General features: G+C 67.9%; 56 protein-coding genes and 3 pseudogenes (2 of these 59 cut by a window edge). 51 read left to right on the plus strand and 8 right to left on the minus strand.

The annotated features are described in order from the left end of the window. Positions 1–1,212: the 5' portion of an SDR family oxidoreductase gene (locus IB223_RS15300; protein WP_192202627.1), read on the minus strand. 777 nt of this gene lie to the left of the window's left edge; only the first 1,212 of its 1,989 coding nucleotides appear in the window; it begins with the start codon at positions 1,210–1,212; the stop codon falls past the left edge of the window. A gap of 152 nt (positions 1,213–1,364) precedes the next feature. Here IB223_RS15300 and IB223_RS15305 point away from each other — a divergent pair, with 152 nt between their 5' ends. Together IB223_RS15305 and IB223_RS15310 are read left to right on the plus strand one after the other, a co-directional pair. Then, entirely contained in the window at positions 1,365–1,622 is a 258-nt protein-coding gene (locus IB223_RS15305; protein ID WP_192202628.1) for an acyl-CoA-binding protein, read from the plus strand. A gap of 8 nt (positions 1,623–1,630) precedes the next feature. Beyond that, positions 1,631–2,257: a TetR/AcrR family transcriptional regulator gene (locus IB223_RS15310; protein WP_192202629.1), complete on the plus strand. Its 627-nt coding sequence runs from the start codon at positions 1,631–1,633 to the stop codon at positions 2,255–2,257. Between the two features lie 115 nt (positions 2,258–2,372). On the opposite strand, the gene IB223_RS15315 is transcribed toward IB223_RS15310, so the two are convergent. Further along, positions 2,373–3,326 carry a YafY family protein gene (locus IB223_RS15315; RefSeq protein WP_192202630.1) on the minus strand — a complete coding sequence of 318 codons (954 nt, stop codon included), beginning with the start codon at positions 3,324–3,326 and terminating at the stop codon, positions 2,373–2,375. Positions 3,327–3,412: 86 nt separating this feature from the next. Here IB223_RS15315 and IB223_RS15320 point away from each other — a divergent pair, with 86 nt between their 5' ends. Next, positions 3,413–3,820, plus strand: a complete 408-nt coding sequence (locus IB223_RS15320; protein ID WP_192202631.1) for a GFA family protein — start codon at positions 3,413–3,415, stop codon at positions 3,818–3,820. 65 nt (positions 3,821–3,885) lie between these two features. Here IB223_RS15320 and IB223_RS15325 read toward each other — a convergent pair whose 3' ends face one another. Beyond that, positions 3,886–4,296 (minus strand): hypothetical protein, encoded by a 411-nt coding sequence (locus IB223_RS15325; RefSeq protein ID WP_192202632.1) that lies wholly within the window; start codon positions 4,294–4,296, stop codon positions 3,886–3,888. 165 nt (positions 4,297–4,461) lie between these two features. Between IB223_RS15325 and IB223_RS15330 the strand changes: the two genes are divergently transcribed. The 29 genes and pseudogenes from IB223_RS15330 (at position 4,462) to IB223_RS15470 (ending at position 29,993) form a co-directional block, all read left to right on the plus strand. Continuing rightward, positions 4,462–5,316, plus strand: coding sequence for a hypothetical protein (locus tag IB223_RS15330; protein ID WP_192202633.1), 855 nt, complete (start codon positions 4,462–4,464; stop codon positions 5,314–5,316). Next, a complete protein-coding gene (locus tag IB223_RS15335; protein ID WP_192202634.1) occupies positions 5,300–5,872 on the plus strand; it encodes a hypothetical protein in 573 nt (190 codons plus the stop codon). Before IB223_RS15330 ends, IB223_RS15335 begins: the two co-directional genes overlap by 17 nt. Before the next feature lie 289 nt (positions 5,873–6,161). Continuing rightward, the gene (locus tag IB223_RS15340; protein ID WP_142124886.1) at positions 6,162–7,358 is read left to right on the plus strand and encodes a flagellin; all 1,197 of its coding nucleotides are present in this window, start codon (positions 6,162–6,164) and stop codon (positions 7,356–7,358) included. 79 nt (positions 7,359–7,437) lie between these two features. Next, positions 7,438–8,583 (plus strand): flagellin, encoded by a 1,146-nt coding sequence (locus tag IB223_RS15345; protein WP_192202635.1) that lies wholly within the window; start codon positions 7,438–7,440, stop codon positions 8,581–8,583. Positions 8,584–8,673: 90 nt separating this feature from the next. Beyond that, positions 8,674–9,879: a flagellin gene (locus IB223_RS15350; protein ID WP_192202636.1), complete on the plus strand. Its 1,206-nt coding sequence runs from the start codon at positions 8,674–8,676 to the stop codon at positions 9,877–9,879. 394 nt (positions 9,880–10,273) lie between these two features. Then, on the plus strand, positions 10,274–11,638 hold the full coding sequence (fliD, locus tag IB223_RS15355) for a flagellar filament capping protein FliD (RefSeq protein WP_192202637.1): 1,365 nt from the start codon (positions 10,274–10,276) through the stop codon (positions 11,636–11,638). Positions 11,639–11,692: 54 nt separating this feature from the next. After that, positions 11,693–12,109 carry a flagellar export chaperone FliS gene (gene fliS, locus IB223_RS15360; protein WP_142124890.1) on the plus strand — a complete coding sequence of 139 codons (417 nt, stop codon included), beginning with the start codon at positions 11,693–11,695 and terminating at the stop codon, positions 12,107–12,109. After that, entirely contained in the window at positions 12,106–12,411 is a 306-nt protein-coding gene (locus IB223_RS15365; RefSeq protein WP_142124891.1) for a hypothetical protein, read from the plus strand. Before fliS ends, IB223_RS15365 begins: the two co-directional genes overlap by 4 nt. Positions 12,412–12,414: 3 nt before the next feature. Then, positions 12,415–13,005, plus strand: a complete 591-nt coding sequence (locus IB223_RS15370) for a PilZ domain-containing protein (RefSeq protein ID WP_192202638.1) — start codon at positions 12,415–12,417, stop codon at positions 13,003–13,005. Positions 13,006–13,220: 215 nt separating this feature from the next. Beyond that, complete coding sequence (locus IB223_RS15375) at positions 13,221–13,853, plus strand: response regulator transcription factor (protein WP_142124893.1); 633 nt, start codon at positions 13,221–13,223, stop codon at positions 13,851–13,853. Between the two features lie 238 nt (positions 13,854–14,091). Further along, on the plus strand, positions 14,092–15,516 hold the full coding sequence (gene rpoN, locus IB223_RS15380) for an RNA polymerase factor sigma-54 (protein WP_192202639.1): 1,425 nt from the start codon (positions 14,092–14,094) through the stop codon (positions 15,514–15,516). An 18-nt stretch (positions 15,517–15,534) separates the two neighbouring features. Further along, positions 15,535–15,915, plus strand: a complete 381-nt coding sequence (locus IB223_RS15385) for a response regulator transcription factor (protein WP_142124895.1) — start codon at positions 15,535–15,537, stop codon at positions 15,913–15,915. After that, complete coding sequence (locus IB223_RS15390) at positions 15,908–17,368, plus strand: sigma-54 dependent transcriptional regulator (protein WP_192202640.1); 1,461 nt, start codon at positions 15,908–15,910, stop codon at positions 17,366–17,368. The genes IB223_RS15385 and IB223_RS15390 overlap by 8 nt, the downstream gene beginning before the upstream one ends. Positions 17,369–17,445: 77 nt before the next feature. Beyond that, positions 17,446–17,805: a flagellar hook-basal body complex protein FliE gene (gene fliE, locus IB223_RS15395; RefSeq protein WP_142124897.1), complete on the plus strand. Its 360-nt coding sequence runs from the start codon at positions 17,446–17,448 to the stop codon at positions 17,803–17,805. Between the two features lie 102 nt (positions 17,806–17,907). Continuing rightward, positions 17,908–19,581: a flagellar basal-body MS-ring/collar protein FliF gene (fliF, locus tag IB223_RS15400; protein WP_192202641.1), complete on the plus strand. Its 1,674-nt coding sequence runs from the start codon at positions 17,908–17,910 to the stop codon at positions 19,579–19,581. Continuing rightward, a complete protein-coding gene (fliG, locus tag IB223_RS15405) occupies positions 19,574–20,584 on the plus strand; it encodes a flagellar motor switch protein FliG (protein WP_192202642.1) in 1,011 nt (336 codons plus the stop codon). Before fliF ends, fliG begins: the two co-directional genes overlap by 8 nt. 89 nt (positions 20,585–20,673) lie before the next feature. Then, positions 20,674–21,198 (plus strand): annotated as a pseudogene (locus IB223_RS15410) (FliH/SctL family protein); the annotation flags it as partial. Next, a complete protein-coding gene (gene fliI, locus IB223_RS15415) occupies positions 21,195–22,592 on the plus strand; it encodes a flagellar protein export ATPase FliI (RefSeq protein WP_192202644.1) in 1,398 nt (465 codons plus the stop codon). The pseudogene IB223_RS15410 and the gene fliI, both read left to right, overlap by 4 nt. 18 nt (positions 22,593–22,610) lie before the next feature. Beyond that, positions 22,611–23,063 (plus strand): flagellar export protein FliJ, encoded by a 453-nt coding sequence (gene fliJ, locus IB223_RS15420; RefSeq protein WP_192202645.1) that lies wholly within the window; start codon positions 22,611–22,613, stop codon positions 23,061–23,063. Further along, positions 23,063–24,322 (plus strand): flagellar hook-length control protein FliK, encoded by a 1,260-nt coding sequence (locus tag IB223_RS15425; protein ID WP_192202646.1) that lies wholly within the window; start codon positions 23,063–23,065, stop codon positions 24,320–24,322. Before fliJ ends, IB223_RS15425 begins: the two co-directional genes overlap by 1 nt. 205 nt (positions 24,323–24,527) lie before the next feature. Continuing rightward, a complete protein-coding gene (locus tag IB223_RS15430) occupies positions 24,528–25,085 on the plus strand; it encodes a flagellar basal body-associated FliL family protein (RefSeq protein ID WP_192202792.1) in 558 nt (185 codons plus the stop codon). A 15-nt stretch (positions 25,086–25,100) separates the two neighbouring features. Continuing rightward, complete coding sequence (gene fliM / locus IB223_RS15435) at positions 25,101–26,144, plus strand: flagellar motor switch protein FliM (RefSeq protein WP_192202647.1); 1,044 nt, start codon at positions 25,101–25,103, stop codon at positions 26,142–26,144. Next, positions 26,141–26,485: a flagellar motor switch protein FliN gene (gene fliN / locus IB223_RS15440; RefSeq protein WP_192202648.1), complete on the plus strand. Its 345-nt coding sequence runs from the start codon at positions 26,141–26,143 to the stop codon at positions 26,483–26,485. Before fliM ends, fliN begins: the two co-directional genes overlap by 4 nt. 10 nt (positions 26,486–26,495) lie before the next feature. After that, positions 26,496–26,888, plus strand: a complete 393-nt coding sequence (gene fliO / locus IB223_RS15445) for a flagellar biosynthetic protein FliO (protein ID WP_192202649.1) — start codon at positions 26,496–26,498, stop codon at positions 26,886–26,888. Position 26,889: 1 nt separating this feature from the next. After that, positions 26,890–27,708 (plus strand): flagellar type III secretion system pore protein FliP, encoded by an 819-nt coding sequence (gene fliP, locus IB223_RS15450; RefSeq protein WP_192202650.1) that lies wholly within the window; start codon positions 26,890–26,892, stop codon positions 27,706–27,708. Between the two features lie 10 nt (positions 27,709–27,718). Further along, a complete protein-coding gene (locus tag IB223_RS15455; protein WP_192202651.1) occupies positions 27,719–27,988 on the plus strand; it encodes a flagellar biosynthetic protein FliQ in 270 nt (89 codons plus the stop codon). An 18-nt stretch (positions 27,989–28,006) separates the two neighbouring features. Further along, positions 28,007–28,798, plus strand: coding sequence for a flagellar biosynthetic protein FliR (gene fliR / locus IB223_RS15460; protein WP_192202652.1), 792 nt, complete (start codon positions 28,007–28,009; stop codon positions 28,796–28,798). A gap of 212 nt (positions 28,799–29,010) precedes the next feature. After that, positions 29,011–29,601 (plus strand): TetR/AcrR family transcriptional regulator, encoded by a 591-nt coding sequence (locus IB223_RS15465; protein ID WP_192202653.1) that lies wholly within the window; start codon positions 29,011–29,013, stop codon positions 29,599–29,601. Positions 29,602–29,720: 119 nt separating this feature from the next. Next, positions 29,721–29,993 (plus strand): hypothetical protein, encoded by a 273-nt coding sequence (locus IB223_RS15470; protein ID WP_192202654.1) that lies wholly within the window; start codon positions 29,721–29,723, stop codon positions 29,991–29,993. Positions 29,994–30,075: 82 nt separating this feature from the next. On the opposite strand, the gene IB223_RS15475 is transcribed toward IB223_RS15470, so the two are convergent. Further along, the gene (locus tag IB223_RS15475; protein WP_192202655.1) at positions 30,076–30,705 is read right to left on the minus strand and encodes a hypothetical protein; all 630 of its coding nucleotides are present in this window, start codon (positions 30,703–30,705) and stop codon (positions 30,076–30,078) included. A gap of 269 nt (positions 30,706–30,974) precedes the next feature. On the opposite strand from IB223_RS15475, the gene IB223_RS15480 reads away from it, so the two are divergent. Continuing rightward, positions 30,975–31,958, plus strand: coding sequence for a GGDEF domain-containing protein (locus IB223_RS15480; RefSeq protein WP_192202656.1), 984 nt, complete (start codon positions 30,975–30,977; stop codon positions 31,956–31,958). A gap of 191 nt (positions 31,959–32,149) precedes the next feature. On the opposite strand, the gene IB223_RS15485 is transcribed toward IB223_RS15480, so the two are convergent. From IB223_RS15485 to IB223_RS15500, 4 genes are all read right to left on the minus strand, one after another. After that, the gene (locus IB223_RS15485; RefSeq protein WP_192202793.1) at positions 32,150–35,305 is read right to left on the minus strand and encodes a CusA/CzcA family heavy metal efflux RND transporter; all 3,156 of its coding nucleotides are present in this window, start codon (positions 35,303–35,305) and stop codon (positions 32,150–32,152) included. A gap of 25 nt (positions 35,306–35,330) precedes the next feature. Then, positions 35,331–36,593, minus strand: coding sequence for an efflux RND transporter periplasmic adaptor subunit (locus IB223_RS15490; RefSeq protein ID WP_192202657.1), 1,263 nt, complete (start codon positions 36,591–36,593; stop codon positions 35,331–35,333). Continuing rightward, on the minus strand, positions 36,590–37,873 hold the full coding sequence (locus IB223_RS15495) for a TolC family protein (protein WP_192202658.1): 1,284 nt from the start codon (positions 37,871–37,873) through the stop codon (positions 36,590–36,592). The genes IB223_RS15490 and IB223_RS15495 overlap by 4 nt, the downstream gene beginning before the upstream one ends. Positions 37,874–37,935: 62 nt before the next feature. Then, positions 37,936–38,328, minus strand: a complete 393-nt coding sequence (locus tag IB223_RS15500) for a hypothetical protein (RefSeq protein WP_192202659.1) — start codon at positions 38,326–38,328, stop codon at positions 37,936–37,938. Between the two features lie 111 nt (positions 38,329–38,439). Here IB223_RS15500 and flhB point away from each other — a divergent pair, with 111 nt between their 5' ends. From flhB to IB223_RS15590, 18 genes and pseudogenes are all read left to right on the plus strand, one after another. Continuing rightward, positions 38,440–39,570 carry a flagellar biosynthesis protein FlhB gene (flhB, locus tag IB223_RS15505; protein ID WP_192202660.1) on the plus strand — a complete coding sequence of 377 codons (1,131 nt, stop codon included), beginning with the start codon at positions 38,440–38,442 and terminating at the stop codon, positions 39,568–39,570. Beyond that, a complete protein-coding gene (gene flhA / locus IB223_RS15510; protein ID WP_192202661.1) occupies positions 39,567–41,648 on the plus strand; it encodes a flagellar biosynthesis protein FlhA in 2,082 nt (693 codons plus the stop codon). Before flhB ends, flhA begins: the two co-directional genes overlap by 4 nt. A 48-nt stretch (positions 41,649–41,696) precedes the next feature. Beyond that, complete coding sequence (gene flhF, locus IB223_RS15515; protein ID WP_192202662.1) at positions 41,697–43,394, plus strand: flagellar biosynthesis protein FlhF; 1,698 nt, start codon at positions 41,697–41,699, stop codon at positions 43,392–43,394. Positions 43,395–43,449: 55 nt separating this feature from the next. After that, positions 43,450–44,262 (plus strand): annotated as a pseudogene (locus IB223_RS15520) (MinD/ParA family protein); the annotation flags it as partial. Continuing rightward, positions 44,259–45,011 carry an RNA polymerase sigma factor FliA gene (locus IB223_RS15525; RefSeq protein ID WP_192202664.1) on the plus strand — a complete coding sequence of 251 codons (753 nt, stop codon included), beginning with the start codon at positions 44,259–44,261 and terminating at the stop codon, positions 45,009–45,011. The pseudogene IB223_RS15520 and the gene IB223_RS15525, both read left to right, overlap by 4 nt. A 117-nt stretch (positions 45,012–45,128) precedes the next feature. Beyond that, positions 45,129–45,509, plus strand: a complete 381-nt coding sequence (locus tag IB223_RS15530; protein ID WP_192202794.1) for a chemotaxis response regulator CheY — start codon at positions 45,129–45,131, stop codon at positions 45,507–45,509. Then, entirely contained in the window at positions 45,509–46,120 is a 612-nt protein-coding gene (locus IB223_RS15535; protein ID WP_142124922.1) for a protein phosphatase CheZ, read from the plus strand. Before IB223_RS15530 ends, IB223_RS15535 begins: the two co-directional genes overlap by 1 nt. Positions 46,121–46,156: 36 nt before the next feature. Continuing rightward, positions 46,157–46,300, plus strand: a complete 144-nt coding sequence (locus tag IB223_RS15540; protein ID WP_192202665.1) for a hypothetical protein — start codon at positions 46,157–46,159, stop codon at positions 46,298–46,300. Between the two features lie 27 nt (positions 46,301–46,327). Next, positions 46,328–48,076: a chemotaxis protein CheA gene (locus tag IB223_RS15545; protein WP_192202666.1), complete on the plus strand. Its 1,749-nt coding sequence runs from the start codon at positions 46,328–46,330 to the stop codon at positions 48,074–48,076. A 245-nt stretch (positions 48,077–48,321) separates the two neighbouring features. Next, entirely contained in the window at positions 48,322–49,062 is a 741-nt protein-coding gene (locus IB223_RS15550; protein ID WP_192202667.1) for a flagellar motor protein, read from the plus strand. A gap of 19 nt (positions 49,063–49,081) precedes the next feature. Next, a pseudogene (gene motD, locus IB223_RS15555) lies at positions 49,082–49,930 on the plus strand (flagellar motor protein MotD); the annotation flags it as partial. Between the two features lie 113 nt (positions 49,931–50,043). Next, the gene (locus IB223_RS15560; protein ID WP_142124926.1) at positions 50,044–50,826 is read left to right on the plus strand and encodes a ParA family protein; all 783 of its coding nucleotides are present in this window, start codon (positions 50,044–50,046) and stop codon (positions 50,824–50,826) included. Continuing rightward, complete coding sequence (locus IB223_RS15565; RefSeq protein ID WP_192202669.1) at positions 50,823–51,836, plus strand: chemotaxis protein CheW; 1,014 nt, start codon at positions 50,823–50,825, stop codon at positions 51,834–51,836. The genes IB223_RS15560 and IB223_RS15565 overlap by 4 nt, the downstream gene beginning before the upstream one ends. Positions 51,837–51,940: 104 nt before the next feature. Further along, a complete protein-coding gene (locus IB223_RS15570) occupies positions 51,941–52,255 on the plus strand; it encodes an STAS domain-containing protein (RefSeq protein ID WP_192202670.1) in 315 nt (104 codons plus the stop codon). Then, positions 52,252–52,617 (plus strand): response regulator, encoded by a 366-nt coding sequence (locus IB223_RS15575; RefSeq protein WP_192202671.1) that lies wholly within the window; start codon positions 52,252–52,254, stop codon positions 52,615–52,617. Before IB223_RS15570 ends, IB223_RS15575 begins: the two co-directional genes overlap by 4 nt. Before the next feature lie 49 nt (positions 52,618–52,666). Continuing rightward, positions 52,667–54,658 carry a chemotaxis protein CheA gene (locus IB223_RS15580; protein WP_192202672.1) on the plus strand — a complete coding sequence of 664 codons (1,992 nt, stop codon included), beginning with the start codon at positions 52,667–52,669 and terminating at the stop codon, positions 54,656–54,658. Between the two features lie 98 nt (positions 54,659–54,756). Continuing rightward, positions 54,757–55,947: a porin gene (locus IB223_RS15585; protein WP_192202673.1), complete on the plus strand. Its 1,191-nt coding sequence runs from the start codon at positions 54,757–54,759 to the stop codon at positions 55,945–55,947. Between the two features lie 254 nt (positions 55,948–56,201). Next, on the plus strand, positions 56,202–56,487 hold the 5' end (the start) of the coding sequence (locus IB223_RS15590) for a methyl-accepting chemotaxis protein (protein WP_192202674.1). The gene runs 1,949 nt beyond the window's last position; the window shows 286 of its 2,235 coding nt (coding positions 1–286); the start codon lies at positions 56,202–56,204; its stop codon lies beyond the right edge, outside the window.

The following is a 56,487-nucleotide window of genomic DNA, read 5'->3' on the forward strand; positions in this document are numbered from 1 at the left end:
CGTGGTGGCACCGGCTTCTGCCACGCGTTGCGCCGTCGACAAGCCGATGCCGGACGAGCCGCCGGTGATCACCACCACCTTGTTGCGCACCTTGCCCTTCAGCGAGCGGTCGATGAACAGGTCCGGATCGAGGTGGCGCTCCCAGTAATCCCACAGGCGCCAGGCGTAGTCGTCCAGGCGCGGCACGGCGATGCCGCTACCCTTCAGCGCCCGCTCGGTCTCGCGGCTGTCGAAGCGCGTCGGATAGGTGATGAACTTCAACACTTCCTTCGGGATCTTGAAGTCGCGCAGCAGCATGCCGATGAAACGGCGTACCGGCGGCAGGTTGCCGACCGCCGCGCGGATCCCGCTGGGGACGAAGGCGAACATGCGCGCATCCAGGCGCATCGTCATTTCCGGCGCATGGCCGGCGCGGGCGAAGGTGTTCAGCACCTCACCCACGCGCATCGGTTCCGGATCGGTCAGATGGAACGTGTGTCCGTCCAGCTTCGGCTTGTGCGCGATGTGGTCCATCGCATCGGCCACGAAATCCACCGGCACGATATTGATGCGCCCACCCTCGATGCCGAGCACCGGCATCCACGGTGGCAGCAGTTCGCGTAGTTTCTTGATCAGGGTGAAGAAGTAGTACGGGCCGTCGATCTTGTCGATCTCGCCGGTCTTCGAATGGCCCACCACCATGCCCGGACGGTAGATGCGCCATTTGATGCGCTTCTCGTTGCGCACCAGCCCCTCGGATTCGTGCTTGGTGCGCAGGTAGGGATCATCCAGTCCTTCGGCTTCCTCGAACATGTCCTCGCGGAAGATGCCCGGATACAGCCCGGCCGCCGCGATGGAACTGGTGTGGTGGAAGCACCCGGCCTTCAGTGCGGCGGCCAGATCGAGCGCATGCTGGGTGCCGTCGATGTTGGCGGCCTGTTGCGCTTCGCGGGTCGCGGTCAGGTCATAGATGGCCGCCAGATGGAAGAAGTGCTTCACCTTGCCGGTCAGTGCACGCAGCTGGGCAGGCGTCAGGCCGCACTTTGGCTTGGTCATGTCGCCGTGCACCACGGACACGCGCTTCATGTCCCAGCCGGCCTTCTTCGCGATGGCGTCGAACTTCTTCTGCGAGTCCTTGCGGACCAGCACGTGGACCGTCCCGCTGCGCTTGAGGAGATTGCCGACCAGGTAACGGCCAATGAATCCTGTGGCGCCCGTGACGAAATAGCTCATGACGACCCCTATCCTCAAGTTGTATGGGCGAGCCCCTCCGACTGCCCTGCGGCCTAACTTGCCAGAGCCGCCCAGATTCGACAATCCCGTCACGCATTGACCGCTTCCACCACCCGTGGTGTGATGGCCTGGATCACTGGGAGGGATCATCCATGGCAGACCTCAAGAGCGCGTTCGACCAGGCATCCAAGGACATCCAGACGCTGTCCGAGCGCCCGGACAACGACACGTTGCTGCGGCTTTACGGCCTTTACAAACAAGGCGCAGAAGGTGATGTGAAGGGTGACAAGCCGGGTTTCTTCGACTTCGTCGGTACCGCCAAGTACGAAGCCTGGGCCAAGCTCAAGGGCACGGCGCAGGAAGACGCACAGAAGAAGTACGTGGACCTGGTGAAGAAGCTGCTGGCCTGAAGCCCGACGTGGCGCGCGATACCCGCCAGCGCATCCTCGACGCCGCCCTCGCGATGTTCAACACGCAGGGCGAGCCGCATGTCACCACCAACCACATCGCCGACGAGCTGGAGATCAGCCCGGGCAACCTGTACTACCACTTCCGCAACAAGGACGACATCATCGAGCAGCTCTTCGCGCGGTACGAAGAGCGGATGGATGCTGCGCTGACGCCCCCCACCGACCGGCTGCCGGGGCTGGAGGACATCTGGCTGCAGTTGCACCTGGTGTTCGAGTGCATCTGGGACTACCGCTTCCTGTATCGGGACCTGGTGGAAATCCTGAGCCGCAACCGGCGGCTGCGCATGCGCTTCGCCCGCATCCTCAAGCGCGCCGATGACAGCGCGCATGCGGTGATGCGCGGCATGGGCCAAGCCGGCGTGATGCGGGCGTCGGCCGCAGAATTGGCCGCCACCGCCACCAACGTGCTGGTCATCTCCACTTTCTGGCTGAACTACGCGTCGACGCGTGGCGAGAAGGACGAACAGGCCGCCATCCGCCAAGGCATCGTGCAGGTGATGATGCTGGTGGCACCGTTCCTGCGCGACGCGGAACGCGTGCACCTGAACACGCTGACGCAGGCCTATACCAACTAGCGTGCTTGCCCGTGGGAGGGGCTTCAGCTCCGACGCTGTGCAGTCAGATCAACGAGGATCATGGGAAAGGCATCGGGGCTGAGCCCCTCCAACATTACTTCGGCGAAGCCGGGAATCAGGCCGCCGCCAGCGCATCGCCCAGCCGCGCCGACGCCGCACGCAGTTCCGGCAGCAGGCCACGATCATCCAGCATCTCGAACTCCGGCCCCACCAGGGCCAGCAGCGCGAGCAGCGCCTCGACGGATTCGGCGCCCAGCTCCAGCACGCAGTGGTGTGCATCGCCGGCTTCCAGGATCCCGCACCAGGTGGGCACCCGTGTCGCCTGCTCTTCCACCGACCCCGGCAGCCGCAGCCTCACCTGGAAGCGGGTGAACGGCTGGGTGATCGATTTCGCGACGTAGTCCGCCACGTCGCCGGGAAAGTCGCGCGGCGGGAACTGGGTGCCGGTATCGTGCAGCGCCTGCACACGGTCCACGCGGAACGTCCGCCAGTCCTCGCGTTTCAGGTCCCAAGCCACCAGGTACCAGCGGCTGCCGGTATGCACCAGACGCAGCGGTTCGATCAGCCGCTCGCTGGCTCGCTGCGTGCGGTCGCGGTACTGCATGCGCAGGCGGAAGCCGTCGCGGCAGGCACCGGCGATGCGCAGCAGCGCGTCCACATCGGACGTGGGCGCACCGCCGGCGAGCGACAGCGTGACCGAATACAGGGCACTGGCGCGCTTGCGCAACCGCGCCGGCAACCACTGGTCCAGCTTGGACAGCAGCCGCAGCGCGGTGTCCTCCATCCGGCCCACGCTGGCCGCCGCCGTGCGCAGTGCCACCGCCACGGCCACGGCCTCGTCATCCTCCAGCAGCACCGGCGGCATGGTCGCGCCGGAGCCCAGCCGGTAGCCGCCGCCCAGGCCTGGCGACGCATCAATGGGATACCCGAGCTCGCGCAGGCGCTCCACGTCGCGGCGCAGCGTGCGGCGGTCGATTTCCAGCCGCTGGCTCAGTTCCGCGCCCGTCCAGTGACGGCGCGACTGGAGCAGCGACAGCAGGCGGAGCAGGCGGTTGGATGTGCTGAGCATGGGCGCAGTATGCCGCCCATTGAGGACTGATTCTGTCCTCGATGTCCGCCACACTGGAAGCTCGTCTCCCGCCGGAAGGAAACCCCATGACCGTGCAGACCTATCAGGGCAGCTGCCATTGCGGCGCCGTGCGTTACGAAGTCGACCTCGACCTGGCCGCCGGCAGTGGCCGTTGCAACTGTTCGATCTGTACCAAGACGCGCTACTGGGGCACGGTGGTCCGGCCGGACGCTTTCCGCCTGCGGCAGGGCGAAGAGGCGCTGACCCGCTACCCCTTCGGCAGCGGCGCGGCCGAGCACCTGTTCTGCCGGCACTGCGGCGTGAAGTCGTTCGGCCGGGGCGAGCTGGAAGTCCTCGGCGGCCGCTACTACTCGGTGAACCTGGCCTGCCTGGACGACATGGAGCCGGCCGCGCTGGCGCAGGTCCCGATCCGCTACGCCAACGGCCGCGACAACGACTGGTTCTCCGAACCCGCCGTCACCGCGCACCTCTGATCGGGAACGCATGACAGAACGCCCCGGGAACCGGGGCGTTCGGGACGCGTTGCTTCCGTGGGCCGTCAGGCCCGGTTGCGGCGCGCCGGCCGTTTGGCCACCGGCTTGCGGACGGGGGTGGCGCGGGCGCGCTTGGCGACCGGCTTCTTGCGGGCGCGGGGCGCGGCCTTCCGGGCGGGCTGCTTCAGGCCCAGTTTGGTCAGCACTGGTTCCAGGCGGGTTTCCACCTCGGCACTGAACCGGCCCACGCGGGCCTCGCCCTGTTCACGGACTTCGGCCAGGCGGTCAAGTACGTCGCGCTGCGCCTGGCCGGCGAAGCTCCCGGCCTGTTCGCGCGCCGCCTGCAACCGGCCAGCGGCATCGGTCGCGGCCGCGACGGCTTCACGGCGCGCGACGGCGATCAGGCCCAGTCCGGCAAGCCAGACGTGGCGCAGGGTGGGTTCGGGGGTCTTGCGGGTGGTCTTCCTGGCGGCCATGGGGGCAGTCCACATGCCGACCACGATGGCCGGCTTCCATGACGCGATGCTGTCCTGCCGGCGTCGAGCAATCACACTATTGGCCGCTCGCGCGACGGAATGCGTAGGGGTTGCCTGACGACCGCGTTCGCGGCGATGCTCCCCGCATCCTGGGAGGGACGACCAATGGCAGGAAAGTCTTCGAAGTGGGCTGCGTTTCCGCATGACGCCAAGGGCTACGCCTATACGGGCGATGCATTGAAGAAGGCGTGGCCGGCGCTGCATGCCGGCGACCAGGAGCCCTACCCCGACGAAAAGCGCGCCAAGGCGTTGATCGCTGCCGCAGGCAAGGCAGCCAAAGGCATCGAACCCGCCGACCTCGCGCAGCGCCTGCAGGATGCGTGGCGCGCGTTCCACCGCGGCGACTTCCAGGCCGCGTATGAGGCCGGTGAAGTCCTGGGCCCGCTGGGCGCTTCGGTCGCGGTCAAGGCGCTGGGCATCCATGCCACCTATCTGGTGGAAGACGAATCCGAGCAGCTCAAGCGCTTCGAACAGGCCGCGAAACTGGCCGAAGCCGCCATCAAGGCACTGCCCGAGGAAGCCAACAGTCATTACCGGCACGCCTTCGCGCTCGGCCGCTACAGCCAGGGCCTGAGCATCGCCAAGGCGCTCAAGCAGGGCATCGCGGGCAAGGTCCGCACCGCACTGGACGCCACGCTGAAACTGGATCCCAAGCATGCCGAAGCGCATACCGCGCTGGCGCTATACCACGCCGAGATCATCGACAAGATCGGCGCGATGATCGGCGGCCTGACCTACGGCGCCAAGGCGAGTGAAGCCGAGTCGCATATCAGGACCGCGCTCAAGCTGACACCGGACTCGCCCATCGCGCACGTGGAATACGCGAACGTGTTGCTGCTGCTTCACGGCGACAAGAAGGAAGACGCGGCGGCGGCATCCTTCGAGAAAGCCGGCAAGCTCAAGCCGCGCGACGCCATGGAAGCGCTGGATGCTGCCCACGCGAATGCGCAGATCGAGTAAGACGGTTTCCTTCGTGCTGGCCGCGCTGTGGCTGGCTGGCGTACCTGTCGTGTCGGCACAGTCGGTTACCGACGTGCCACCCGCGCCCGCGCCCGTTGCGGCCGGCGCACCGTCCGATACCTTGCTCGATGCCCTCACCTGCCGCACGGCCAACGGCGATCTCGCCACCCTGTTGCAACGGCTCCGCCGCGAGCGTCCGACGGAATTCACCCAGACCGAGCGTCAGTTCAGCGCGCCGATGATGGATCTTTACCGCCTGGCCGAACCCGTGCAGGCGTGGGGGCATCACAGTGATGCCGTCGTCATCACCGACAACCGCGTCCTGCTGCTGGTGGATGACTCCATCGAGCAGGCGGCGGTGCAGCTGGAACGCGCGCTGGAAGACAGCCGCGATGCCCCCCTGTCCGGCGCCCTCGATGATTTCCATGCCCTGGTGATCTATCCCGGCGAACACCCTGGCCTCAGGCAACGCACATTGATCGGCTGCGAATACCGCATGCCCGGCGTGTTGCTGCTGGCCGATCCCGCTGACGCGTGGCGCACGCCGCAGCCCTGAGGCCGGCGCCTCCACACCGCGCAGCGGCGTACCCCGATCACACCGCCCCCTGCCGTGCCGCCGCTTAGCGGCATCGCGCACCCGTTCTTTAGGCCACTTCGCGCACCCCGGAAACCGCCGGTTTTCCCGCGCGATTACGTGGCCTAACACATTTTTTCGCACCTGCCCTAAAGGTTTTTTCGGCAGCGCCGTTATTCATTTCGCAACACGAAGACGACTAGCCACCACAAAACAAACCGGCAGCGTCTTTTCCCTTCAACGCCGTGAATCCAAATAAGAGGAGACGAACATGGCACAGGTAATCAACACGAACACGATGTCGCTCAACGCTCAGCGCAACCTGAGCACCAGCGGCGCTTCATTGGCCACCACCATCCAGCGCCTGTCGTCGGGCCTGCGCATCAACAGTGCGAAGGACGACGCCGCCGGTCTGGCCATCTCCGAACGCTTCAGCACCCAGATCCGCGGCCTCGACGTCGCCGTGCGCAATGCCAACGACGGCATCTCGCTGGCCCAGGTCGCCGAGGGTTCGCTGACCGAAATCGGCAACAACCTGCAGCGCATCCGCGAACTGGCCGTGCAGTCGGCCAACGCCAGCAACTCCAGCTCTGACCGCGCGGCGCTGAATGCCGAAGTCAAGCAGCTGACCTCCGAAATCGACCGCGTCGCCAAGCAGGCCGACTTCAACGGCACCAAGCTGCTGGACGGCTCGTTCACCAGCCAGCTGTTCCAGGTCGGCGCCAATGCCGGCCAGGCGATCGCCATCGACAAGGTGGTCGACGCCCGCGCCCTGACCCTGGGCGGCTCGCAGTTCGACAGCGGCACGCTGGCCATCACGGCTGCGGCTTCCGCCACGGCGGACATCACCATCACCGGTCTGACCCTCACCGACAGCGCCGGCAATGCCGTCGCCTTCGATGACCTGACCGTCAAGAGCGCCGGTTCGGTCGCGGCCACCAACGAAGCCGCCGCCAAGGCGCTGGCCGCCCATATCAACGGCAAGCTCGGCGAAACCGGCATCTACGCCAACGTCGATGCCGCCGGCACCGGCCTGGAGCTGACCTCGGTCAAGACCAGCGTGGACGCCAACGGCGACTTCGCGGCCTTCGGCGTCGCCATCACAGGCGGCACGTACACCGCGACGGCCGTCGCCACCAGCGAAGTGCCGAAGTTCGTGTCCGACCTGGACATCTCGGATTTCGCCGGCGCCCAGCAGGCCCTGGAAATCGTCGACAAGGCGCTGACGGCCGTGAACGGCTCGCGCGCCGACCTCGGCGCGATCCAGAACCGCTTCACCTCGGTGGTCGCCAACCTGCAGACCAGCTCGGAAAACCTGGCCGCTTCGCGCAGCCGCATCCGCGACACCGACTTCGCCAAGGAAACCGCCGAACTGACCCGTACCCAGATCCTGCAGCAGGCCGGTACGGCCATGCTGGCCCAGGCCAACCAGGTGCCGCAGAACGTAATGAGCTTGTTGCAACGCTGAACCAGGTATCCCCGGCGGCACGGCGGGGATCGTTGGAAAACTTTTCCCCCGTGCAGAAAACGCCTAAGGAGTAGAACTCATGGCACAGGTCATCAACACCAACACCATCTCGCTGAACGCGCAGCGCAATCTGAGCAGCAGCGGGGCTTCACTGGCCACCACCATCCAGCGTCTTTCGTCCGGCCTGCGCATCAACAGCGCCAAGGACGACGCCGCCGGTCTGGCCATCTCCGAACGCTTCAGCACCCAGATCCGTGGCCTGGACGTTGCCGTGCGCAACGCCAACGACGGCATCTCGCTGGCCCAGGTCGCCGAAGGTTCGCTGACCGAAATCGGCAACAACCTGCAGCGCATCCGTGAGCTGTCGGTGCAGTCGGCCAACGCGACCAACTCTTCGTCCGACCGCGCCGCGCTGAATGCCGAAGTCAAGCAGCTGACCTCCGAAATCGACCGCGTTGCCAAGCAGGCCGATTTCAACGGCACCAAGCTGCTGGACGGTTCGTTCACCAGCCAGCTGTTCCAGGTCGGTGCCAATGCGTCGCAGGCCATCGCCATCGACAAGGTCGTCGATGCGCAGGCCGATGCACTGGGCAACGTGAAGTTCGCTGCCGACGTCACCAGCGCGGCCATCGCCGATGCCGCCGCCGACGGCAGCATCGCCGACCTGACCATCAACGGTGTGACCATCGCGGACGTCGAGTACACGAACGGCACGAGCGGTGAGGACATCGCCAAGGGTCTGGCCGCTGCCATCAACGCCAAGCTGGGCGAGACCGGCGTGTACGCCTCGGTCGACGCCGATCAGGTCACCCTGACCTCGGTCAAGGCCGACACCGATCTGGTCGTGGGCGGCACGGTCACCGGTTCGGGCCTGACGGCTGCGACCACGGCGGCATCCGCCGGCACCGCGCAGTTCGCCAAGGACCTGGATATCACCACGTTCGAAGGCGCGCAGAAGGCCCTGGAAATCGTCGACGCTGCCCTGACCTCGGTCAACAGCGCGCGCGCCGACCTGGGTGCGGTGCAGAACCGCTTCACCTCGGTGGTCGCCAACCTGCAGACCAGCTCGGAAAACCTGGCCGCCTCGCGCAGCCGCATCCGCGACACCGACTTCGCCAAGGAAACCGCCGAACTGACCCGCACCCAGATCCTGCAGCAGGCCGGTACGGCCATGCTGGCCCAGGCCAACCAGGTGCCCCAGAACGTGCTCAGCCTGCTCCGCTAACGCGGTGAAGCGCCGGAACGGGTGGTCTCCATCGCCACCCCTTCCGGCCCGGGCTTCTCCCCTTCGTAATCCCGCCTAGAGGAAACTTCCATGGCACAGGTCATCAACACCAACACCATCTCGCTGAACGCGCAGCGCAATCTGAGCAGCAGCGGGGCTTCACTGGCCACCACCATCCAGCGTCTTTCGTCCGGCCTGCGCATCAACAGCGCCAAGGACGACGCCGCCGGTCTGGCCATCTCCGAACGCTTCAGCACCCAGATCCGTGGCCTGGACGTTGCCGTGCGCAATGCCAACGACGGCATCTCGCTGGCCCAGGTCGCCGAAGGTTCGCTGACCGAAATCGGCAACAACCTGCAGCGCATCCGTGAGCTGTCGGTGCAGTCGGCCAACGCGACCAACTCTTCGTCCGACCGCGCTGCGCTGAATGCCGAAGTCAAGCAGCTGACCTCCGAAATCGACCGCGTCGCCAAGCAGGCCGATTTCAACGGCACCAAGCTGCTGGACGGTTCGTTCACCAGCCAGCTGTTCCAGGTCGGTGCCAATGCGTCGCAGGCCATCGCCATCGACAAGGTCGTCGATGCGCAGGCCGATGCACTGGGCGGTGCGATGTTCGCCACCGCGACGTTCACCACGGCCACCCCGGCCGACGGCACCACCGATCTGAAGATCGAAGGCCTGCAGCTGACGAACGCCGACGGCACCGCCGTCACCATCGACACCGTCGAAGTGGCAGCGCAGGGCACGGCCGCGGGTACGCGTGACGCCGCCGCCACCGCGCTGGTCGGCGCGATCAACGCCAAGATCGGCGAGACCGGCGTGCTGGCCGAGCTGGGTGCCAACGGCGCCGTCAACCTGACCTCGGTCAAGGACAGCGTGGATTCGGATGGCGACTTCCTGGGCATCGCCGTGGAAACCGGCACCTGGACCGGCGGTACCGCTCCGGCCGACGTGGCCGCCAGCACCGTCGCGACGACCAAGCAGTACGCCAGCAACCTGGACATCTCGACCTTCAAGGGCGCGCAGCAGGCCCTGGAAATCGTCGACAAGGCGCTGACGGCCGTCAACAGCGCGCGCGCCGACCTGGGTGCGGTGCAGAACCGCTTCACCTCGGTGGTCGCCAACCTGCAGACGAGCTCGGAAAACCTGGCCGCTTCGCGCAGCCGCATCCGCGACACCGACTTCGCCAAGGAAACCGCCGAACTGACCCGCACCCAGATCCTGCAGCAGGCCGGTACGGCCATGCTGGCCCAGGCCAACCAGGTGCCCCAGAACGTGCTGTCCCTGCTGCGCTGATACGCGGCACGCTTCATCCACAGTTCCTCCTAGTTACCTGTCGTCACGGACGGATTCGTCTCCCTCCGTTTGGCAGTACCCCAACCCCCTCCGGCGACGGAGGGGGTATTTTTTTGTGGGTGATCGGTGATTGGTGATTGATGGCGGGATTCTGCGAGTTAGCGCCTCGCCAATCACCAATCACCGCTTTCTGGCACAAACCCTGCATCAGCTCCTGCGCCCGCATTTCTCACCAGTCGCCGGACCCACGGCGGCGGTGGGAGACGGAGAGATGCGGGCTAAAGAACGGCCGCGGCAGGCCGCTACTGAAACTGCACGGGCGGGCCCCATCCGGTACCGGATGCCAGGCCCGCCCGGCCACCCTTTTTCGGAAGGGCACTGACAGGAGACGGCAATGGCAGACTATTCGCTGGGTTATGGCGGCATCGGCACCGGGATGGACATCAACGGCATGGTGTCCCAGCTGGTGGCGGCCGATCGCGCGCCTGCGGAGAACCGCCTGACCCGCATCGAAAGCCAGGCCAAGTTCAAGCTGTCCGCACTGGGCACGGTCAGTTCCGCCTTCAGCAACCTGGACAAGGCCCTGACCGCGCTGAAGGCCGCCACCGCCTTCGATACCCGCACCGTCAAGTCCGCCACCGACACGGTCGTTGGCGCCACGGTGGGCAGCGGGACGCCCAACGGCACGTATGCGGTCGAAGTGGTCGAACTGGCCACCGCCAACAAATGGATCACCAACCAGCCGGTGACCGCCGGCACGACCTTCGGCGCCGGCCAATTGACGCTGACGGTGGGCGGCGAGGCGCTGGCCATCGACATCGACGCGGACAGCTCGCTGCAGGATGTCCGCAGCGCGATCAACGACGCCGCCCGCAGCAAGGGCGTGCAGGCCAGCGTGTTGACGTCCAATGACGGGCTCTACCTGTCCGTGTCGTCCGACAAGACCGGCGCGGCCAACGGCATCTCGCTCGCGTTCACCTCCGGTGGCAGCGACCTGCAGGCGCTGGCCGCCAGCCTGCAGGAACGCGTCCCCGCCGCCGATGCCGAAGTGAAGATCGACGGCCTGACCGTCACCGCCAGCGGCAACAAGATCACCGACGCCGTGCCCGGCCTGACCCTGGACGTGAAGACGAAGGGCACCAGCACCGTCACCGTGTCCACCGACACCGCTGCCGCCAGCAAGCTGATCCAGGATTTCGTGACCGCGTACAACGCGGCCATCGGCGCCATCAACACCTCGACCAAGTACAACGCAGAAAGCGATGAGCCTTCTGCCCTGACCGGCGACGCGCAGATGCGCAGCGCTTCGGGCCAGTTGAGGAATGTGCTCAGCGGCGTGCTGGGCGACCTCGCCTCGCAGGGCCTGGACGCCAAGACGCTGGGCCTGCAGACCAAGGGCTATCCATCTTCCGACGGCACCCTGGTATTCGACAGCAGCAAGTTCACCGCCGCGCTGGTCAGCAACCCGGAGAAGATCCGCAGCGCCTTCACCGGCGACAGCGGCTTCGCGGGCAAGCTGCAGGCGGCCGTGGGCAGCTACATCGGCACCAATGGGGCTTTCACCCAGCGCACCAGCGGCCTGAATGCCCAGATCAAGGACGTCGCCACGCAGCGCCTGGCCCTGGACGCGCGAATGGAAGCCGTCGGCAACCGCTACAAGGCCCAGTTCGTGGCGATGGATTCGATGGTCGCCCAGATGAGCAGCACCAGCAGCTACCTGGCCCAGCAACTCGCCTCGCTCGCCAACCAGACCGGATAACCGCCGATTCGAACCGCCGTCGGGTGACGCGCGGGGATCGCAGGAGAAAATGGAATGTCATCGCATTCGTACGCCGCCCAGTACCGCAACACCGGCCTCAGCAGCGCCGTCATGGACGCCGATCCGCATCGCCTGGTGGCCCTGCTGCTGTCGGGCGCCTGCGAACGCCTGCGACTGGCGGACGCGTGCATGGAACGTGGCGACCTGGCACGCAAGGGCAAGGCGATCGGCGAAGCGTGCGCGATCATCGGGCACCTCAATGGCTCGCTGGATCATGAGGCAGGCGGCGAAATCGCAGGCAGTCTCTCCGCACTGTACGACTACGTGCAGACGCGCCTGATCGATGCCAACCTGCACAACGATGCCGCCGCACTGCGCGAGTCGCTCGATCTGCTTGGCGAGATCGAGTCCGCCTGGAACGCCATCCCCTCCGAGCAGCGCCAGCCCCCGGCCATGGCCGCCGCGCGATGAACGCCACACCGGCCCTCGACGACCTCTTCGCCCAGCTCGACGGCATGCGCCATGCCTTGCACGCGGGCGAACTGGAAGACGTCGAGCGCCTGCTCAACCGTCACGACCATGACGTGCGGGCCTTCCTGCATGCCGACGGTGGCCGCTCGGCCGGTTACGACGCGCTGGCCGTGTTGCTGCGTGCGCAACTGGAACTCCAGAAGTCGATGCAGGATGCGCGCGAACAGGTGCGTATCCGCATGCATGTCAACCAGAGCGCCGACCGCGCCGCGCGCGCCTACCTTTCCGTTGTCGAGGGGTGAGCCATGACCGCTTCGATCATCCTCGTGGAGCACCCTGCCGAGCACGCGCTGTTCGATGGCGCGCTCACCTGCGAGGTGGTGCTGCCCGCGCGCTTTGACGCGGGTTCACGTGTCCTGATGCAGGCCCCGTCGGAGGCCCTGCTGAAAGGGTTGGCGGTCGCCGAGGACGTGCGCGGCGAAGACCCGGACGACCGCAAGGAAGCCACCCCCACGCAGCAGCGCATCGAAGCCAAGCTGGACCTGGTGCTGTCGCTGCTCGGCCGGCTGGCGCGCAGCCAGCACGAAACCCTGCCCGCCACCCCGTTGCGCTGGTCGCACCGTGGCCTGCGCCTGGATGTCGTGTCGCCGCCGGAACTGGCCGTCGGCGCCGCCGGCGTGGTGACCGTGCAGCCCGCCACCTGGTTGAGCGACCACATCGAACTGCCCGCCACGTTGCTGGCACAGGCTGAAGGCTCGCAAGGCATGCAACATCTCTGGCTGCAGTTCGACACCCTGGGCGCCGGCCTTGCCGAGGCCATGGACCGCCACCTGTTCCGCCTGCATCGCCGCCAGATCGCCGAAGCCCGCCAGTCCCAGCACGCAGCTCGTCCGTAGCCACCTTTCGCGCATCCACGCCCACTGCGGCATCCGCGATGTGCACGCATCACACGCCGCGATTGCGGTATTCGCCCTTTTCACGGAAACACGGTCACCACAAGTGTGACTGATGTCGTGGTTTCACTTTCCCATCGCGATTCTGAATTGGCGCACGCGGACAGCGCGGCTATCGTGACATCACCAAGCAACGCGATATCGACTGGTTCTTCCCTGTGCGTGTACTCATCGTCGACGACCACACCCTGGTCCGCGCCGGCATCGGCCGGCTGCTGCAGTCATTGCCCGACGTGGATGTCGTGGCCGAAGCCTGCAACGCGCAACAGGCGCTGGACATGGCGGCAATCCACCGCCCGGACCTGATCCTGCTCGACCTCTCCCTGCCCGACCGCAGCGGGCTCGACCTGCTTCCGCTGCTGCGCGAATCGCTGCCGCAGACCCGCGTGGTGATCATGTCCATGCACAACGATCCCACCCAGGTGCGCGTGGCGCTGGACCGCGGCTGCGCCGGTTTCGTGGTGAAGGAAGCCGCGCCGATGGAACTTGAACTCGCCCTGCGCGCCGCCGCCAGCGGCCAGGTGTTCCTGAGTCCGCAGGTGTCCTCGAAGATGCTGGCGCCGATGCTCAACCCGCAGCGTCCCACCGGCATCGCCGCGCTGTCGCCGCGGCAGCGCGAGATCCTGCGCCAGCTGGGCAGCGGCATGAGCAGCAAGGAAATCGCGGCCCAACTCGGCATCAGCGTGAAGACGGTGGAAACCCACCGTGCACGAATGATGGAATCGCTGGGCTGCCGTCGCGCCAACGATCTGCTGTTGCTGGCCGCACGCCACCAGAACGAACTGGCCTGAGCCTTGCAGGAACGGCGTGGATGACCCCCGCCGGCGACGGATTCCCGTTGCCGCATCGCCCTGACGGGCACTTCCCATCGACGATAACCCGACGCTGTAGGGGAAACCCTGACGGCCAGTGGGGCGCGCCCGCAGCACAACCAGAAACGCCCTGATTTTTTTTCCGTCACCCGACATCCAAAGTGTTCACACGATGTGAAGCCGACCTCGGCACGCCATCGAATCGGGGACAACGGGAATGAAGACGGGACTTTCCACCCAGCTCGGCCAGCAACTCCACCTGACGCCGCAACTGCTGCAGTCGATCCGGCTGCTGCAACTGGACGGCCTGCAGCTGGAGATGGAAGTGCGCCGCGCACTGGACCTCAATCCGCTGCTCGAAGTCGAAGAAGCCCAGGATGCCGAGACGGTCGCCGAGATCGACGTGCTGCCGGCGCAGGACGCCGCCGCCCTCGATGCCGCCGCGTTCGACGAACTGCCCGAATCCAGCCTGTGGGACGTGGCCGGCGCCAACTGGCAGGACGGCGACGACGACCGCATGCAGCGGGTCGAGGCCGGCGAATCCAGCGACCCGCACGTGCGCGTGCTCGACCGCCTGGCGCTGGAACTGGATGGCCGGGCGCTGGACGTGGTCGCCTTCTGGCTTGAGCACACCAACGATGCCGGCTACCTGGAGCAGGCGCCCGACACCCTGGCGCTGTTGGCCTCGGCCCGCTTCGACCTGACCACCGACGCTGCGCTGCTGCTGCGCGAGCGCCTGCTGCGCGGGGAATTCCCCGGCCTGGCCGCCGCCGACGTGCGCGAATGCCTGCAGGTGCAGCTGGACTGCCTGCAGGGCCGCGTGCCCGGCCGCCACGTCGCCCGCCGCATCGTCGCCGAAGGCCTGGCGCTGCTGGCCGCACACGAATACGACGCCCTCGCCCGACTGCTGGACCTGGAACTCGACCAGGTGATGGAAGGCGTGCGCCTGGTGCTGTCGCTGGATGCCCGTCCTGGCGCGTCGCTGGCGCCGGCACCGACCGGCTACATCGTCCCCGACGTGGTCGCCTGGCACGCCGACTGCGCCTGGCGCGTGGCCCTGAACCCGGCGACCACGCCGCGCGTGCGGGTCAATCCGATGCAGGAGCGCGCACTGGACCAGGCCGAAGCCTCCGAAGGCGCCGGCAAGCTGCGCGAGCTGCTGCAGGAAGCGCGTTGGCTGACCCGTGGCCTGTCGATCCGTTACGACACCCTGCTGCGGACGGCACGCGCCATCGTCGAGCGCCAGGCCGGTTTCCTGGCCCAGGGCGATGAAGCGATGGCCCCGCTGACGCTGAAGGAAATCGCCGATGCCATCGGCATGCACGAATCCACCGTCTCGCGCATCACCACCGGCAAGTACATGCAGACGCCGCGCGGCACGTTCGAGCTCAAGCACTTCTTCGCGGTGCGCTTGGAAGGCGCCAACGTGTCCGGCCCGGCCGTGCGCGCCATGGTGCGCCGCCTGATCGATTCCGAACCGGCCGGCAAGCCGCTGGCTGACGAAGCCATCGCCGGCCTGCTGGCCCGCCAGGGCATCCACATTGCCCGCAGAACTGTGGCGAAGTACCGGGAACAGCTCGATATCGCTCCCGCCCGGGAACGCCGACGCGCTACCGTACCGGTCTTGGCCAAGGCCGGATAAGAACGGAGCACGACCGCAATGAGCAAGATCACCGTATTGCTGGTGGACGATCACGAAGGTTTCATCAACGCCGCCCTGCGCCACCTGCGCAAGGTGGAGTGGCTGGACATCGTGGGCCGCGCCAGCAACGGCCTGGAAGCCATCGAACGCTCGGAGACCCTGCGTCCGGACGTGGTGCTGATGGACCTGGCCATGCCGGAGATGGGGGGCCTGCAGGCTACCCGCCTCATCAAGACGCAGGACGCACCGCCCTTCATCGTGATCGCCAGCCATTTCGACGACGCCGAGCACCGCGAACATGCGATGCGCGCCGGTGCCGACGAATTCGTCAGCAAGCTTTCCTACATCCAGGAAGTCTTGCCCATCCTCGAAAGGTTCAAAGACAGCCGCCATGAGTGAATCCCGCATCCTCGTCATCGACGCCGACGCCACGCGTGCCGAACGCCTGGCCGGCCTGCTCGAATTCATGGACCTGACACCCCGCTGGGTCGCCAGCGCCGGTGACGTGGATGTGCGCCGCCAGCGCCCGCACGACTGGCTGGCGATCGTCGTCGGCACCCTCGACGATGGCAAGGCCGCCGACGCCTTCTTCGCCTGGCTTGGCAAGGCGCAACTGCCGCCGCCGGTGCTGCTGATGGAAGGCGACACCGCCGCCTTCGCCGCCACGCACGGCCTGCACCACGCCGGTGTATGGACGCTGGAAAGCCCCATCCGCCACGCGCAGCTGGAAGCCTGCCTGCGCCGCGCCAGCCTGAAGCGGCTGGATACCGAACACCAGGCGCAGCAGGTCACCACCAGCGGCCCGACCGGCAACAGCCCGGCCGTCCTCCGCCTGCGCCGCATGATCGAACAGGTCGCCAACTTCGACACCACCGTGCTGGTGCTGGGCGAATCCGGTACCGGCAAGGAAGTGGTGGCACGCGCCATCCACGACCAGTCGCCGCGCCGCGACGGGCCGTTCGTCGCCATCAACTGCGGCGCCATTCCGCCGGACCTGCTGGAAAGCGAACTGTTCGGCCACGAGAAGGGTGCCTTCACCGGCGCGCTCAGCGCCCGCAAGGGCCGGTTCGAGATGGCCGAGGGCGGCACGCTGCTGCTGGACGAGATCGGCGACATGAGCCTGCCCATGCAGGTCAAGCTGCTCCGCGTGCTGCAGGAGCGCAGCTTCGAGCGCGTGGGTGGCAACCAGACCATCCGCTGCAACGTGCGCGTGATCGCCGCGACCCATCGCAACCTGGAAGCGCGCATCGCCGACGGCCACTTCCGCGAAGACCTGTTCTACCGTCTCAATGTGTTCCCCATCGAGATGCCGGCGCTGCGCGAGCGCGCCGACGACCTGCCCGACCTGGTCACCACCATCGCCGCGCAGCTGGCACGCACCGGCCGCGGGGAAGTGCGCTTCGCCAACGAGACGCTGCAGGCGCTGCGCCTGTATGCGTGGCCGGGCAACGTACGCGAGCTGACCAACCTGGTCGAACGGCTGGCGGTACTGCATCCGGGCGGACTGGTGCGCGTGGCCGACCTGCCCAAGCGCTACCAGCCGGAAGGCGTGGAGGCGCTGGTCGCCCAGACGCCGGCCCCTGCACCGGTGGCCGCTGCACCGGCCCCGCTGCCGACCGCCGTCGTGGCCGCTGCCGTGTCGCCGGCCGACCGCCTGCCCGAATCCGGCATCGACCTGCGCGAACACATCGCGCAGATCGAGCTGAACCTGATCCGCGATGCACTGGACCGCGCCGGTGGCGTGGTCGCGCACGCCGCGCAACTGCTGGGCCTGCGCCGCACCACGCTGGTGGAGAAGCTGCGCAAGTACGGCATCGAGCGCGAAGAGGTCGCCCTGGCGACGGAAAACTGACTGGCGACGGACGGCGTTTTCGGCACGGGTCTTGCAACTGATCTGACAAGACACCCCGACGACCGAAGCACCCGCCCATGTCCGACGTCTCCTCCATCCTCTCGCAGATCCGCAGTTACCAGCACCAGGTCGGTACGCGTGCCCTCGAGCCGATGCCGAACCCGGGTGCGTTCACCCCGAACCGGGTGGGGCTCGAGCAGCCGGGCGTCAAGGCGCCGAGTTTCGGCGACACGCTGCAGAACGCGCTGCAAGGCGTGAACGAAGCACAGAAGACGTCCGGCGCGCTCGCGCAGGCCTTCGAACTGGGCGACCCGCGCGCGGACCTGGCACGGGTGATGGTGGCCGCGCAGCAGTCGCAGGTGGCCTTCCGCGCCACGGTGGAAGTCCGCAACCGCCTGGTGCAGGCGTACCAGGACGTCATGAACATGCCTTTGTAGGTCCCGCCTTTGTAGGTCCCGCCGTTGTAAAACCCGCCGCCGCAATGCCCGACCGCTGACCGCCCCACTCCACCGAGCCGACCGCGCAGGAACCGCACCACCATGGCCCTGACCCTTTCCAAGGAAGCCCTGAAGGAATCGCTGACCGCCGACAAGGCAGGCGCGGCGCTGACCAGGATCCAGGACGCGCGCGTGTTCAAGCAGATGGGCACGCTGCTGCTGATCGCCGGTGCGGTCGCCGTGGGAATGATGGTGTTCTTCTGGTCGCAGAAACCCGCCTACACACCGCTGTATACCGGCCTGGACGCGAAGGCCACCGCCGAAGCCACCGACATGCTGCGCGCGGCGCAGATCCCGTTCCAGCTGGACCAGGGCACCGGTGCCATCTCCGTGCCGGAAGAAAACCTGCACGACGCCCGCCTGAAGCTGGCCGGCGCCGGCCTGGCCGAAAGCGGACGCCTGGGCTTCGAGATGATGGAGCGCGATCCGGGCTTCGGTGTCAGCCAGTTCGTCGAGAACGCACGCTACCAGCACGCGCTGGAAACCGAACTCGTCCGCACCATCACCACCCTGCGCCCCGTGCGCGACGCTCGCGTGCATCTCGCCATTCCCAAGCCCAGCGCCTTCACCCGCCAGCGCGAAGTGGCCAGCGCGTCGGTGGTGCTGGACCTGCGCTCGGGCGCCCTGCTGGAACGCAACCAGGTGGATGCCATCGTGCACCTGGTGTCGTCGTCCATCCCCGACCTCGCCCCCGAACGCGTCACCGTGGTCGACCAGAGCGGCCGCATGCTCACCATCAGCGACCCGAACAGCGAAGCCGCGCTCAACGCCGCCCAGTTCGAACGCGTGCGCAAACTGGAGACCTCGTTCAACGACCGCATCCGCGAACTGCTGGAGCCGCTCACCGGCCCAGGCCGCGTGAATGCCGAAGTCGCGGTGGACATGGACTTCTCGGTCACCGAGGAGGCGCGCGAAACCTTCGCCAATGATCCGGCCAAGATCCGCAGCGAGCAGGTCAGCCAGAACAGCGTCGCCGGCACCGGCCCGGAGGGCGTGCCCGGCGCCACCAGCAACACGCCGCCCGGCCCCAACGCGGCCGCCGCGCCCAATCCCGCCGCGCCGGTCGAGACCAGCAGCAGCGCCACCCGCAATTTCGAAATGGACCGCACGCTGCAGCACACGCGCCAGCCGGCCGGCCGCGTGCGCCGCGTCACCGCCGCCGTGCTGGTCGACCACGTGCCGCGTACCGGCGAGAACGGCAAGGTGGTGATGACCGCGCTGGACGCCGCCACGCTGACCCGCATCGAAGCGCTCGTGAAGGAAGCCGTGGGCTTCGACGCGGCGCGCGGCGATTCGGTGTCGGTGATGAACGCACCGTTCGTGCGCGAAACCGAGGCACCGCAGGACGTGCCGTTCTGGGAAAGCCCGTGGCTGCACAACCCCATGCTGCGCGACATCGCCCGCTACGGCCTGGGCGCGCTGGTGGTGATCGCGCTGCTGTTCGGCGTGCTGCGTCCGGCCATGCGCCAGATCATCCACCCCGCCGCCCGGCGGAAGGTGGAGGACGAGGACGACGGCATCGACGTCACCGTGATGGACGATGACGACATGCAGGCCGGCGCTGTGGCCACGCTGTCGCACGACGCGCTGCCCCCGATGCGCGCCCTGCCCTCCGACGCCTACGAAGACCGCCTGCGCCAGGCGCGCGAGGCGGTGAAGACCGATTCCAAGCAGGTGGCGCAGGTAGTGAAGGACTGGGTGGCCAGCGATGAATAACGTACAGGAACCGGCACTCAACGGCGTGCAGCGCGCAGCCGTGCTGCTGCTCTCCCTCGGCGAGGAAGATGCCGCCGAAGTGCTCAAGCACATGAACGCCAAGGAGGTGCAGAAGCTCGGCATCGCCATGGCCACCATCTCCGGCGTCAGCCGCGAGCAGGTGATGCAGGTCATGGCCACGTTCGGCGAATCGCTGGACAAGCAGACCTCGCTGGGCATGGGCGCCGACGACTACGTGCGCAAGGTACTGGTGCAGGCACTGGGCGAAGACAAGGCCGGCAGCCTGATCGACCGCATCCTGCTGGGCCGCAACACCACCGGCCTGGACACGCTGAAGTGGATGGACCCGCGCGCGATCTCGGACCTGGTGCGCAACGAACACCCGCAGATCATCGCCATCGTGCTGGCCCACCTGGACAGCGACCAGGCCGCCGACACGCTCAAGCTGCTGCCCGAGCGCACCCGCACCGACGTGCTCCTGCGCATCGCCACGCTGGACGGCATCCCGCCGAATGCACTGAACGAGCTCAACGAGATCATGGAGCGCCAGTTCGCCGGCAACCAGAACCTCAAGGCCTCCAGCATCGGCGGCGTCAAGGTCGCGGCGAACATCCTCAATTTCATGGACTCCGGCCAGGACCAGCTCATCCTAGGCAACATCACCCAGGTCGACGCCGACCTGGGCGCACGCATCCAGGATCTGATGTTCGTGTTCGACAACCTGGCCGACCTGGGCGACCGCGAACTGCAGGCGCTGCTGCGCGAAGTGCCGAACGATCGCCTCGGCCTGGCGCTGCGCGGCGCCGACGCCAAGGTGAAAGAAAAGATCACCCGCAACATGTCCCAGCGCGCCGCGCAGATCCTGGTCGAAGACATGGAAGCACGGGGCCCGGTGCGCCTGTCCGATGTGGAAGGCGCGCAGAAGGAAATCCTCGCCATCGTGCGCCGCCTGGCTGACCAGGGCGTGATCTCGCTGATGGCCGGTGCCGAGGAAATGGTATGAGCACGCCGTCGCCGCTGCGCTGGATGCCCGCGCCGCTCGATGTCGTCGTCGCGGCGCCCGCCCCCGAGCAGGAAGCCCCGCCGCTGGTACCGCCGACGATCGAAGAGATCCAGGCCATCCAGGATGCCGCGTACCGCGAAGGGCTCGAACGCGGATTGGCCGAAGGCCATGCCGAAGGCTTCGCGACCGGCCAGACCGAAGTCCGCCGGCTGGCCGCACAGATGGAAGGCATCCTCGACAACTTCTCGCGCCCGCTGGACCGGCTCGAGAACGAAGTCGTCGCTGCACTGTCCGAACTTTCCGTCCGCATTGCCGGTGCCCTGGTGGGCCGCGCCTACCAGACCGACCCGATCCTGCTGCAGGAGTTGGCCACCAGCGCACTGGATGCCGTCGGCGGCGCGCAGCGCGAAGTGGAACTGCGGCTGCATCCCGACGACATCGCGGCCCTGACCCCGGTGCTGGCGATGGCTCCGGGTACGCGACTGACGGCGGACACCTCGCTCAGCCGCGGCGACCTGCGCGTGCATGCCGAAAGCGTACGCATCGACGGGACGCTGGAGGCCCGCCTGCGCGGCGCGCTGGAAACCGTGCTCAACCGGAGCACGCGCGCATGAGCGCCCAACCGCTGGAATGGCTGACCGCCCGCGACCTGCGCCTGTCCGCGCGCCTGTCGCAGATCAATCCCGAGCTCGGTGGCCGCGGCCTGATCCGCGAAGGCATCCTGCGCCGTGCCGTCGGCCTCACCCTGGAGGCCATCGGCTGCGAAGCGCCGATGGGCGCCACCTGCAAGGTGGAAGTGGTCGACGGCGGCTGGGTGGATGCCGAAGTCGTCGGCTTCTCGGGCGAACGCACCTACCTGATGCCCAGCGCCGAACTGCACGGCCTGCTGCCGAACGCGCGCGTGGTGCCCTCGCGGCGGCGCGGCGGCGTCGAGGTGGGCGAAGGGCTGCTGGGGCGCGTGATCGACAGCGATGGCGTGCCGCTGGACGGCCGTGGCCCGATCCGGGCCGAAGGCAGCGTCAGCCTCGCGGGCATGGCGATCAACCCGCTGTCGCGCGAACCGATCACCCAACCCCTTGATGTCGGCGTGCGCGCGATCAACGCGCTGCTACCCATCGGCCGTGGTCAGCGCGTGGGCCTGTTCGCCGGTTCCGGCGTGGGCAAATCCACGCTGCTGGGGATGATGACCCGCTATACCGCCGCCGACGTGATCGTCGTCGGCCTGATCGGCGAACGTGGCCGCGAAGTGCGCGACTTCGTCGAAAGCACGCTCGGCCCGGTGGGCCTGGCACGTGCGGTGGTGGTGGCCAGTCCCGCCGACCGGCCGCCGCTGGCCCGCCTGCAGGGTGCGTATCGCGCCACCGCCATCGCCGAATGGTTCCGCGACCAGGGCCTCAACGTATTGCTGCTGATGGACTCGCTGACCCGCTTCGCGCAGGCCCAGCGCGAGATCGGCCTGTCGGTCGGCGAGCCCCCCACCACGCGCGGTTATCCGCCGTCGGTGTTCGCGCGCCTGCCCGCCCTGGTGGAACGTGCCGGCAATGGTGCGAAGGGGCGTGGTTCCATCACCGCGTTCTATACCGTGCTGACCGAAGGCGACGATCCGCAGGATCCGATCGCCGATGCCGCGCGCGCCATCCTCGACGGCCACATCCTGCTGTCGCGCCGCGTGGCCGACAGCGGCCTGTATCCGGCCATCGATGTGGAATCCTCGGTCAGCCGCGTGGTCACCGAGATCGCCGACGAAACCTGGCGCGACCGCATCCGCAAGCTCAAGCGCCTGCTGTCGGCCTACACCAGCAACCGCGACCTGATCGCCATCGGCGCCTACCAGCGCGGCAACGATCCCACCGTGGATGAAGCGCTGGAACGCTGGCCCGAGATCGTCGAATTCCTGGGCCAGGACGTGGCGCACGCCGCCGACCTGCCCAGCAGCCGTGCCGCCCTCGAATCGCTGGTCCAACGCAACGTCGCTGCCGGTGCCCCCGCGCCCCGCAGCCCGCAGTAACGCCAAGGAATCCCCGCCATGATGCAGTCCCGCCGAATCGACCCCCTGCTGCGCCGCGCGCAGGAACACGAGGATTCCGTTGCCCGCGACCTGGCCGAACGCCAGAACACGCTGGCGCAGCACGAGTCGCGCCTGGAGGAACTGCGGCAGTACGCCGAGGACTACGCCAACAGCCAGATGGCCGCCACCAGTCCTGCACAGCTGGCCAATCGCCGTGCCTTCCTGGAACGCATCGACCAGGCGCTGGCGCAGCAGTTGCAGAACGTCGACCGCAGCCGCAGTAGCGTGGACATCGAGCGCGACCGCCTGCTGCTGGCCAGCCGCGACAAGCAGGTGCTCGAACAGCTCGCCGCCAGCTACCGCGCCCAGGAGCGACAGGTGGTGGAACGGCGCGACCAGCGCGAGATGGATGACCTGGGCGCGCGCCGTGCGCGACTGGCCGCCACCGCACAGGAAAGCGAGGAATCCTGATGCCATCCCCGATGGCGTCGCTGCCTCCCGCGGGCAAGACCGTGTTCCCCGCCGCCGCAGGCGGTGTCGCACAGGCACGGGAAAGCACACCGGACCCATCGAAGCCCAGCTTCGACGAGATGGTGCGTCACCCGGCGACGCGTGACGAAGCCCCGGCCCGAAAGTCCGCGCCCCGGCGCGACGAGGGGCAGGAGACCACCGCCCTGCAACAACCGCACGCCGCCAACCGCCACCCCGACGACATGGCGCGCACGACGGACGATCAGGACATCAAGGAGGCTGGCGTTGCGACGCTGGTGCTGCCGGAGGTTCCGCTACCGGCGGCTGCCATTCCGCTGACTGATCCCGGCATCACCGTGCCGACCGATCCCCTGGGCAATCCGCTGTTGGGCAATCCACTGCTCGGCGACGTGATGCCTGCAGAAGCCGTCCCCTCCCCCGACGCCGTGTTGGCCGGCGGTCGCGCCACGACGCCGGCTTCTCCGGCGGGCGCCTTGGCTACCCCGGTCGCCGCGGACACCGGCAACGCGGTTCCGCCCGACCTCCAGAACGCCGCCACCCCCACAACCGACGCGCCCGCGACGGCGTCGCCGACGGCCACCGCCGCGACGGGCAATGTGGCCAGGGCGCCGCTGCAGAACCTGCTCTCCTTCACCGCCCACCTGGCCACCGGCCAGGTCGCCGCCGCGATACCGGACGTGATCAACCTCGGCCGCGACATCATCGACGCCCTGCGCAGCGACGACGCGGAGACCACCACGTCGCCCACCGGCACGCTCCTCGCCGGCGTCGGCGCGTCGAACGCCCCGCTCGGCCTCTCGCGCACGGAGACCGTCAATGCGATGGAAGCACCGAGCGCCGACCTGCATGGTGGCCATTTCGACGAGGATGTCGCCGATGCGGTGCGCTGGATGGCCGACCAGAAGATCGGCCACGCGCACATCAAGGTGACCCCGAACGACCTTGGCACCGTGGAGATCCGCCTGCGACTGGACGGCGACCGCGTGCATGCCGACTTCACCAGCGCCCAGGCGGACGTCAGGCAGGCGCTGGAAAACAGCCTGCCCAAGCTGCGCGACATGCTGGGCCAGCATGGCTTCCAGCTCGCCCACGCCGATGTCGGCCAGCAGCATGCCCCGCCGTCGCACGGCGGCACGGCGCAACACGGTGAAAGCGCCGCAGACACCAGCGACGCCGCAGCCGAGACACCGCGTACCGTCCGCATGACGGCGCGGGGACTGGTGGACGCGTACGCCTGACGGATCGCTGTTCCTGTAGGAGCGACGTGAGTCGCGACCATGGAAATTCGGCGCCATTGGCGCCGGCCCACGCGGCCATCCTTGCGCGCACATCGTTTCCGGACCGCCGTGACGTGCGGTCGCGACTCACGTCGCTCCTACAGAAGCTACCCCGTCAAAACCCCGTCGGGCTCTCCTGCCCACCACGGCATGCCGCTTGCATCACCTGGGCAGACCCCTCAGGAGATCCACCGCCGTGGCAGCTGCCGACAAGACCGCAAGCAAATCCAAGGCCGACAAGGCCGACAAGCCCAAGGGCGGCAAGTCGCTGCTGACGATCGGGCTGGTGGCGCTGGTCGCGGCCGGTGCCGCCGGCGGTGGCGCGTGGTACTTCGCCAGCCATGCCGGCAAGGAAGTGAAGGCCGACGCACCCAAGGCCAAGAGCCCGGGCGAGGTGCCTGCGCCGGCCCAGTACTTCGCGCTGGAGCCGCCGTTCGTCGTCAATCTCGTCGGCGAAACGGGCGGCGCACGCTACCTCCAGGTCGAAGTGCAGCTGATGACGCGCGATCCCGAAGCGCTCAAGGCCATCGAACTGCATGCCCCCGCCATCCGCGCGCGCCTGCTGATGCTGTTCGCGCAGCAGGACGCTGCCGGCCTGATGAGCCGCGAAGGCAAGGAGCGCCTGCAGAACACCGCACTCAATGAAGTGAAAGCGCTGCTGGTCGCCGAAACCGGCAAGCCCTCCGCCGACGCCCTGTTGTTCACCAGCTTCGTGATGCAGTGACGGAACCGCGACGCCATGATGACCAGTGACCTGCTGTCGCAAGACGAGATCGACGCCCTGCTCAATGGCGTGGATACCGGCGCGATCGAGACCGAGGAACCGCCGGTCGATCCCACCATCGCGCGCACCTACGACTTCGCCAGCCAGGACCGCATCGTGCGCGGCCGGCTGCCGACGCTGGAGATGATCAACGAGCGCTTCGTGCGCACCTGGCGCATCGGCCTGTTCAACCTGCTGCGGCGCTCGGCCGAACTGTCGGTGCGCGGCATCGAGACGATCAAGTTCGGCGATTACCTGCACTCGCTGTACGTGCCCACCAACCTCAACCTGGTCAAGTTCAAGCCGCTGCGCGGCGTGGGCCTGATCGTGTTCGAACCCAAGCTGGTGTTCACCATGGTGGACAACTTCTTCGGCGGCGACGGCCGCTACCCGGCCAAGATCGAGGGGCGCGAGTTCACCGCCACCGAGATGCGGGTGATCCAGCTGCTGCTGAAGCAGACCTTCACCGACCTGATCGACGCTTGGGCGCCGGTGATGCCGGTGGACTTCGAGTACATCACCAGCGAGGTCAATCCGCACTTCGCCAACATCGTCAGCCCGCGCGAATACGTGGTGGTCAGCCGCTTCCACGTGGAGCTCGACGGCGGCGGCGGCGACCTGCACGTGACGCTGCCGTATTCGATGCTGGAACCGATCCGCGAGCTGCTCGATGCGGGCATCCAGTCCGACCGCGTGCACGACGACGACAGCTTCCGCGTCACCCTGCACGAACAGTTGCGTGGCGCCGAAGTCACCGTCTCCAGCGTACTGGCGGAGAAGCGCATCAACCTGCGCCAGCTGACCCGGCTGAAGGTGGGCGACATCCTGCCCATCGACTTGCCCAAGTCGGTGCCGGTGTGCGTCGAGCAGGTGCCGGTGTTCACCGGCGAGTTCGGCATCTCCAACGGCAACAACGCGGTGAAGATCACCGCCAAGCATCCTCCCGGCAGCCACCACAAGCACACGGCGCCGCCCCGCCATGCCCTGACACCCGTCGCCTTCCAGGACGCCACTCCATGATTCCCGAGAACGAAGACACCCTCGCCGCCTTCGGCGACACCCGCCCGGATGCCTCCGTGCAGGACAACGACAACGACAGCGACATGAGCCTGGACGTGATCCTGGACGTGCCGGTCACGCTGTCGCTGGAAGTGGGCCGCACGCGCATGCCGATCCGCAACCTGCTGCAGCTCAACCAGGGCTCGGTGGTGGAACTCGAACGCGGCGCCGGTGAACCGCTGGACGTATTCGTCAACGGCACGCTGATCGCGCACGGCGAAGTCGTGGTGGTTAACGACCGTTTCGGCGTGCGCCTGACCGACGTGGTCAGCCCCAGCGAACGCATCCGCCGCCTGCGCTGAGTCGATGTCCATGCACGCCTTCGCCCTGCTCGCCACCGCCGCGGCACCCGCACAGAAGATCGGCCAGCACGCGCCGTCCACGCCCGGCATCGGCGGCGCGCTGGTCGGCCTGATCCTGGTGCTCGGCCTGATCTTGGGCATGGCCTGGCTGCTCAAGCGCATGCCGGGCGCCGGCCTGGGCATCCGGCCCAGCGACCAGCTCCGCGTGGTCTCGATGCTGTCGGTGGGCACCAAGGAGCGCGTGATGGTGATCGAGGTGGGCAAGCAGCAGCTGCTGATCGGCGTCACCGCCGGCGGCATCACGGCCTTGCACACGCTGCCCGAACCCCTGGTCGTCGCGCCCGCGCCGACGATGCCGAATTTCGCCGAGCTGCTGGCCAAGCGCCTGCGCAGAGAGAGCTGAGATGCGCCGTTTCGTTCTTTCCCTGATCTGCCTGCTGTGGCTGTGCGCGCCAGTCCTGGCGCTGGCGCAGACGGCGCCCGCCGCCGCACCGGCGCAGAACCCCGCGCCTGCGGCGACGCCCGCCGCGCCGACCGCACCGACCCTGCCTGTCCTGCCCAAGGTCAACGTGGGCCAGATCGGCGACAACACCGTCAGCCTGCCGTTGCAGACGCTGCTGCTGATGACGGCGATCACGCTGATTCCGTCGGCGCTGCTGGCGATGACCGCGTTCACCCGCATCATCATCGTGCTCGGCCTGCTACGGCAGGCGCTGGGGACCGGCCAGACGCCGTCCAACCAGGTACTGGTGGGCCTGGCGCTGTTCCTGACCATGCTGGTGATGATGCCGGTAGGCGAAAAGGCCTGGGCGCAGGGCATGGCGCCGTACCTCAACGGCCAGATCGATTTCTCCACTGCGTGGACGATGACCACCGGGCCGCTGCGCGACTTCATGCTGGCGCAGGTGCGCGAAACCGACCTGATGACCTTCGCCGGTCTTGCCGGCCACGGCAGCTATGCCAGCCCGGCGGACGTGCCGTTCCCGATCGTGGTGGCCTCGTTCATCACCAGCGAACTGAAGACCGCGTTCGAGATCGGCTTCCTGATCTTCATTCCCTTCGTGATCATCGACCTGGTGGTCGCCAGCGTGCTGATGTCGATGGGCATGATGATGCTGTCGCCGATGCTGGTGTCCGCACCGTTCAAGATCCTGCTGTTCGTGCTGGTGGACGGCTGGGTACTGATCGTCGGCTCGCTGGCCGCCAGCTTCAACGGCGTCTGAGGAGCACGCGATGAGTCCCGAACTTGCCCTTACCGAACTGCGTGACGGCCTGGAAATCGCCCTGTGGGTCGGTGGCCCGCTGTTGCTCGTGGTGCTGATCGTCGGCGTGGTGGTCGGCGTGATCCAGGCGGCGACACAACTCAATGAGCCCACCATCGCCTTCGTCGCCAAGGCGATCGCGCTGACTGCGGCGCTGTTCGCCACCGGCAGCTATCTGCTCGGCGTGCTGGTCGAATACACGACCAACCTGTTCCAGCGGTTGCCCCACCTGATCGGCTGACGACGCGGACGCGACGCGATGGATCCCGCGACCCAGATGGTCATCGACGGCCAGCAGGCCTTCGGCATGGTCAACGCCATCCTGTGGACGATGCTGCGCACCGGCGCGCTGCTGATGGCGGCACCGTTGATCGGCACGCGCGCCGTATCGGTGCGGGTGCGGGTCATCATCGCCGGTGCACTGGCGATGGCGCTGGCACCGCTGCTTCCGGGCACGCCGGACCGGATCGCCTTCGACGCCAGCACCGTGCTGAACGTGGCGCGCGAGTTGGCCGTCGGCGCGAGCATGGGCTTCATGCTGCGACTGGCGTTCGAAGCCGGGGCGATGGCGGGCGAACTGATCTCGCAGGGTACGGGCCTGGCCTTCGCCCAGATGTCCGATCCGTTGCGCGGGGTGAACTCCGGTGTCGTCGGCCAATGGTTCTACCTGGCCTTCGGCCTGTTGTTCTTCACCGCCAACGGCCATCTGGCGCTGGTTTCGCTGCTCGTGGACAGTTATCGCTCGCTGCCGATCGGCACCGCGTTGCCGGATGTGCAGCAGATGCTCGAAGTCGCGCCGATGCTGTTCAGCCACATCCTGCGTGCGGCGGTCGGGCTGGCGCTGCCGGTGATGGTCGCGATGCTTGCGGTGAACCTGGCCTTCGGCGTGCTGGGCCGCGCCGCGCCTGCCCTCAATCCCATCCAGTTGGGCCTGCCGACGGCGCTGCTGCTGGGGTTGTTCCTGCTGGCGCTGCTGGCAGGCGAGCTGGGGCCGCCGGTACAGCGCATCTTCGATCTCACATTTGATGCAGCGCGGCAAATCAGCGCTTAACGAAACTGCGGTTATCCTCCGACGGGCCACGCGGCGCCTGCCATTCAGGCCCCTGCGTGCGGGTTTCACATGATGTATGCGCCTCCTGTTCCACTAACTGCATGAATTTGTGCAGAATGGGCCAGAGGGAGGCGCCACATACGCCAGCGCACGGAATGGACCCAGGTCCAGGCCGACGCAGGAGAGCTTCCCCCGCGAACCGGAGAATGCCTGTGAGTCCAAGCCCTACCCACAAGCGCCGTACCAGCCAGGAGACCCGGGAAGCCGTGCTCATCGCTGCGCGCAGGCTGTTTTTCACCAAGGGGTTCGACCAGACCACCCTGATGGACCTGGGCGAAGAAACCGGACTCAGTGCCCGCGGCGTGATCCTGCACTTCGAGACGAAGGCGGACATCATCGCCACCCTGCTGATCCGCGACTACACCGCGCGGAAGGCGCCCATGGTGGAACGCCCGCAGGGTTCGACGCATGCCCAGCGCATCCTCGATTTCTATTTCTGGACGGCGCGCGAGGACGCCGCCAACTTCATCGCGTTCCCCGCGCTTTGGAGCGTATCGGCGCGCTGGTCGCCGAGTGTCGAAGCGGAAATGAACACCGCACTGCGCCGCATGCGCGAGCCGGTGCGCCAGGAACTCAGCCGCGGCATGGCCGCCGGTGAATTCCGTGGCGTGGACATCCAGCACGCGGACGAAATGATCTGGCAGAGCTACCAGCACGGCCTGCGTGCCGTCTCGGTCAATGGCGGCACCCCGGCCATGGCCGTGCCGCAGGTATTCAAGACGCTGGAAGCGCTGACGGCCTGAGCCACGGCGCACCTGGGCGCCGTATATCGGAAGCCCGCCAGACATGTCCGGCCACGGGCCATTCCGGGGTGGTTCCAGGTGTCATGCTGCTCGCGCCCGCTCCTGCGCAAGGAACCGCCATGCGCGCCACCTCCTGCGCCCTGCTCGCTTTCTACCTGCTGTGCTGCGTTGGCGCGCTGGGACTGATCCATGTCTCCGAGCATCAACTACTGGGGTTGCAGCCCGACCCCCTCGCGCACGCATTCGCCTGGTTGCTGGCCTTGCCATGGTCACTGTTGACCCTGCTGCCCATCGCGGGCAGCCCCACGGTGGCCTACGCGTTGACCATCGCCGGCATGCTGCTGAATCTGGCGCTGGGCGTAGTGTGGGTGGTGCGCTGGAAAGCCGGGTGATGCCCGCAAGCGCAGGGACAGACGCGACAACGGCCGCGTCGGCGGCCGTTGTCGTGGATGGGATCGGGCAACGCCGGTGCGATTACTTGTCGCGGCCGTTGCCCTTGTTGCCTTGAGCCTTCCCGCTGTTGCCCTTGCCTGGATGGTCGGCGTGGGCAGGCTTGCCGCCTTGGCTCTGCTGCGCCGGCTTCCGGCCGCCTGCACCCTTGCCCTGGCCGGGACCATGCTTGGACCAGTCCACGCTGGTGCGCTGGTCGATGCGGATGGGATAGCCCCAGCGGTCGTAGGTGCCCACCGCCCCATTCTTCAGGGCATGGAAGGCCGGCGAACCGGGCTTGATGCCCATCTGCTTGGCGAGGTTGCCCCAACCCTGGCCCGGATTGCGTTCGTAACGTTGCACGACATCCAGACAGGGAATGCCGAGCGCGCGCGCGATGGCGCAGGCGAAGTACACATCGGCGGGGGCCCACCCGCGACGGTCGAGCAGATCCAGGACCAGCGAGCGCGGCGCGCCGTAGTGCCCGGTCATCTCGGAAACGAACGGGTCCCGGTACCGGCGTCCGTAGTCGTTGATCTCTCCCAGGCGGGTGTCGACCCATACATCACCGGTGCGGATGTTGTAGCCCACGGTCTGCGCATGGACAGGTTCGGCGCCCGCCCAGGCGGAAGCGCATACCGCAAAGATCACGGCCCAGCGTGCGAATGCTCTCATGCCACTTCTCCTGCTTCGGGAGGCCGGAGTGTTGATGCTCCGCACTGAATGGGCAATGACGTACCGAACGCCGTGCCATGCGAATCCGGCACGCGCTGCCGAGCGCTCGCGCACGCCGATGCCAACGCCCAAGCGTGACTCTCATCACGCCCGTCCACGGGCAACCGCATACACTGCGCGGTGGTCCATCTCCGCCGACTTGCCTGCGATCGCGTGAACGTTTGAACGACGAAGAAGCATCCCGCCCCCGGGCGCATCCGGCCCTTGCCATGAAGCCGACCCGCCGCGACTTCCGCCTCGACATCATCGTCCTGCTGGGTTCGATCACGGGCGTCACCATCACCGTCTTCGGCATCTATCGCTGGCTCAGCGGGCAGCACGCCCTCGCCTGGCTCGACTTCGCGATCGTCGCCTGCGTCATGCTGCCTGTGCTGTATGCCTGGCGAACCGGCGAGAGCATCCGGGCCGGCGCAGCGCTGTGCGTGTTGAACTCGGCAGGCACGCTGGCGGCGTGCCTGATGGCGGGACACACCGCACTGACATGGATCTACCTGGTACTGCTGACCAACTTCTTCATCGCCAACCGCTGGCTGGCGGCCTCCGCCAACCTCGTCATCCTGGTCGGCGTGCAGTTGCTGCCCGACTTCTTCCACGACGGATTCCACGCCACGTCCGTGGCGGTCAGCGTGCTGCTGATCACCGGTTTCTCGTACATCTTCGCCAAGCGCACGCAGGGAGACCGGGCGCGGCTGGAGAAGCTGGCCGCGATCGATGCGCTGACCGGCGTCCCCAACCGGCGCAGCATGGAGCGCGCGCTTGCGGATGCGGTGGATACATTCCAGCGGAGCGGACACAACTACGGGCTGGTCGTGCTCGACCTTGACCGTTTCAAGGACGTCAACGACCAGTACGGACATGCTGCCGGCGATGCCGCCATCGCCGACCTCGCCTCGATCCTGCGTTTCGAGATGCGCCGCAACGACCAGGTGTTCCGCTTCGGCGGCGAAGAGTTCGTCGCCCTGCTGGACCTCGACAACAGCCAGGACCTGGAAGCCGCCACGGAGCGCCTGCGCAAGGCCGTGCGCAGCGCCCTGCGCGGTCCCGGCGGGCGTATCACCATCTCGCTCGGCGCAGCGCTGCTGCGCGAGCAGGAAAAGACCTGGCACGACTGGTTTTCGCGCGCCGACGCCGCGCTCTACCGCGCGAAGTCGGCCGGTCGCGACAGCTACGTGATCGCCGACGACCTGTTCTAGGCCTGCGTTGAATCGCGTGGCCGACCGGCGGCTTCGCACGCGTCACTGCCCCGGTTTCCCTGCCGTGGTCCCAGCGAACGCCAGGACCCATCGGCGCTTGAACTGAAAGTCCCTGCATTCGCACGCGATGGAATCCAGCATCGGCCGGGATGACGGTATCGGGATCATCCGGCAAGGCATGGTCGCTGAGCTCATTGCCTGCTCCACCACCACCGGTAAAGCACCGGCAGGACCAGCAACGTCAACAGCGTGGACGAGACGATGCCGCCGATCACCACCGTGGCCAGCGGACGCTGCACCTCCGATCCCGCCCCGACATTGAGCGCCATCGGCAGGAAGCCCAGCGATGCCACCAGTGCGGTCATCAACACCGGACGCAGGCGGCCGAGCGCCCCTTCGACGACGGCGGTATCAAGCGGGGTGCCCTGCTCGCGCAGCTTGCGGATGAAGGCGATCATCACCAGCCCGTTCAACACGGCCACGCCCGACAGCGCGATGAAGCCGACGCCGGCCGAAATGGAGAGCGGCAAGCCGCGCAACGCCAGCGCCACGACGCCCCCGGTCAGTGCCAACGGCACACCGGTGAACACGATGGCGGCGTCCTTCGCCGAGCCGAACGCCCAGAACAGCAGCGCGAAGATGACCACCAGGGTCGTCGGCACCACGAGGCCCAGCCGCCGGCTGGCCGAGATCAATTGCTCGAACGTGCCGCCGTACTCGACCCAGTAGCCGGCCGGCACCTCCACCCCGGCGCCGATCTTCTCCCGCAGCTCCGCCACGAAGCCGCCCAGGTCACGGCCGCGCACGTTCGCGGTCACCACCACGCGGCGCTTGCCGTTCTCGCGGTTGATCTGGTTCGGTCCCAGCGTGGTCTCGATCTTCGCGACCTCGCGCAGGGGCACGGTACGCGGCGTGCCGGAATCCCATGCAGCGGAGCGCGTGGATTCGTCCTCGTTGTCGCTGCGCCCCAGCGGAATGGGCAGGTCGTGCAGCGCGGCCGGATCCTGGCGCAGCGCCTCCGGCAGGCGCACGACGATGTCGAAGCGGCGATCGCCATCGAACAACTGCCCTGCCACTTCGCCCCCCACGGCGGTGGCCACCGTGTGCTGCACGTCGCCGGGGTTCAGTCCGTAGCGGATCAGCGCCTGGCGGTCCGGCGTGATCGTCAGCAGTGGCAGTCCCGTCGCCTGTTCCAGCCGCACGTCGGCCGCGCCATCCACGTTTTTCGTCACGCCCTCGATCCGTTCGCCGAGTTCCACCAGTGCGTCCAGGTCATCGCCATAGACCTTGATGGCGACGTCCGCGCGCACGCCCGAGATCAGCTCGTTCATGCGCATCTGGATGGGCTGGGTGAACTCGTAGTTGTTGCCGGGAATCTGCTGGACGGCGCGTTCGATCTCCGCCACCAGCGTGGCCTTGGGCTTGCGCGGGTCGGGCCATTCGGCGCGCGGCCTGAGCATGATGAACGTATCGGCCACCGAGGGCGGCATCGGATCGGTCGCCACTTCCGCCGTGCCGAGCTTGCCGAACACGCGGTGCACTTCCGGAAACTGCTTGATGCGTGCCTCCAGCGTCGCCTGCATGCGCACCGCCTGGTCCAGGCTGGTGCCGGGAATACGCATGGCGTGCATGGCGATGTCGCCTTCGTCCAGGCTGGGCACGAACTCGGTGCCCAGGCGCGTGACAAGTACGCCGCACACCACGACCAGCAACGCCGCACCCGCGCCGACCAGCATGCGGCGGCGCAGCGCCCATGCGAGCGCCGGCGCGTACGCACGCCGCGCCCATTGCATCAGGCGGGTCTCCTTCTCCTGCACGCGACCACGCATGAACAACGCGACGGCGGCGGGCACGAAGGTCAGCGACAGCACCATCGCGCCGGTCAGCGCCAGCACCACCGTGATCGCCATGGGATGGAACATCTTTCCCTCCACGCCGGTGAGGGCGAAGATCGGCAGATACACGGCGGTGATGATGCCCAGGCCGAACAGGCTGGGACGGATGACCTCCGCCGTTGCCGAGGCGGTGGCATCGAGGCGCTCCTCCTCCGTCAGCAGACGACCCAGCGCGTGCTGCAGGTCGCCGAAGCGGCGCAGACAGTTCTCGATGATGATCACGGCGCCATCCACGATCAGGCCGAAGTCCAGCGCACCCAGGCTCATCAGGTTGCCCGACACGCCGCCGCGCACCATGCCGGTCAGCGTGAACAGCATGGCGAGCGGAATCACCGCGGCGGTGATCAGCGCCGCGCGCACGTTGCCCAGCAGCAGGAACAGCACCACGATCACCAGCACCGCGCCTTCCACCAGGTTCTTCGCCACGGTGCGGATGGTGCGGTCCACCAGCGAGGTGCGGTCGTACATGGGTTCGGCGCGTACGCCCGCGGGCAGGCTGCGGTTGGCCTCGGCCAGCCGTGCGGCCACGGCGCGCGCCACGTCGCGGCTGTTGGCGCCGATCAGCATGAAGGTCGTTCCCAGCACGACTTCCTTGCCGTCCATCGTGGCCGCGCCGGTGCGCAGCTCCGGTCCCTCGCCCACCTGCGCCACGTCGCGCACACGGATGGGCACGCCTTCGCGGCGGTCCAGCACGATGTCGCGGATGCCGTCCAGGTCGGCCACCTGGCCCGGCGCACGCACCAGGAACTGCTGGCCGTTGCGCTCGATGTAGCCCGCGCCGACGTTCTGGTTGTTGCTCGCGACGGCCTCCACCACGTCGTGCAGGGTGAACCCCAGCGCGACCAGTCGTGCCGGATCCGGCGTGATGTGGATCTGCCGCGCGAAGCCGCCGATCGTGTTCACTTCGGTCACGCCCGGCACGTTGCGCAGTTGCGGCCTCACCACCCAGTCCTGCAGCGTGCGCAGGTCGGTGGCGGTGTACGGGGTGCCGTCGGCCTTCAGCGCATCGGGTTTTGCTTCCACCGTGTACATGAAGATCTCGCCCATGCCGGTGGCGATGGGTCCCATGCCGGGTTCCAGCCCGACGGGGAGCTGCGACTTGGCCTGCTGGATGCGCTCGCCGACCTGCTGGCGGGCGAAATAGAGATCGGTGCCGTCCTTGAAGACCACGGTCACCTGCGACAGGCCATAGCGGGAAATCGAGCGCGTATGGTCCAGCCCCGGCAGGCCGGCGAGTGCAGTCTCGATGGGATAGGTCACGCGCTGTTCCGCTTCCAGCGGCGAGTAGCCGTCCACCTGCGTGTTGATCTGCACCTGCACGTTGGTGATGTCGGGCGTGACATCGATCGGCAGCCTGCTGAAACTCCAGGCGCCGACCACGACCAGTGCCAACGTCAGCGCCATCATCAGCCAGCGGTGCGCGATGGCGAAGCGCAGGATGCGTTCCAGCAATCCGTGCGATGCCGGAAGGGATCGGTCAGTGGTCATGCGATGCCCCCGACTTCTCGATGTCGGCCTTCACCAGGTAACTCTGTTCCACCACCACCTGGTCGCCGGCGTTCAGGCCGGACAGCACTTCCACCTGTCGCGCATCGCGCTTGCCGAGTTCGACGGGCCGCACTTCATACGTGTCGCCCACGCGCACGAACACCACCTCCCAGTCGCGGAATGTCTGCAGCGCCGCTACCGGCACCACCAGCGCGGCAGGCTGCTGCTCCACCGTGATGCGTGCCTTGACCGCGGAGCCGGGACGCCACAGTCCATCCGCATTCTCCAGCGTGGCCCGGGCAACCGTACTCTGGCTGGCCGTGGCGGTTCCGGGCAGCACGCGTTCGAGCGTGGTTTGTACGGTGGCGCCGTCGCTCAGCCGGGTCACCGTCACCGGTACGCCGGGCACGATGTGCTGCGCATCCGCGCCGAAGATATGCAGGTCCACCCACAAGGTGGACAGGTCCGCCACTTCGAACAACGTGGCGCCCTCGCCCGCCACGCTGCCCACGGTCGCATGCCGCGCCAGCACGACGCCCGTGATCGGCGAGGTGACGGCATACGTGGTCAGGCTGAGATTGCTTTCCACGGTGGCCATCGTCTGGCCGGCCTGCACGCGGTCGCCCACGTTGGCGGCCAGTCGGCGGATGGGGCCGGGGAAGCGCGCGGCGATGATGGCCACGCGTCCTTCGACCGGCGTCAGCAGTCCCTGCACTTCATGCTCGTCGGCGATGGTGCCGGCCTGTGCCGGTGCCACGCGGATGCCGGATTCCTCGGCGATCTTCGCGGCGATGGTGGTGCGGCCTTCGTAGCTGTCGTAGGTCCAGCGCAACGTGCGCCCTTCGATCTTCGCAACCACCTCGACGTCGAAGGAGTGCGGTTCGCCCACCACGGTCTTCGCCAGCAGGCTGCCGTCCGGTTGCGGCGTCAGCGCATGCGTTTCGCGCACCCCGCCCAGGCGGACGAGGCGGACCTCCACGCTGCCCGCGCTCGCGGGCAACGGCTTGCCGCCACGGTAGAGCCAGGCCTGGTACCTGGGTGGCGTGCCGCTTTCAGCGATCGCCAGCTCGACGGTGAAACCGTCCTGGCTCAGCAGTCGGCCACCGTGTCCACCCCGTGCGGCATCGGCGTCTTCGTGTGCGCCGCCTTCTTCGTGGCCGTGGTCGTCCGTGGACGCGCTGTCGGTCGCGCCGCCGCAGCCTGCCAGCATCAGGGAGAGCGCGAGCGCGCGCAGGAGAGGTCGCAGGGTCATGGCGTGCTTCCTTGTTCGGCAGTTGCGGTCCCGGCCACGAGGGCTTGGCCGGTAAGGCGTTGGAGTTCGATCAACGCGCGGTGTGCTTCGAGCGCAGCCTCGAGTTGCTGGCGGCGAGTGGAGGTGGTGTCGGACTGCAACTGCGCCCACTCCAGGTAGCTGACCGCGCCGGCCCGGTAGGCACGCTCGGCCGCCTGTTCGGCGAGCAGCAGGCGCGGCAGCACGTCGTCCTGCATGCGCTGCACTTCGAGCTGCGAAACGCGATAGCGGCCGTGGGCGTCGGTGAGCGTCGAGTACAGTGCGATATCACGCGATTCGCGCTCGATGTCCAGCGCCGCCAGGTCTGCTTCCGCAGCCCTCGCTTCGGGGCCGGCACGGCGCGCGCTTCCCAACGGCAGCGACACGCTGCCGACCAGTGCCGTGTCGCCGCTTTCCTGCAGCCGGCGCACACCGACCTGCCAATCGAGGTCTGCCGTCCCGCTGCTGCGCGCCAGGCGCAGGCGGGCCTCGCGCAGGCGGCGCTCGTCGGCGAACTGGGCAAGTTCCGGCGTGCCTTGCAGCAGCGCGGCCAGGGCTTGCGTGTCTTCGATGGCCGGCAGCGCCAGAGGATCGCCTGGGGCCACTGCGAACCCGGGATCACGCTCGCCCCACAGCGCGGCCAGATGCTGGCGCGCGGCGTCCTGCTGCTGCTTCGCACGTGCCGCCGCCATCTCTGCACGCGCCAGTGCGGCCTGCGCGGTGAGGAGCACCGACTCCGGGGACGCGCCTGCCTGCAGCCGCTGTCGCGCGGCCGCCACGGTGCGGCGGCGTTGCGCGCCGTCCTGTTCGGCGATCTCGTGTTGCGCGTGCGCGGCGGTGACGGCCAGATAGCGGCGCGCCACCTCCGCCAGCAGGTCAAGGCGTTGCGCCTCGCGCTGCACGGCCAGGGCATCGATGCGCGCCTGTGCCAGCGTGCGGCGGGCATCCAGCTTGCCGCCCCGTTCCAGCACGCCGGCCAATGTCAGCGTGAGTTCGGCCCCGGAGAAACCACGGGCGTCGCCCGTGCCCAGCATGTTCTCCACCTGGATGCCGGCGCTCAACGGTGGGCGCAGGATCGCGGCGTCGCGCTCAGCAAGCAGTGCGTCGGTGCGGGCGCCGAACAGGCGCAGGTCGGGATGGACACGGGCAACGCGCGCAATGGCGTCGTCCAGCGTCAGGGACTCAACAGCGGGCGATGGCGCCTGTGCATGTACGCACGGCGCGATCGCGAAGGCGGCCAGTGCCGCCAGTCGCAACCTCATGGGAATTCTCCGGAAAGTCGGTGATGGAGCGCGGGCGACAAGACGTCAGCCCGGCATGGACATCACGCGCTGATCGGAGGACGCAGCAGGGACGTGGCCGGCGCGCGTGGCACCGGCACCGTGGCCGCGACGGGCGCGGCGGAAAGCAGCTTCATGGCGGGCACGCGCATCGCCGCGGGCACGATGGCGGTCAGGTGGCCGCAGCAGTGGCTGGCGTGCATCAGGGCGTGCAGAAGATCCCCCTCGCCCGCCTCCCCATCCGCATGACCATGGTCGTTGCCTGCGGATTCACCCGCATGTTCGCTGACCGCATGCAGATGGTCGCCGCCGCTGCCCAGCTCGTGCAGGTCGCCCAGCGAGGCCAGTACCGGGTTCGCCAGCACGGCCAGCAACAGCACCGCCAGCGCGGGCAGGCGCAGCAGCCGGAAGCAATGGCGGCGGAGAAGACGGAGCATCGGTCCGCATCCTAGCGGCTGCCATCGACGTTAGACAATTCCACGTCGCACCGCGGTCACGAACTGGAACAGGTCTTGCAGTGCCCCCTCCGACCCCGTCGGAAACGCGCCATGTCTGAGCAGGACGAAAGCGGCGAACGCACAGAACTTCCTACCGAAAAACGACGCCGCGAAGCCCGTGAGCAGGGCAACATCCCGCGGTCGCGCGAGCTGGCGACGGCGGCCGTCTTCGGGGCCGGCGTGCTGGCGATCATCGCGATGGGTCCGGGCCTGGCACGCGACACGCTGGGCTGGATGAAGATCGCGCTGACACCCGACCCCGCGCTGATGCGCCAGCCGGACCAGCTGTTCGGGCATGTCGGCCTGCTGCTGCTGAAGCTGCTGGCCGTGGTCGCGCCGGTGGCCGGCATCTGTGTGCTGGCCGGCCTGGCCGCACCGATCGCGATGAGCGGCGTCCAGTTCTCGCAGAAGGCGCTGATGCCGGATTTCAAGCGGCTCAGCCCCGCCGCCGGCCTCAAGCGGCTGTATGGCGCCGAGAGCGTGGCAGAGTTGTTGAAGTCCCTGCTGCGCGTGGCCCTGATCGGCGGGGCGGCGGCGATCTGCCTGAAGCTGGGCCTGAATCCGCTGCGCGAACTGCTGACCATGCCGCTCGAACAAGCGGTTCGCAGCGGCCTGAAATTCACCAGCACGTTGCTGCTGGCCACCACCGGCGGCCTGATCCTGCTCGCCGCCATCGACGCGCCCTACCAGAAGTGGAACTGGCTACGGAAGCTGAAGATGACCCGTGAAGAGCTGCGCAAGGAGATGAAGGAGAGCGAGGGCAGCCCGGAGGTGAAGGGCCGCATCCGCCAGATGCAGCACCAGCTGTCGCAGCGCCGGATGATGGAAGACGTGCCGACCGCCGACGTGATCGTGGTCAACCCGACCCACTACGCCGTCGCGCTGAAGTACCAGGCCGGGCAGATGGGCGCACCCACGGTGGTCGCCAAGGGCGTGGACGAACTGGCCATGCGGATCCGCGAAGTGGCCGATGCCCACCGCATCGCCATCGTCTCGGCGCCCCCTTTGGCACGCGCCTTGTATCGCGAAGGTCAACTTGGCCGGGAAATCCCCGTGAGACTCTACGCCGCCGTCGCCCAGATCCTGTCCTACGTGTACCAGCTGCGTGCCTGGCGCGTGGGCGAGGCGCCGCTGCCCGACCTGCCCGCGGTGGACGTGGATGAGCACGGGGGCAAGGCATGAGCGCGCAACCCGTCGGCGGCATGCGCTGGATGGAGACGCTGAAGAACGGCCTCGGCGCCCCCTTGGTCGTGCTGGCGCTGCTGGCCATGATCGTGGTGCCGCTGGCACCGCCGGTGCTGGATGCGCTCTTCAGCTTCAACATCGCCATCTCGCTCGTGGTGCTGCTGGCGGTGATCTACGTGAAGCGTCCTCTGGACTTCACGATCTTCCCGATCATCCTGCTGATGACCACGATGCTGCGGCTGGCGCTGAACGTGGCGTCCACGCGCGTGATCCTGCTCAACGGCCAGAACGGCCACGAAGCTGCGGGTAAGGTCATCGCCGCCTTCGGCGAATTCGTGGTGGGCGGCAACTACGCGGTCGGCATCGTCGTGTTCGCCATCCTGACCATCATCAACTTCGTGGTCATCACCAAGGGCGCGGGGCGCATCGCCGAGGTGTCGGCGCGTTTCATCCTGGACGCCATGCCCGGCAAGCAGATGGCCATCGACGCCGACCTCAACGCCGGCGTCCTGACCCGCGAGGAGGCCAAGGCCCGCCGCGAGGAAGTGCGCGCGGAAGCCGACTTCTACGGCTCGATGGACGGCGCCAACAAGTTCATCCGCGGCGACGCCATCGCCGGCATCCTCATCCTGTTCATCAACCTCATCGGCGGTTTCGCCGTGGGCATGTTCCAGCACGGCATGCCCGCTGCGGAAGCGGCCTCGACCTATACCCTGCTGTCGATCGGCGACGGCCTGGTCGCCCAGTTGCCTGCGCTGCTGGTGTCCTCGGCGGTGGCGATGCTGGTCACCCGCGCCTCGCGCTCGGAAGACATGGGCAAGGCCGTGATGGGCCAAGCGTTCGGCCAGCACAAGGCGCTGGCAGTGGCCGCCGGCGTGCTGGGCCTGGTCGGGCTGGTGCCCGGCATGCCCAACGTCGCCTTTTTGACGCTGGCCGCCGGCATCGGTTACCTGGCCTGGAAGATGTGGAAGCGGACCCAGGAAAGCCCCGAGGCCGCTGCCGGCGACCTAGCGGCCCTGCCTGCACCCGGTGCCCCCGACCGCAACGCCGAGCTGACCTGGGACGAACTGCGCCCGGTCGATCCGCTGGGCCTGGAAGTCGGCTACCGGCTGATCCCGCTGGTGGACAAGAACCAGGGCGGTGAGCTGATGTCGCGGATCAAGGCCGTGCGCCGCAAGCTGACCCAGGACCTCGGCTTCCTGGTGCCGCCGGTGCACATCCGCGACAACCTCGAACTGCCGTCCAACGGCTACCGCCTGCTGGTGCATGGCGTGCCGGTGGCGTCGGCCGAGATCCATCCCGACCGCGAGCTGGCCCTCGATCCGGGCGGCGCGTTCGGCGCCATCGACGGCATCCCCGGCAAGGACCCGGCGTTCGGGCTGGACGCGGTGTGGATCCAGTCGCACCAGAAGGCCACCGCCGAATCGCTGGGCTATACCGTGGTCGATCCGGCCACCGTGATGGCCACCCATCTCTCGCACTTGGTGCGCGAACACGCGCCGGAGTTGCTGGGCCACGAGGAAGTGCAGCAGTTGCTGTCCCAGCTGGGCCGCAGCGCGCCGAAGCTGGTCGAGGACCTCACCCCGAAGGCGCTGCCGCTGGCCACCGTGGTGCGCGTGCTGCAGAACCTGCTGATCGAGCGCGTGCCGATCCGCCAGCTGCGCCGCATCGTCGAGGCGCTGGTCGAGTTCGCCCCGCAGAACGCCGATCCGGCCGCGCTGACCGCCGCGGTGCGGACCTCGCTGGGCCGCTTCATCGTGCAGGAAATCTCCGGCATGGCGCCGGAACTGCCCGTCTATACCTTGGCGCCGAATCTGGAACGCGTCTTGCAGGACAGTACCCAGGGAACCGGCGCGGCGCTGGAACCGGGACTGGCGGAACGCCTGCACCAGAGCCTCGCCGACGTGGTGAACAAGCAGGAAGCCCGCAGCGAGCCTGCGGTGGTGCTGGTACCGGGTTCGGTCCGCGCCGCCCTCGCCCGCCTGGTCCGCCACAGCGTCCCCTCGCTGTCGGTGCTGGCCTACAGCGAGGTTCCCGAGGACAAGCGGTTGAAGCTGGTCGGCACGATCAGCTGAGACCGGAAGCAGCAGAACCCGACGCGACATCGAACCGGATAGCACGCCATGAAAATCAAACGCTTCGTCGCCCCCGACATGCGCACCGCCTTCGCGATGGTCCGGCAGGAACACGGCCCGGACGCGGTGATCCTGTCCAACCGGGTGACCGAGGATGGCATCGAGATCGTCGCCGCCAGCAATTACGACGAAGCGCTGGTGCAGCGCACGCTGGAAGCGATGCGCCCGGCCACGCCCCCTGCGCCGCTGCATCCGCTGCTCGACCCGGCGCCACAGGCACCGACCGCGAACGCTCCGGCCCTGTCACCGGCCGAAGCCGCCGCCAGCTACTTCGCCCGCCGCCAGCCGGCCGCCCCCGCTGCCCCGCATGCCGGGACCGCCAAGCCGGCTATCGCCGCGCCAGCGTCGATCGCACCGCCGGCAGCACCCATCGCAGCGCCACGCGCGCCGGTGGCCGCCACGCCCGCGCAGATCACCGGCGAGATCCCGGCGCCGGTCGTCCGCGACATCGCGCCGCTGCTGATCGAACCCGAATCCTTCGCCGCCAAGCTGGCCGCCTGCCTGCCGGCCGCTCCCGCCAACGAGCCGGTCGCCGCGAGCGAACCCGCTGCACCGCCGCGCCGTCAGCCCGCGCCGCGCGCCGACGCCGATGACACGCTCGACCTGGATGCGCTGCTGCCCTCGATCGCGCCGCCGGTGTCGCTGCCGGAACCCGAGCTTGCGCCGGTCGTCGCGCTGCACACCACGCGTGCACCGGTGATCGCATCAGTACCGGTGCCCGCCGCCGTCACCGTGCCGACGCTGACCGTGGTCACCGACAACGCCACGCACGCCCGCGAGAGCGACGAGCAGCTGGTGCAGATGCGCGGCGAACTGTCCGCCATGCGCGAGATGATCGAGCGCGAGATGCACCGCCTCACCGACGAACGCCTGCGCGGTTCGCCGGTGCGGATGCAGGCGATGGAACTGATGGAAGACTACGGCTTCGATGCCGGCATCACCCGCGACATCGCCCTGCAGATTCCCGCCGACACCGAATTGCACCGCGGTCGTGGCCTGATGCTGGGCCTGCTGTCGAAGAAGCTGCCGGTGGTCGATACCGACCTGCTGGAAACCGGCGGCGTTATCGCCCTGGTGGGCCCCACCGGCGCGGGCAAGACCACGACCATCGCCAAGCTCGCCGCCTGCTTCGCACAGCGCTACAACGCACGCGACGTGGCACTGATCACCACCGATACCGTGCGGGTCGGCGGTCGCGAGCAGCTGCACGGCTACGGCCGCCAGCTCGGCATCGCCGTGCACGAGGCCGACAGCGCGCAGGCCCTCGCGCTGCTGCTGGAGCGCCTGCGCGACTACAAGCTGGTGCTGATCGACACCGCCGGCCTGGGCCAGCGCGACCGCAACCTGGTGGGCCAGCTCAACTGGTTGCGCGCATCGGGCCAGGTGAAGACCCTGCTGTGCCTGCCGGCCAACTCGCACTTCTCCGACCTGGACGAGGTCGTCCGCCGCTTCAGCAGCGTGCAGCCGCAAGGCGTGGTGCTGACCAAGCTGGACGAGACAGGTCGCCTGGGCAGCGCCCTGTCGGTGGTCGTGGACCACCAGCTGCCGATGACCTGGGTGACCGACGGCCAGCGCGTTCCCCACGATCTCCACCGCGCCAACAGCGCCCACCTCGTGCTGCGGCTGGACCAGCTGCGCCGCGAAGCCGACGAACCCTGCTCGACCGAGGCCACCCATGTCGCCTGACCACCTGCTGCAGACCAATCCCCGCAGCACGCCGCCGGCCCCCGGCGCATTCCATCCCGTGCGCGTCATCGCCATCACCGGTGGCAAGGGCGGCGTGGGCAAGACCAACGTGTCGGTCAACCTGGCCGTGTCGCTGGCCGGGATGGGCAAGCGCACGCTGCTGATGGATGCCGACCTGGGCCTGGCCAACGTGGACGTGCTGCTCGGGTTGTCGCCGAAGTTCACCCTCGCCGACCTGGTCGCAGGACGTTGCGGACTGGAAGACGTACTGCTGGAAGGCCCCGAGGGCGTGCTGGTAGTTCCCGCCTCGTCGGGTTTCCGCCACATGGCCGAACTGGCGCCGGCCGAGCACGTGGGCCTGGTCAACGTGTTCTCCGAACTGCAGCGGGCGCTGGATTTCATGGTGGTCGACACCGCCGCCGGCATCACCGACAGCGTGCTGACCTTCTGCCAGGCCGCGCAGGACACCGTGGTGGTGGTCTGCGACGAGCCGGCCTCGATCACCGACGCCTATGCGCTGATCAAGGTGCTGGCGCGCGAGCGCGGCCTGGACCGCGTGCACGTCATCGCCAATATGGTCCGCGACCCCAACGAGGGCCGGAAGCTGTATGAAAAGCTCGCCCGCGTCTGCGAGCGCTTCCTCGGCGATGTCGCCCTGCACTACCTCGGCGCGGTGCCGCAGGACGACTGGCTGCGCCGTGCGGTGCAGCGCCAGCAGCCGGTCGTGAAAGCCTATCCGGGCAGCCCGTCGGCCCGTGCCATCGCCGAGATCGCGCGCATGACGGCACGCTGGCAGCCGCCGCTGGGAGCGCGCGGCAACGTCGAGTTCTTCGTCGAACGCCTGATCCAGCGGGGAGTCGCCGCATGAACACCGCCGCCGCCCAATACCGCGCCGTACAGCGCAGCAGTGCGAACGATTTCGTCACCCAGCACGCCGACCTGGTCCGCCGCATCGCCCATCACCTGGCCGCGCGCCTGCCGGCCAGCGTGGAGATCGACGACCTGGTGCAGGCCGGCATGATCGGCCTGCTGGAAGCCTCGCGCAGCTACGATGCCGAGCAGGGCGCCTCGTTCGAGACCTACGCCTCCATCCGAATCCGCGGATCGATGATCGACGAGATCCGCCGCGGCGACTGGGTACCGCGCTCGGTCCACCGTCGCGCCCGCCAGGCGGCCGCCACCGTGCGCGAGATCGAACAGCGCACCGGCCGTGCCGCCATCGCCACCGAAGTGGCGAGTGCGATGGAAATGCCACTGCCCGAATACCTGCGCCTGATGGAAGATGCCGCGCGTGGCCAGGTGCTGAGCCTGGAATCGCACATCGACGACCATGGCGAACCCAACACCGCGCGTACCGGCGGCCCCTCGCCGCAACAACACCTGGAGCGCAGCGAGTTCCGCCAGCAACTGGTCAAGGCCATCGGCCACCTGCCCGAACGGGAGCAGCTGGTGCTGTCCATGTACTACGAGCAGGAGCTCAACCTGAAGGAGATCGGCGCCGTCCTCGGCGTCAGCGAGTCGCGCGTCTGCCAGATCCACGGCCAGGCCATGGTGCGGCTGCGCGGACGCCTGCAGGTGTTCGAGAAGGCCGACGCCGGCCTGGAAGACAACGACTGAAGAATCCCCACGGCCTGCCGATAAGGCTCCGGTAGGCCGCCGCGTGCAGCCCCTGCCTTGCCGTCGCCCCTGACCGGGCACGCTTTACTGGAGTTCGATGTGACCGCCAACAAGAACATGCGCATCCTCATCGTGGACGACTTTTCCACCATGCGCCGCATCATCAAGAATCTGCTCAATGACCTGGGCTATACCAATACCGCCGAGGCCGAAGACGGCAACAGCGCGTTGACCGCACTGTCCCAGGGCAGCTTCGAGTTCGTGGTCACCGACTGGAACATGCCCGGCATGACCGGCATCGAGCTGCTGAAGGCCATCCGCGCCGACGACCGCTACAAGACCCTGCCGGTACTGATGGTCACCGCCGAGGCCAAGCGCGAGCAGATCATCGAAGCGGCGCAGAACGGCGTGAACGGCTACATCATCAAGCCGTTCACCGCGCAGACGCTGGAAGAGAAGCTGGGCAAGATCTTCGAACGCCTGGGAGCCGCCGCCTGATGAGCGCCGTGGCCGATGTCGCTGGCGCACGCGCCGCGCTGGTGGAAAAACTGCAGCACGCGCTGGACGCACTGGAACAGGGCGACGAAGCCGGCTGGCGTCGCGAACTGGATGCCATCGCCGCCTGGCGCACGCAGCCGATGATGCAGGGCCTGGGCCGCCTGGCGCGCGAGCTGGCGCAGACGCTGGGCGAACTGCCGCCCACCGGACCGGGCGAGCTGGACGACGCCTGCGCGCGCCTGGACCATGTGGTGGAAATGACCGAACAGGCCAGCCACACCACGCTGGACCTGGCCGAACAGTGCCGTGGCTACGCCACCCAACTGAAGGGCACCGCGCTGTCGCCCGAGCAGGCGGCGCTGGTGGACAGCATCGGCAAGGGCCTGTCGGAAATGGCCCTGGCGCAGAGCTACCAGGACCTCACCGGCCAGATCATCCGCCGCGTCGCGGGCATCGTCCGTCGCGTGCACGAGGGCTTCGGCGCGCTGGGCCTGCCGCCGCCGGAGAAGAAGAACCCTTCAGATCTGGCCGGTCCGGCCGTTGCTGGTCTGGACCGCAACGCGTTTTCACAGAACGACGCAGACGACCTGCTCTCCGGACTGGGGCTGTAGGCACCCGCGAACGCGCAGCGGAACCGGAGACCTGCCATGCCCGACGCTTCCGCCCGCCGTTCCCGCCATCCCCTCGTCCTGCTGTTCGTGGGATCGCTGCTGGTCTGCGATGTCCTGGTCGGCCGCTTCCTGCGGCGTCGCCACGCGCACGCCCTGCACCTGCTCGATTCCTCCCGCTGATCCCCCGTCCCGGTACCTGCCCCGCCCATGTCCGCCGTCACCCCTGAAATCGCCGCCGACTTCCTGATCGAAGCGCAGGAAATCCTCGACCGGCTGGGCGAGCAGTTGGTCACGCTGGAACAGGACCCCTCCGACAGCGAGCAGCTGAACGCGGTGTTCCGCGGCTTCCACACCCTGAAGGGCGGCGCCGGCTTCCTCGGCATCCAGCCGATGGTCAACCTGTGCCATGCGGCCGAAGAGACGCTGGGCCTGGTGCGCGCCGGCCAGGCGACGCTGGAACCGCAACACTTCGATGCCGCCCAGCAATCGCTGGACTGGCTGCAACAGATGCTGGATGCGATCGGTGCCGGCGAAGACCCGCCGCACGCCCCGCAGATGCTGATCGACCAGTTCGATACCCGGGGGGATGCCGCACCCGCCGCGCCGAAACCCACCGCCGCGACAAGCGCCGCGCCCGCTGCGGCCGGCGCGGACCTGATCAGCGACGACGAGTTCGAGGCCTTGCTGGACCAGTTGCACGGCGATGGCGCACCCACCCGCGCCGCCGCGCCTGCACCCGTCGCGCGACCGGCACCTTCGCCTGCGAAGCCGGCCGCGCCGAAGCCGGCCGCGAAAACCGGCGGCGAAACCGAACAGACCATCCGCGTGGACACCAAGCGGCTGGACGCCATCGTCAACCTGGTGGGCGAACTGGTGCTGTCGCGCAACCGCCTGAAGACATTGCGCGCGCGCATCCGCGACGAAGAACTGGACCGCGCCGTCAGCAGCCTCGACATCGCCACCGCGCGCCTGCAGACGGCGGTGATGCGTACGCGCATGCAGCCGGTCGGCAAGGTGTTCTCGCGCTTTCCCAAGGTCGCGCGCGACGTTGCCCGCCAGTTGCAGAAGGAAGTGGACCTGGAACTGGTCGGCGCCGAGACGGAGCTGGACCGCAACCTGGTGGAAGCGCTGGCCGATCCGCTGGTGCACCTGGTCCGCAATGCCATCGACCACGGTGTCGAAGTGCCCAGCCTGCGTGAAGCCTGCAGCAAGCCGCGTGCCGGCCACGTACGCCTGTCGGCGCAGCAGGAAGGCGACTTCGTCACCATCGAAATCCGCGACGACGGCGCGGGCATCGATCCCGAACGCCTGCGCGCCAAGGCGCTGGAAAAGGGCCTGATCGATCCCGAAGCCGCCGCGCGCCTGACCCACGACGAATGCCTGCAGCTGGTCTTCCTGCCCGGCTTCTCCACCAAGGCGGAGGTCACCGACATTTCCGGCCGCGGCGTGGGCATGGACGTGGTGCAATCGCGCATCCGCGAGCTCAGCGGGCAGATCACCATCCACTCCGACATCGGGCGCGGCAGCCGTTTCGTCATCCGCGTGCCGCTGACCCTGGCGATCCTGCCCACCCTGCTGGTGCAGGCCGGCGACCCCGTCTATGCGCTGCCGCTCGCGCGCGTGATGGAAGTGCTGCACGCACCGTCCGAAAGCCTGCGCTGGTTCGATGGCCAGGCCGTGCTTGACCGCCAGAGCCATACCCTGCCCCTGGTCGACCTGCGCCACTGGCTGCAGGTGGACCCGGTGATGACGCCCCTGCTCACCATCGTGGTGCTGCAGATGGGCGAACAACGCTTCGGCCTGATCGTCGACCAGGTGCGCGGCCGCGAAGAAGTCGTCATCAAGCCCCTGCCACGCGCCGTGCGCGGCCTGCCCGGCTACGCAGGCGCCACTCTGATCGGCGACGGCCGCATGGCCCTGATCCTCGACGTGGACGGCCTGCGCGCGACGGCGTGAAGCATTGTGCTCCCTGTAGGAGCGACGTAAGTCGCGACCGCACGCCCTGCACAACACGGCAGCTCGATGTCTGTGTGATCACGGTCGCGACTTACGTCGCTCCTACAACAGCAATACAACTGCCTGCGACCGCACATCGTGCGCAACATGACATTCCGGTGCCTGTGTGATCGCGGTCGCGACTCACGTCGCTCCTACAAGAAGCGCACCTCAAGTCCACCTGAACCGGGCCGATAGATCTGCACATGGACATCTTCAGCCTCATCGGACTCATCCTGGCGCTGGTCGCCCTGGTAGGCGGCAGCATCCTCAAGGGCGCGGGCCTGTCCTCGCTGTGGTCGTCGGCAGCCTTCGTCATCGTGATCCTGGGCACCATCGCCGCGATCCTGGTGCATACGCCGCCGCCGGTATTCAAGCGCGCGCTGTCCATCGTGCGCTGGGTGATCCGGCCACCAGGCACCGATGGCGATGCGCTGATCGCCGAGATCGTCGACTGGAGCAACATCGCCCGCAAGCAGGGCCTGCTGGGGCTGGAGCCGCTGGTCAACCAGCAGGACGACCCGTTCCTGAAGAAGGGCCTGCAGATGCTGGTGGACGGCGTGGAGCCCGAATCGATCCGCCACATGATGGAGATCGACCTCAACGGCCAGGAACACCAGGATCTCGCGGCCGCCAAGGTCTTCGAGGCCATGGGCATCTACGCCCCCACGCTGGGCATCATCGGCGCCGTGTTCGGCCTGATCGCGGTGATGAAGAACCTCGCCGACCCCAGCAAGCTGGGCCATGGCATCGCCGCCGCGTTCACCGCGACGATCTACGGCATCGCCTCGGCCAACCTGTTCTTCCTGCCCATCGCCAGCAAGCTCAAGAGCGTGATCGGCGGGCGCAGCCGCGAACAGGAAATGATCATCGAAGGACTGATCGCGATCGCGCAGGGCGAGAACCCGCGCAACATCGAGGCCAAGTTGGCCGGCTTCCTGCACTGATCCCGGCGGAACGACGGCGATGGCGCGCAGGAAGAAACACGAGGAGCACGCGAACCACGAGGCCTGGGCGATCCCCTACGCCGACCTGATGACGCTGCTGCTCGCCTTCTTCGTGGTGATGTACGCCATCTCCACCATCAACGAGGGCAAGTACCGCGTGATGGCCGATGCGCTCACGGCGGCCTTCGGCGGTGCCCCGCGCACGATCAACCCGGTGCAGGTGGGCAACCACCAGTTGCAGGGCGCCGACTTCGACCGGCCCTCGCCGATCAAGTCCGGCGCCAAACAGGGACCCTCCGCACCTTCGCCTTCGCCCAATGTCACCCTGCTGGCGGCGATGGCCTCGCAGATGAACCTCTCGCTGGACGCCAAGGGCCTGCAGAGCGCACAGGGCGAGCTCAAGCGCATCGCCGATGACCTGGAGCGCGCGCTGGCGCCGCTGATCGACGAGAAGCTGGTGGTCATCAAGCGCTCCGAGTTGTGGCTGGAAGTGCAGATCAACAGCGACATCCTGTTCGCCACCGGTTCGGCGGCGCTGGACCCGCAGGCGCAGCAGACCGTCGGCAAGCTGGCGGAAGTGCTGGGCAACGTGCCCAACTCGGTGCGCGTGGAAGGCTATACCGACGACCGCCCGATCCGCACCGCGCAGTTCCCGTCCAACTGGGAACTGTCTTCGGCCCGTGCGGCGAGCGTGGTGCACCTGTTCGTCCGCGACGGAATTCCGCCGGAGCGGCTGGCGATGATCGGCTACGGCGAGTTCCGGCCGATCGGCGACAACGCCACCCTCGAAGGCCGCAACGCCAACCGCCGCGTGCTGCTGATCATCCTGGCCAGCCCGGCCGGCCCGGCACCGAACTTGCATGCGCAGGAACAGGCCGTCGAAGCGCCGTCAGTGATCGCACTGCCGTCGCTGCCGACCCACGCCGCGTCGCCCATGCCCGGAGCGCCGCCGGCGCCCCAGGTCCATGAAGGAGTCCAGTGATGCGCGTGTGGGCAATCGCCAACCAGAAAGGCGGCGTCGGCAAGACCACCACCACCCTCGCCCTCGGGCGCGCCCTGGCCATGCGTGGCCGTCGCGTGCTGCTGGTCGACCTGGATCCGCATGCGTCGCTGACGCGCGCGTTCGGCGTGCCCGCCGAGCCGCAGCCTGCCGGCGTGCTGGACCTGTTCGACGAGCAGCCGCCGCTGCTCGCCAGCGTGGCGCGCGCCACCGAGATCGAGAACCTCGCCTTCGTTCCGGCACAGACGCCGCTGGCCACGCTGGAGCGCCGCAGCGCCACCCAGCCCGGCCTGGGCCTGGCCCTGTCCAATGCGCTCGCGCGCGGCGGCCAGGCCTGGGACCACGTGCTGTTCGACTGCCCGCCCACGCTGGGCCTGCTGATGGTCAATGCGCTGGCTGCCGCCGACCACGTCATCATTCCGACCCAGACCGAACCGCTGGCGCTGCACGGACTGAAAGGCATGTGCCGCACCGCCGACATGATCCAGCGCTCGCGCCATCGCGAACTGCCGGTCTCGATCCTGCCCACGCTCTACGACAAGCGCACCCGCACCGGTGCCGAGACGTTGAAGGCGATGCAGGACGAGTACGGCGGACGCGTCTGGAACGACGCCATCCCCAACGACACGCGCATCTGCAGCGTCGATGCACTGACCCGTTCCAGCCCTGCCGCGCAGTATCCCGGCCGTGGCCTGTCGGCGTACCGCCGCGCCCTGGACTGGCTGTTGCTGACGGAAGCACGCGCCACCGAGCAAGCCGCATGACCACGCCCGCCGTCCTCGACGACTACCTGCACGACCTGCTGGGCGACGTGGGCACGGCGACCGCCGCCGCCCCGTCCCTGACCGCGGTCGCCGCGGAAACGGCCGCCACCACCGGGACATCGCCCGATGCGGCCGACACACCGGCCCCCCCCGCCGCGAACGTCAAAGCCTCCCCTGTGTTGGCGATCGCACCGGTACGTGCAGGCAGCGACGCCGACATGATCGGCGACGACGAATTCGAAGCGCTGCTGGACCAGTTGCACGGCAGCGGCGCGCCCACCGCCGTGACCAGTCCCCCCAGCGAACCTGTCGTCACCGCCCCGCCCGCGCCTGCGCTCGCCGTCGCACCTGCGCGCGCAGGCAGCGCCAGCGACATGATCAGCGACGACGAATTCGAAGCCCTGCTGGACGACCTGCACGGAAGCGCGGCGCCTACTGCGCGGGTTTCCGAACCCGCTCCGGTCGCCGCTCCGGTCGCTGCACCCGCTGCACGCCCCGTGCAGACGCCGCGCGCGCTGCCGCCGCTGCCGAGCAAGCCCTACCTGCAGGAGGCATTGCCCGATACCGGCGAGCGCCGCCGCGCGACCGAACGCAAGACCCGCTGGCTGCGGCTGCGCTGCGACCAGCAGCATTACGCGCTGGAACTGCTGAAGGTGCAGGAAGTCGTGCGCCCCGCCACCCTGCTGCCCCTGCGTGGTGCCGCGCCGCACATGCTGGGCGTGATGAACCTGCGCGGGCAGGTGGTGCCGGTCATCGACATGGGCCTGTATCTGGGCCGCGGCGCGATCGACACCGATGCCGCCACGCGCATCGTGGTGCTCGAGGAGCATGGCGAGACGCTCGGCCTGCGCGTCAGCGCGGTGGAGGACGTCGCCAACCTGACCGACAACCAGATCGAATCCCCGGACAACGCGCGCGTCGGCCGCATCGCCAACCCGCTGTTCCGCGGCGTGGCGCGCCTGAACGAACGCGCGGTGATCCTGCTGGACGCCTCGCAGCTGCTCACCTAGACCATGGCGATGGCAGGTCGACGCGCATCACATATTCACACCGGACGCTCAAGAGTGGCCCGCGTGCGCCGATACCCCACTAGAGCCGCCCTTCCGGAGACACGATGAGCGCAGTGCCCCTGGGTGATGACCTCGGCATCGAGGCCGCCACCGACCTCAAGCAACACCTGGCCATGCATGTCGCACAGCCTGGCCCGCTGGTGCTGGACGCCGGCACGGTGCAGCGCGTGCACACCGCCAGCCTGCAGGTGCTGTGCAGCTTCGTGCGCCAGCGCGAGCAGGCCGGGCTGGCCACCGACTTCAGCGCGGTCAGCCAGAGCTTCCGCGACGCGGCACGCCTGCTCGGCCTCGCGCCGCAGCTTGGCCTGGCGACCACCAACAACGAAAACAACATGCAACAAGTGGAGAACGCCGCATGAGCGCACGCATTCTGGTAGTGGACGATTCGGCCTCGATGCGACAGATGGTCGCTTTCGCCCTGACTTCGGCGGGTTATTCGGTGGATGAAGCCGAAGATGGCCAGGTCGCGCTGGGACGTGCGCAGGGGCAGAAGTTCAACGCGGTGGTCACCGACGTCAACATGCCCAACATGGACGGCATCTCGCTGATCCGCGCCCTGCGCGGCATCCCCGACTACAAGTTCACGCCCATGCTGATGCTGACCACCGAATCGGCCGCCGACAAGAAGGCCGAAGGCAAGGCCGCCGGTGCCACCGGCTGGCTGGTCAAGCCGTTCAATCCGGAACAGCTGGTCGCCACCGTCCAGAAAGTCCTGGGCTGAGCCCCGCACTTCCTCCCCACTTCGCATACCGCCACAGGGCTCCACCGCAATGAACATGGACATGCAGCGCTTCCACGCCACGTTCTTCGAGGAAAGCCGCGAAGGGCTGGAAGCCATGGAAGCCGGCCTGCTGTCGCTGGAACAGGGCAGCCGCGACGGCGACCTGATCAATTCCATCTTCCGTGCGGCGCATTCCATCAAGGGCGGTTCGGCGACGTTCGGCTTCGACGCCATCGCCGGCATGACCCACGTACTGGAAACCCTGCTGGACGAACTGCGCGCCGGCCAGCGCGCCGTCAGCCCGCCGGCGGTCGACGCGATGCTGGCCTCGGTGGACGTGCTGCGTGCCCTGCTGGCCGAGGCCGAACACGGCACTCCGGCCGACCCCGCCGCCGTGCAGGCCATGAAGGACCGGCTCAACGCCGTCCTGTCCGGCCAGGATGCACCTGCCGCCACGCCCGCTGCCGCCGGCGCCAAGGCCGATGAAACGCCGGAAGGCTGGAAGATCGGCTTCACGCCCGCACCGTCGCTGTTCATGAGCGGCAATGATCCGCTGCGCATCCTGCGCGAACTGGAACACCTCGGTCCGCTCGAGATCGCATGCCGGATGGAACGCCTGCCGGGCTTCGAGCAGATCGATCCGCTGGAAGCCTATCTCGCATGGGACCTGGGCCTGATCGGCAAGGTGCCGCGCAGCGCCGTCGACGATGTGTTCGCCTGGGTCGTGGACGACTGCGAACTCGACATCCAGCCCATGCAGCGCGATGCGCTGCCGGTGGACGCCGTGGCCGTCGCCGCGCAACCCGTTGCCACGGTTATCGCCGGCGGTGCGCAGGCACCGGCAGGCACCGCGCCCGCCGCCAATGACACCGCAGAAACCTCCATCCGCGTCAGCGTCGACAAGATCGACGGTCTGATCAATCTCGTCGGCGAACTCGTCATCACCCAGGCCATGCTGAAGCAGGTCTCCGGCCTGCTCGACCAGGCCCAGTGCGAGCGCCTGTTCGCCGGCCTGGACCTGCTGGAGCGCAATACGCGCGACCTGCAGGAAGCCGTCATCGGCGTACGCATGCTGCCGGTGGATGCCGTGTTCCGCCGCTTCCCGCGCCTGGTCCGCGACCTGTCCGCACGCCTCGGCAAGCAGGTCCGCCTGCGCACGATTGGTGAGGGCACCGAACTGGACAAGGGCCTGATCGAACGCATCGCCGATCCCCTGGTGCACCTGGTCCGCAATTCCATCGACCATGGCCTCGAACTGCCCGATGCGCGCCGCGAGGCGGGCAAGGACGAAACCGGCACGATCACGCTGGCGGCATCGCACCAGGGCGGCCATATCGTCATCGAGGTCAGCGACGACGGCCGCGGCCTGAATCGCGAGCGCATCCTGGCCAAAGCCGCCGAGCGCGGCCTGGCCGTGCCGGAGAATCCCAGCGATTCGCAGGTCTGGGACCTGATCTTCCAGCCGGGCTTCTCCACCGCCGAAGCCGTGACCGATCTCTCCGGTCGCGGTGTGGGCATGGACGTGGTCCGTCGCAACATCCAGGCACTGGGTGGCGAAGTGCAACTGGAAAGCGCGTCCGGCAGCGGCACGCGCGTGGTCATCCGGCTGCCGCTGACCCTGGCCATCCTGGACGGCATGGGCGTGTCGGTCGGCGAGGAAACCCTGATCCTGCCGCTCGGCTACGTGCTCGAGGCCCTGCAGCCGCAGGCCGAGGACGTGCGCACGGTAGCCGGCGACGGCCGCGTGCTGCGCGTGCGCGGCGAATACCTGCCCATCGTGTCGTTGAACGACTACTACCGCTACGGCCAGAGCGAGGCGGAAGATCCGCTGGTGGTCGTGGTGGAAGCCGACGGCCAGAAGCTGGCGCTGGAAGTGGACGAGCTGATCGGCCAGCAGCAGGTCGTGGTCAAGAACATCGAAAACAACTACCGCCGCATCGACGGCATCTCCGGCGCCACCATCCTCGGTGACGGCCGCGTGGCCCTGATCGTCGATGTCGGCGGACTGGTCCGCGCACGCAAGACGCTGCAGGCGGCCTGACGCCGCCGCTCCCCCTTTTCACGAATGCGCCGTCACCGGACGCGACCGTAGACTGGTCGCGGCAGGCGGGCGCTTGCCCACACCCAGCAGGTAAATCCATGAAGTACGTGTCGACCCTCGCCTTGGCCCTGATGGCCATTCATGCCAACGCCCACGCGGAAGATGCCGGCACCAAGGCCACTGCCTGGCCGCCGAAGATCACCTTCGCCAATGGCACCGAGCTGAGCCTGGGCGGCAACCTGCAGTACGACGCCAACCAGTTCTCGGGCACGGGCTACAACGGCGCGGTGCTGGAAGACGACGATGCTTGGCGCCGGCAGGAACTGGGCGTGACGCTCAAGCGCAAGGGCGTATACGACTTCGGCGCGACCTTCGATTTCGAAGCCAAGACCTGGAACGACGTCGCCCTGCGCGTCGAAACCAAGGCGCTGTTCGGGCACGATGCAGGCAAGCTCCGCGTCGGCCAGATGAAGCTGCCGCTCGGATTCGAAGGCAATACCGCCACGCGCAGCGCAGCCTTCGTGGAAGCCTCGCTGCCTACGCAGGCGTTCTACCAGGGGCGCCGCACCGGCATCGACTGGGCCTTCGAACGTGAGGCCTACATCGTCAATGCCGGCTACTTCTTCGAATCCGACCTGCAGGGCAACAACAAGGGTGACACCGCCGCCGCGCGCGTGGCATGGACCCCCCTCAAGCAGGCCGGCAACGTGCTGCATCTGGGCATCTCGGCCGCACAGGAGCGACCGGACAGCGAAGTCAACGGACTGGGCGTGACCGTCTACCCGAGCGCGCGCTGGCGCGCCAAGCCGGAAGCCGCACTGACGGCGGTACGGCTGGTGGACTCGGGCACGCTGACGCGCGTGGACCGCATCGACCGCAACGGCCTCGAAGCCCTGTGGATCCATGGCGCGTGGTCGCTGCAGGGCGAATACCTGCGCCAGAAGACCACGCGTGAGCTCGGCCTGCCTTCGTATTCCGCGGATGGCGCCTACGTGTTCGGCAGCTGGATGGTGACCGGCGAGTCGCGCGTCTACAGCGCCGGCAACGTCGGCAATCCGAAGCCGAAGGGCAAGTACGGTGCGCTTGAACTGCTCGCACGCTACAGCCGCATCGACCTGGACAGCGATGGCATTGCAGGCGGCCGCGAAGACAACTGGACGCTCGGCGCCACGTGGTACCTCGCGCAGAACTTCAAGTTCCAGGCCAACTACGTGAAGGTGGATGCCGAGCGCGGCGCGTTCTCGGCCAGCCCCGACGTGTTCGAACTGCGCGCGCAGATGCATTTCTGATCGCGCACCACGCCGGACGCGTCGCGCGCATCACAGTTCGCGCACGACGCGACCGACAGTTTGGTAAATACGATTACATTCCCGCCGAACGGTCATCAAGAAGGCTCTACAGCCGCCGTTACCACCTCTGCAGATGATGCAACACCGGCATTGCCGGTTCGGGACGGGGACTCCCTCATCACACCGCAACGTCCACGAACGCCGTGGGCGCTGGCTGGCTGCACGCCTTCCATGCTCAACCGGAGATGCATCACATGAAATGGTTCCAGAACCTGTCCATCGGCCGGAAGCTGGCCGTGGCCTTCGCCCTCACCGCCCTGATGACGGTGATCCTCGGCGTGTTCTCGCTGCTGCGACTCGGTGCGTTGAACGACAAGCTGCAGGCCGTCAGCGGCGTCGACATGCCGTCCGTCCAGTACATGGGCGAAGTACGTTCGCAGCTGGGCGAATTCCGGACCTTCGAGATCGCCCAGCTGACCCGCCTGGACGAACCCGACGCGATCATCGACTACAACAAGCGCATGGCCGCCAGCAAGAAGA

It is taken from the genome of Pseudoxanthomonas sp. PXM03, assembly GCF_014852005.1.
GTDB lineage: Bacteria > Pseudomonadota > Gammaproteobacteria > Xanthomonadales > Xanthomonadaceae > Pseudoxanthomonas_A.

Bases quoted from the DNA above. Each gene is read 5' to 3' on its own strand.
- IB223_RS15370 (WP_192202638.1), top strand. From the start codon at position 12,415: ATGACCGCTTCGATCATCCTCGTGGAGCACCCTGCCGAGCACGCGCTG.
- IB223_RS15535 (WP_142124922.1), top strand. From the start codon at position 45,509: ATGAGCGCCGTGGCCGATGTCGCTGGCGCACGCGCCGCGCTGGTGGAA.
- flhF (WP_192202662.1), top strand. From the start codon at position 41,697: ATGAAAATCAAACGCTTCGTCGCCCCCGACATGCGCACCGCCTTCGCG.
- fliD (WP_192202637.1), top strand. From the start codon at position 10,274: ATGGCAGACTATTCGCTGGGTTATGGCGGCATCGGCACCGGGATGGAC.
- IB223_RS15475 (WP_192202655.1), bottom strand. From the start codon at position 30,705: ATGAGAGCATTCGCACGCTGGGCCGTGATCTTTGCGGTATGCGCTTCC.
- flhB (WP_192202660.1), top strand. From the start codon at position 38,440: ATGTCTGAGCAGGACGAAAGCGGCGAACGCACAGAACTTCCTACCGAA.
- IB223_RS15565 (WP_192202669.1), top strand. From the start codon at position 50,823: ATGACCACGCCCGCCGTCCTCGACGACTACCTGCACGACCTGCTGGGC.
- IB223_RS15350 (WP_192202636.1), top strand. From the start codon at position 8,674: ATGGCACAGGTCATCAACACCAACACCATCTCGCTGAACGCGCAGCGC.
- IB223_RS15320 (WP_192202631.1), top strand. From the start codon at position 3,413: ATGACCGTGCAGACCTATCAGGGCAGCTGCCATTGCGGCGCCGTGCGT.
- IB223_RS15470 (WP_192202654.1), top strand. From the start codon at position 29,721: ATGCGCGCCACCTCCTGCGCCCTGCTCGCTTTCTACCTGCTGTGCTGC.
- fliM (WP_192202647.1), top strand. From the start codon at position 25,101: ATGATGACCAGTGACCTGCTGTCGCAAGACGAGATCGACGCCCTGCTC.
- fliN (WP_192202648.1), top strand. From the start codon at position 26,141: ATGATTCCCGAGAACGAAGACACCCTCGCCGCCTTCGGCGACACCCGC.
- IB223_RS15495 (WP_192202658.1), bottom strand. From the start codon at position 37,873: ATGAGGTTGCGACTGGCGGCACTGGCCGCCTTCGCGATCGCGCCGTGC.
- IB223_RS15585 (WP_192202673.1), top strand. From the start codon at position 54,757: ATGAAGTACGTGTCGACCCTCGCCTTGGCCCTGATGGCCATTCATGCC.
- IB223_RS15340 (WP_142124886.1), top strand. From the start codon at position 6,162: ATGGCACAGGTAATCAACACGAACACGATGTCGCTCAACGCTCAGCGC.
- IB223_RS15575 (WP_192202671.1), top strand. From the start codon at position 52,252: ATGAGCGCACGCATTCTGGTAGTGGACGATTCGGCCTCGATGCGACAG.
- IB223_RS15570 (WP_192202670.1), top strand. From the start codon at position 51,941: ATGAGCGCAGTGCCCCTGGGTGATGACCTCGGCATCGAGGCCGCCACC.
- IB223_RS15530 (WP_192202794.1), top strand. From the start codon at position 45,129: ATGCGCATCCTCATCGTGGACGACTTTTCCACCATGCGCCGCATCATC.
- IB223_RS15315 (WP_192202630.1), bottom strand. From the start codon at position 3,326: ATGCTCAGCACATCCAACCGCCTGCTCCGCCTGCTGTCGCTGCTCCAG.
- fliR (WP_192202652.1), top strand. From the start codon at position 28,007: ATGGATCCCGCGACCCAGATGGTCATCGACGGCCAGCAGGCCTTCGGC.
- fliI (WP_192202644.1), top strand. From the start codon at position 21,195: ATGAGCGCCCAACCGCTGGAATGGCTGACCGCCCGCGACCTGCGCCTG.
- IB223_RS15305 (WP_192202628.1), top strand. From the start codon at position 1,365: ATGGCAGACCTCAAGAGCGCGTTCGACCAGGCATCCAAGGACATCCAG.
- fliS (WP_142124890.1), top strand. From the start codon at position 11,693: ATGTCATCGCATTCGTACGCCGCCCAGTACCGCAACACCGGCCTCAGC.
- fliF (WP_192202641.1), top strand. From the start codon at position 17,908: ATGGCCCTGACCCTTTCCAAGGAAGCCCTGAAGGAATCGCTGACCGCC.
- IB223_RS15550 (WP_192202667.1), top strand. From the start codon at position 48,322: ATGGACATCTTCAGCCTCATCGGACTCATCCTGGCGCTGGTCGCCCTG.
- IB223_RS15455 (WP_192202651.1), top strand. From the start codon at position 27,719: ATGAGTCCCGAACTTGCCCTTACCGAACTGCGTGACGGCCTGGAAATC.
- IB223_RS15540 (WP_192202665.1), top strand. From the start codon at position 46,157: ATGCCCGACGCTTCCGCCCGCCGTTCCCGCCATCCCCTCGTCCTGCTG.
- IB223_RS15580 (WP_192202672.1), top strand. From the start codon at position 52,667: ATGAACATGGACATGCAGCGCTTCCACGCCACGTTCTTCGAGGAAAGC.
- IB223_RS15330 (WP_192202633.1), top strand. From the start codon at position 4,462: ATGGCAGGAAAGTCTTCGAAGTGGGCTGCGTTTCCGCATGACGCCAAG.
- fliE (WP_142124897.1), top strand. From the start codon at position 17,446: ATGTCCGACGTCTCCTCCATCCTCTCGCAGATCCGCAGTTACCAGCAC.
- IB223_RS15335 (WP_192202634.1), top strand. From the start codon at position 5,300: ATGCGCAGATCGAGTAAGACGGTTTCCTTCGTGCTGGCCGCGCTGTGG.
- IB223_RS15490 (WP_192202657.1), bottom strand. From the start codon at position 36,593: ATGACCCTGCGACCTCTCCTGCGCGCGCTCGCGCTCTCCCTGATGCTG.
- flhA (WP_192202661.1), top strand. From the start codon at position 39,567: ATGAGCGCGCAACCCGTCGGCGGCATGCGCTGGATGGAGACGCTGAAG.
- fliG (WP_192202642.1), top strand. From the start codon at position 19,574: ATGAATAACGTACAGGAACCGGCACTCAACGGCGTGCAGCGCGCAGCC.
- IB223_RS15560 (WP_142124926.1), top strand. From the start codon at position 50,044: ATGCGCGTGTGGGCAATCGCCAACCAGAAAGGCGGCGTCGGCAAGACC.
- IB223_RS15345 (WP_192202635.1), top strand. From the start codon at position 7,438: ATGGCACAGGTCATCAACACCAACACCATCTCGCTGAACGCGCAGCGC.
- fliJ (WP_192202645.1), top strand. From the start codon at position 22,611: ATGATGCAGTCCCGCCGAATCGACCCCCTGCTGCGCCGCGCGCAGGAA.
- IB223_RS15425 (WP_192202646.1), top strand. From the start codon at position 23,063: ATGCCATCCCCGATGGCGTCGCTGCCTCCCGCGGGCAAGACCGTGTTC.
- rpoN (WP_192202639.1), top strand. From the start codon at position 14,092: ATGAAGACGGGACTTTCCACCCAGCTCGGCCAGCAACTCCACCTGACG.
- fliP (WP_192202650.1), top strand. From the start codon at position 26,890: ATGCGCCGTTTCGTTCTTTCCCTGATCTGCCTGCTGTGGCTGTGCGCG.
- IB223_RS15390 (WP_192202640.1), top strand. From the start codon at position 15,908: ATGAGTGAATCCCGCATCCTCGTCATCGACGCCGACGCCACGCGTGCC.
- IB223_RS15325 (WP_192202632.1), bottom strand. From the start codon at position 4,296: ATGGCCGCCAGGAAGACCACCCGCAAGACCCCCGAACCCACCCTGCGC.
- fliO (WP_192202649.1), top strand. From the start codon at position 26,496: ATGCACGCCTTCGCCCTGCTCGCCACCGCCGCGGCACCCGCACAGAAG.
- IB223_RS15480 (WP_192202656.1), top strand. From the start codon at position 30,975: ATGAAGCCGACCCGCCGCGACTTCCGCCTCGACATCATCGTCCTGCTG.
- IB223_RS15545 (WP_192202666.1), top strand. From the start codon at position 46,328: ATGTCCGCCGTCACCCCTGAAATCGCCGCCGACTTCCTGATCGAAGCG.
- IB223_RS15500 (WP_192202659.1), bottom strand. From the start codon at position 38,328: ATGCTCCGTCTTCTCCGCCGCCATTGCTTCCGGCTGCTGCGCCTGCCC.
- IB223_RS15525 (WP_192202664.1), top strand. From the start codon at position 44,259: ATGAACACCGCCGCCGCCCAATACCGCGCCGTACAGCGCAGCAGTGCG.
- IB223_RS15365 (WP_142124891.1), top strand. From the start codon at position 12,106: ATGAACGCCACACCGGCCCTCGACGACCTCTTCGCCCAGCTCGACGGC.
- IB223_RS15385 (WP_142124895.1), top strand. From the start codon at position 15,535: ATGAGCAAGATCACCGTATTGCTGGTGGACGATCACGAAGGTTTCATC.